This is a genomic window from Pedomonas mirosovicensis (genome assembly GCF_022569295.1).
GTDB classification, from domain to species: Bacteria; Pseudomonadota; Alphaproteobacteria; order Sphingomonadales; family Sphingomonadaceae; genus Pedomonas; species Pedomonas mirosovicensis.
This window is the reverse complement of sequence record NZ_JAKFIA010000001.1, coordinates 1,882,054-1,938,760: the sequence shown is the minus strand read 5'-3', so window position 1 is coordinate 1,938,760 and position 56,707 is coordinate 1,882,054. Positions and strand designations below refer to the sequence as shown.

Genomic DNA, 56,707 nt, shown 5'->3' with positions numbered 1-56,707 from the left:
CTTGCCTCCTCGTCGCCAGAGGCGTTTTGCGCGGGGGCGGACATCGAGGAGTTTGCCGCCAAGGCGTCCGATGTCGAATGGCGGCGGCGCAACCAGGCGGCGATCCGCGAGACGCAGACGACGCTGGCGCGGCTGACGAAGCCCACCATCGCGGCGATCGACGGGGTGTGCGTGGGCGGCGGCTGCGGGCTGGCGATTGCGTGTGATCTGCGCGTGGCGGCAGAGACGGCGCGGCTGGGCATCACGCCTGCGAAGCTGGGGCTGGTTTACAGCCTGCACGACACCAAGCTGCTGGTCGATCTGGTGGGGCCTGCGCGGGCGAAATGGATTCTCTACACCGGTGCGCTGTTCAGTGCCGAGGAGGCGCGGGACATGGGGCTGGTGGATGTGCTGGCGACACGGGAAGAACTGCGGGATGCGGCGCTGGCATTGGCGCACAGCATCGCGGCCAACTCGCAGCATGCCATCCGCTCCACCAAGAAAATCGTGCAGCGCATTCTGGACGGCGCGGTGGATGACGATGAGGAAACGATCGCGCAGTTTTTCGATGCCTTCGACGGGCCGGACCTGCGCGAGGGCGTGCAGGCCTTTTCCGAAAAACGGCGGCCGAATTTTCCGGTCCGCTGAAATCAATTTCGAGCAAGGGGGATAAGCCGTGGCGGGTGCGTTGGCGGGAATTAGGGTGCTGGATCTGTCGCGCGTGCTGGCAGGGCCGTGGGCGGGGCAGATCCTCGCCGATCTCGGCGCGGATGTCATCAAGGTGGAGCGCCCCAAAGCGGGGGACGACACGCGCGGCTGGGGCCCGCCGTTCCTGAAGGACCAGGAGGGCAACCCGACGCGCGAGAGCGCCTATTATCTCTGCGCCAACCGGGGCAAGCGCTCGCTGGCGCTGGATATTACGCACCCCAAAGGGCAGGAGATTATCCGCAAGCTCGCCGCAGAGAGCGACGTGCTTCTGGAGAATTTCAAGACAGGCGGGCTGGCAAAATACGGGCTGGATTACGAGACGTTGCGGAAAATCAACCCGCGCCTCATCTATTGTTCCATCACCGGGTTCGGCCAGAACGGGCCGAACGCCAACCGGCCGGGCTATGATTTTCTCATCCAGGGCATGGCAGGCCTGATGAGCATTACCGGCACGCCCGAGAGCGGCCCGACCAAGGTGGGCGTGGCGGTGACGGACCTGACGACCGGGCTTTATTCCGTCGTCGCCATTCTCGCCGCGCTTCAGGCCCGCCACCGCACGGGCGAGGGGCAGCACATCGACATGGCGCTGTTCGATGTGCAACTGGGCTGGCTGGCCAACCAGGCGACCAACTATCTGGTGGGCGGCGTGGTGCCGGGCCTCATGGGCAATGCCCACCCCAACATCGTGCCCTATCAAGATCTTCCCACAAAGGATGGTCGCATCATTGTCGCCGTGGGCAATGATGAGCAGTTCCGCCGCTTCGCGCGCATTCTGGGCAAGCCTGAATGGGCGCAGGATGAACGCTATGCCACCAACCGGGCCCGCGTCGCGCACAGGGCGGAACTGGTGGCGCTGATCGAGGCTGAATTGAAACGGGAGGACGCGGGCCACTGGCTGGCGGCGCTGGATGCGGCGGGCATTCCGTGCGGCAGGGTCGCGTCCGTCGCCGAGGCGTTCGAAAGCGAGCAGGCCAAGGCACGCGGCCTGACGGTGGCGCTGGACCACCCGCTCTCCGGCACGGTGCGAACCGCTGCCAACCCGATCAAACTCTCCGGCACGCCCATCGAATACGGCAACGCGCCGCCTACGGTTGGTCAGCACAGCCGCAAGGTGCTCTCGGAACTGGGACTGAGCGCGGATGACATCCGCGCGCTGGCCGAGGCGGGTGTTGTGGACGGGGTGGCGGAGTAGGTTTTTTGCAGGAGGGGCGCGCCTGTTATCGCGCACGCCCGATAAAACGAATGGGGGCGCAAGGGGTAAGACCCCTTGCGTTCCTTACTTCGCCAGCGAGTCCGAGATGGAGCAGGCGGCCGGGCCCATGATGACGACGAAGAGGGTCGGCAGGATGAAGAGGATGAGCGGCACGGTCATGACGGCGGGCAGGCGCGCGGCCTTTTCCTCGGCGCGCATCATGCGCTCGTTGCGGAATTCGGCGGAGAGCACGCGCAAGGAAGAGGCCAGCGGCGTGCCGTATTTTTCGGTCTGGATGAGCGTTGTCACCACGCCGCGCATGGGTTGAAGGTCCACGCGCTTCGAGAGGTTCTCCAGCGCCTGCCGCCGTTCCTGCAGGAAGCCGAGCTCGATGGAGGTGAGGCTGAATTCGTCCGCCAATTCCGGGTAGGCCATGCCGAGTTCGCGGGAGACGCGGGAGAAGGCGGCATCCAGCGTAAGACCAGCCTCGGCGCAGATGACGAGCAGGTCGAGCGCATCGGGCAGGGCGAGACGAATGGCCTCGGAGCGCTTTTGCACGGCATTGGTGACGAGCAGGTCCGGCAGCTTGTAGCCCGCCAGCACCGCGCCGATGAGAACCATCAGCTTCATGTTGGTGCTCTTGTCCGCCATGACGCCGACGCCATAGAGCAGAATGAGAGCGATGATGCCGCCGAGGATCGGGGCGACCAGCCGGGCGAACTGGTAGATGACCACGGATTCCTTGGCGCGCCAGCCTGCCTGGGACAGGCGCTCGGCGGCCTGTTTGGTCTGCTCGTCCTGAAGGATTTTCAGCTTGTTCAGGATCTGGCTCATCGTTGCCGTGGCATCGGCCTTGCTGATGAGGGCGCTGCGACGGCGCGGCGCGGCAAGACCGGCGCGCAGCTGCGCGCGGCGTTCCTGCAACGCCTTGATGCGCTCGCGCATGGGATCGCGGACGGTGGTGGCGGCCCAGATGGCAAGTAGCACCATGAAGGCGGCGACGCCCGCCAGGATGGTGGCGAGGTCGAGCGGATCAAGGCCGAAAGGGAGGTTGAGGGAGTTGGGTTCCACTGCGCTGCCCTTACACCTTGAAATTGACCATCTTGTACATGATGAAGCCGCCGAGGCTCATCCACAGGAGGCCGCCGACGCCTGCAACGATGAGGCGGGGATCGCTGAAAAACCCGGCGAGGTATTTGCTGTTCACCATCCAGATCAATCCGAACACGGCGAAGGGCAGGAAGCCCACGATGTAGGCGCTGGCCTTGGCTTCGGACGACATGGCCTTGATCTTCAGCTTCATCTGCATGCGCTTGCGGAGCACGTCAGAGAGGTTGTCCAGCGTTTCGGCCAGGTTGCCGCCGGTTTCGCGCTGGATGGCAAGCGTGATGACGAAGAACTGAAACTCAGGCGTCGGGATGCGCCGGGCCACGTCGTTCAGCGCCTGATCCATGGTCTGGCCGATCTTGATTTTGTCGGCGACGGTGCGGAACTCGATGCCGACGGGATCAGGAATTTCCCTGCCGGCAATGGCCAGCGCTTCGGTGATCGGAAGGCCCGAACGCAGGCTTCGCACCAGAAGGTCGATGGCGTCCGGAAAAATGGTGACGAATTTCTGGATGCGCTTGTTGACCAATATGCCCACGACGGCATGGGGCAGGCCAAGCCCGATAAAGAGCCCGAGCAGCAGGCTGAGGAGAAACGGCAAGCCAAGGACAACGCCTATCAGCGTAACGCAGAGGAGGACGCCGCCGCAGATGGCGCCATATTGCCCGAGGCTGATGTTGCGGCCCGTGCGGTTGAGGCGCGCCCTCAGTTCGGCCGGGCGCGGCAGGAAATTGTGAAAGACCTGATCCAGCCGCGTTTCCTGCTGCATGGCGAGGATGCGGCGCATCTGGGCCTTGGCTGCGCTTTCCCGGCTGGAAGCGAAGCGGACCTTGATTTTGTCCAGCCGCTTGGCCGCCTTCTTCTGCGGATTGGGCGCCGTCAGGAAGGCAAGCGCCAGCAATGCCAGCATCAGGACGCTGCTCACCAGAAATAGAAGGAGCATCATCGGCGACATCAGGGCTGTCCTGCTGGCTGAAGGCGGATCATAGGCAGTCCATCAGGGCGCGGCCGAGGCCATAGTATTCGGCCCGGTCATAGAAGGCCGGACGTAGACCCGAGGAGACGAAATCGCCCTTGAGGCGGCCGGTCTCGTCCTCGCCGGTGAACTGGAAGGTGTAAAGGTCCTGCGTGGTGATGACATCGCCTTCCATGCCCACCACCTCGGTGATGTGCGAGATGCGGCGCACGCCGTCGCGCATGCGGCTGACCTGGATAATCATGTTCACTGCGCTGGCGATCTGCTCGCGAATGGCCTTGGGCGGCAGGTTGAGGCCCGCCATGTTGACCATGTTCTCAAGGCGGGTGAGAGCCTCGCGCGGGCGGTTGGCGTGCAGCGTGCCGAGCGAGCCGTCGTGGCCGGTGTTCATGGCCTGCAACAGGTCGATGGCCTCGCCGCCGCGAACCTCGCCCAGGATGATGCGATCCGGGCGCATACGCAGGGCGTTCTTCACGAGGCCGCGCATGGTGACCTCGCCCTTGCCTTCAAGGTTCGGCGGGCGGGTTTCCAGGCGCACCACGTGCGGCTGCTGGAGCTGAAGTTCCGCCGCGTCCTCGATGGTGACGATACGCTCGCCGGGGTCGATGTTGCGGGAGACGGCGTTCAGCATGGTCGTCTTACCCGAGCCCGTGCCGCCCGAGATGATGATGTTGAGCCGGCAGCGGCCCGCGATTTTGAGCAACTGGGCCATCTTCGGGCTGATGTTGCCCTGGCTTGCCATCATATCGAGCGTAATTTTCTTCTTGGAGAATTTACGGATCGAGATGGACGTGCCGTCGATGGCGAGCGGCGGGGCGATAACGTTGACGCGGCTGCCATCGGCAAGGCGCGCGTCGCAGATCGGCGAGCTTTCATCGACACGCCGGCCGACCGCCGCCACGATGCGCTGGGCGACGTTGAGCAGGTGCGCTTCATCGCGGAACTTCACGTCGGTGAGTTCCAGCTTGCCCTTGCGCTCAACGTAAATCTGGTTGGCGCCGTTCACCATGATATCGGTGATGGCTTCATCCGCCAGCAGCGGCTCGAGCGGCCCCAGACCGAACATGTCGTTCAGCATGAGCGTGACAAGCTCGCGCTGTTCGTTCTTGTTCAGGTTGATGCGTTGCTGGAGCAGCAGTTCGGTGACGATATCCGACACCTGATCGGCCACTTCGTCACGCGGCAGCTCGTTGATCGCGCTGGCGTCGATGTGCTCCATCAGGAGCGGCTGGATCTTGTCCTTGGCGGTGGCGACGGTGTTCTGGCTGCGACCGCTGCTGCGCTGGCTATCGGCAGTATCGAGCGCCTTGTAAGCGTAGACCAGCTCGTTGAGCAGAACCGTGACCGCATCACGGGTTTCCATCTCGTTGAGATCGATGCCGTTGGCGCGGGCGGTTTCCTGCACGCGATCCTGAATCGCCATCACCAGTTCGGTGCGGGCGCGATCCTTGTATTCGAGCGCGGGAAAGAGGGTGAGCAGATCCGGCGCGATGATCTCGAACAGCTGGTCGACCACCGCGCCGCGCGCCGCAGATTCCGAGGAAGACGTAGCCGGCGTTGCAGCCGACGCCGGCGCTTCGGCCGCGCCCGCAGGCGCGCGCCGGGCAGGGCCGCCCTGCGCCGTATCAAGCTTTGCGTTTGCCTGTCCGAATTCAGCTCTTTGCGTCGAGCGTCGTCCGAAACCTACCTGTCTCATGCGCGAACCCTATCGTCCGTCAACGGGATTTGACGGGAAGCAAGGATTTCAAGTTTTTAAACTTCGCAAACAACGGGGCCTTGTTCGGTTCCTCGCCGCCATCGGGGGCCATGATGGAGCGGGCAAGATCGATCAGCGCCGCGCCGGTCTTGCCGCCCTTGGCGACCTCGGCCAGGCTCTTGCCCTGCTGGGCAGCGGCGATGGCCAGCTTTGGATCGAGCGAAAGCACCGTGCCGATCGCGCTCTCGACCGAGGCCTCGAAATCCTTGCGGCTGACCTCGGTCTGCCCCTGGGCCGGAACCTTGTTGGCGACCAGATGGACTTTGGCGGTGGGCGCGTGCGTGCTCAGAAAACCCATGAGCCGCAGCGTATCGCGGGCCGCAGCCAGCGTCAGGTCGGTGACGATGATGACGTGCCCGGCCTCGGCCACCAGCAGCGGATTTTGCACGGCGAACAGACGCGGCAGATCCATGACGATGGTCTCGTACGTCTGGGCCACCTGCTCATGCAGATGCAGGAGGGCCGAGCCGTCCGTCAGCAGCGGCGCGTTGATGGGCGCCTCGGCGGACAGGACGGCAAGATTTTCAGAGGCCTTTACGATGGCCCGTTCGATGAACAGGCTGTCGATGCGCGCCGGATTTTCCAGCGCATCGGTAAGGCCGCGACCTGGCTCGAGATCAAACGCGAGGGCGCCGACGCCAAAGTGGATATCGAAATCGAGCAGGGCGGTGCGACGGCCCAGCGTATCCGCGCCAGCCCAGGCGAGGGAGGCAGCGACGGTGGACGCGCCGACGCCACCCCGCGCGCCGATGACCGCGATGGTGCTGTTGGCGCTTTCCGCCTCGTCGGGCGCGGCCTTCGGCGCAAGCAGCGCGGCCTGCGCGTTGTGCAGGGCCTCGTGCAGGGCCGGGCCGGATATGGGCTTCAGCAGATAGTCGTGAATGCCGGAGCCAAGCAGTTCGCGATAGAGCCGTACGTCGTTGACGGTGCCGATGGCTACCACAATGGTGCCCGGCTCGCACACCTCGGCGAGCGCGTTGATGTCGTTCAGCGGATCGTGACAGTCCGTCAGGTCAACCAGCAAAATCTGCGGCGAGGCCGAAACGGACAGGGTCTGGACCGCATTGGCAAGGCCACCCTTGTGAATTTTGTCCGGCGCCCAACCCATGTCGAGCACCGAGTTCTTCAGCGCCTCGGCGGTCGCATCATCGCAGACGAACGCGGCGAAGATGTCGCGCTGGGCGTTGGCGAAGCGTTGGTTCGATGACCAGGGTGCATTCATTTTTCAGGTTTCCCGCTGCCAGGCCGATCAGTTGCCGCCGCCGCTGCCAAGGGAGGTGCTGGGCAGCGCCTTCCCGATGCCGGAGGGCTCCCGCTGACGCCAGCCATCCTGGGTCTTGGAAATGTCAGAGGCGCTCGACCCCTCGTAGGCGCGGCCGTTGGCCAGATCCCTGGGGTCTGCCACCATGGCCGAGAGGTTGCTGTTGACCGCGCAGCCAAAGTTGCTGTGGGTGGCAGCGCTCATGTTGGAGGACGGATTGCTGCTCCAGTCCGGGCAGGCGGGCGCAATGGCCTGCGCGCGCTCGACCCACAGCCGCGCGGTGCCAACGGGCATGTCGGTGCTGGCCGGCGGCGTCGCGTTCGTCAGTACGCCGCCGCTTGCGGCAACAATGGAGGCAACGGCGGCGCGGCGCGCGGCCGCGCCTTCCGGGTGGGGATCATCCAGGGTGAGGCGGGCGCCGTAATCCAGGCGCAGGCTCGCGAGGAAGGCGCGCAGCGCCTCGGCATCCGCCGGGCGGATCTTCTGATCCGGGCCGAAGGCGATGTCTCGGGTGATGGCCTGGGAGGCGACCGTCGGCGTCTTGATCGAGGCGTTGCCGCGATGCGTGCCGCAGGCGGACAGGACAAGGGCCATGCCCAGCAGCGAGCTGGCGAGCAGGGAGCGTTTGAAGGCAGACGCGTGGCTCATTGTGCGTTCCCCTGGAAAGAGAAGCCAGGCGCGGCAGCGCCTTCCGGCTGGGCCGGCGCGCTGGCGGCGGGCTGGCCGGCTGCCGGCGGCGCGGACTGGACGAAGGACTTGCCCAGCAGCCAGCGCTCCAGATCGCTCGGCGCCTTGTAGCCGTCCGTCGGCAGATGGACGTCCTTGGCGTTCATCGGCTTGACCAGATAAGGCGTGACGACGATGACGAGTTCCGTCTCGTTGCGCTGAAAGCTGTCGGAGCGGAACAGCGCGCCCAGAATGGGCAGGTCGCCCAGCACCGGCAGCTTGCTGACGCTCTGGCCGGTGGTGTTCCGAAGCAAGCCGGCGATCATGAAGCTCTGGCCCGAGCCCAGCTCGACCGTCGTCTCGGCGCGGCGGGTGGTCAGGCCCGGCACGCTGATGCCATTTACCGTGATGGCGCCGGCCTGCGAAAGCTCGCTCACCTCGGGGCGCACCCGAAGGGCGATGCGGTTGTCGGCCATCACCGTCGGCGTGAAGGCGAGGCCGACGCCGTATTGCTTGTATTCAATGAGCACGCGGCCATCCTCGGCGGGCATGGGAATGGCAAATTCGCCGCCCGCCAGGAAGCTGGCCATCTCGCCCGAAAGCGCCGTCAGGTTCGGCTCGGCCAGCACGGTGACGAGGCCTTCCTCGGCCAGCGCGTCAATAGCCGCAGCGGCGTTCATGCCGAACAGCCTGCCTGCCATGCCGATGGTGTTGGTGCCTTCCGGAATCGTGAATTTCACGACGCCGTTGTTGAATTCGATGCCGTTGCTGCGGCCCTGCCAGAGACCGAACAGAAACCCGCCGGTTCCATCCTGCGTGGCGACGTTGATGCCCAGGTCCTTAAGCAGCGTGCGGCTGACTTCGGCGATCTTCACCTGCAGGTTCACCTGCACCGGCGTTGCGGTGCGAACCTTGTTGATGACCACCTGCTTTTCGCCCAGCAGCTGCTTCACCAGATTCTCGGCTTCGCCGACGGCTTCGGGCGTGGGGGCGGTGCCGGTGAGCATAATCATGCCGTTGAACGGCTCGGCCGTGATGCTGGATTCAGGCATCGCGGCCTTCAGCAGGCTGCGGACCTGCTCGATGTTGCTCGAGACATGGACGTTGGCCGAGTAGATTACCTGGTCCTTGGCGTCCATGGCGTAGAAGCTGGTCTCGCCGGGATTGACGCCGAGCACGTAGATGAGGTGCGGAGAGCGCACCTGCACATCGGCGATCTTGGGGTTGGCGATGAAGACGCCGTTGGTCGGCCGGTCAAGGCGGATCAGCGTACCCTTGCTTACCTCCAGGCTCAGCGATTCCTGGGTGTCCTGGACGGACGCGGCCCGCGCGGCGGCAGGCGCGCCCAGAGTGAGGCCGGCGGCAAGCCCGCCCCAGGCAAGGGCGGCCAGGATGCCGGTGTGAAGCGAACGGCTGGCACGCATGTTATTTTGCTCCAGTCTCGATCTCGGTGACCGTATTGCCGCGCACGACAACCACGACTTTGCCGCTCCGGCGCGGCGCATCGCCCGAGGACCGGCCGACATTGGTGAAGCGCGTCACTTCCCGCGCCGTGGTGTAGGAGGGCGCGCGGTCGCTCGGCTCGGCCGGGCGGATTTCATCACCGGATACCGTGTCCATGTTGTCGGCCAGCGGGCGCAGGCTGAGCGACAGATCACCCACCCGCTGCATGACCTTGATTTTTTCCACCTGCTTCGGGGTCACCTCGAGCGTGGCGGTTCCACCGACCTTGGGCTGGTTGGCCACGTTGGCTGTCGCCTGATCGATGGCCAGAACGCGCACGTTACGCATCACGGTTTCAGACACGTTGAGCGAGGGCGCGTCGCCCCGCTCCACCTGATGGGTCATCACGAGGTCGACACGATCGCCGGGGAAGATGAAGCCGGCAACGCCCGAGGTTGCGGAAATGGACACGGTGATCGCGCGCATTCCCGGCGACAGCACCGCCGCGAGGAAGCCGCGGTCATTCGGGCTGATAATCGCATCGGTGGTCAGGGGCTGGCCCGTGAGAAACGCGTTCCGCAGCACCTTGCCGGTCATGTCGTTGATGGAGGCGCTGTCTTCCTTGACGTAGGCGTCATGCATCGCGTCTTCCGGCCACGGCTGCCACTTCATATCCTCCGCCTGGAGAATATGGCCAACCGTCAGGGTGCGGGCCGCCACCAGGATCTTGCTTTCCGTGACCTGCTTGGTGACCTGGGCTGGTTTTGCCTGATCGTTTCCCGACATCAGGGCGCGCGCCATGAACGCTGTCACAACAGCGATGATCAGGGCCGCGACGACCAGGATGAGACTGCGAACGTTCATGCCGTCCTCTTTCGCGTCTGAACCGTGCGCCGTTATAGACCTGAAAAATTAACGATTGGTTCGAGCGCCAGCGTGATGCCGCCGAGGGCTATGGCGACCCCATAGGGCACGGCGCGGTGAGTCTGGCCGCGCAGTCGGCGTGTCACCACCAGAACGAGCGCCAGAACACCGCCGTAAATGGCTATGAGGAAAATCAGCTCAAGAATGCGTGCGGGCGGTATCCATAACGCGAGCGCCGCAACGAGTTTGACATCGCCGCCCCCCATCGCCCCTAAGGCAAAAAGAACGGCGAACCCGATAAATACCAGAAGTGCAACGCCAATTTGCCAGCCGAGCAGGGGCAGCAGCGCCGCCCCGGTGGCCGCGCTCGCCGCAAGCCAATAGGGCAGGGCCAGGCCCGCCACTGCGATGCAGAGCCGGTTCGAAATTCTGTATCGCCGCACATCGCCCACTGCGGCGATGACCAGCAGGGCAACCAGCGTTAAGAGAAGGCTGAGCCGAATGATGTCCCACATGCGACGAACGCTCACATGGAAAACTGAAAAAGTGGTAACCCGCCGTGCATATGCAGATCCAACACGCCTTTAACCGGCACGCTTTCGGCTCGCAGACCCAATTTCTGGACTGGCGCGCACCCGATGGCTGGCCGATGCGGACCATGCGCTGCCTGCCGGAAGGGCAGGCGCGCGGCACGGTGATTTTCCTCAACGGCCGGGCGGACTTTCTGGAAAAATACCTGGAGAGTTACGGCGCGTTCCTCGACTGGGGCTACGCAGTCGCTTCGCTCGATTGGCGGGGGCAGGGCCTCTCGGGGCGGCTGGGGGACCACCCGCACAAGGGACACCAAACCGACTTCGACGTTCTGGTTGGCGACCTGGCCGGCTGGATTGCCGACCTGACGAAGGACATGCCGCCGCCGTTCTACCTGGTGGCCCATTCGATGGGCGGGCATATCGCCCTGAGGTTCCTGGCGGAACATGCCGGCGTGATCTCCCATGCGGTCCTGCTGGCACCCATGCTGGGCATACGGACCGGCGGCATACCGAGCCCGGTGACCAAACGCTTGGCGCGCTGGATGGTCGGGCGCGGCCGGAGCGGGGAGTTTGCCCCGACGCAGCGGCCCTATGGCGCGCGGGCCGCCTCCGCCCTTCGCCAGTCGGCGTTAACGGGGGACAACGAACGCTTCGCCGACGAGATCTGGTGGATCGAGCAGAACCCGGCGCTGGCGCTCGGCGGCGTGACCTACGGCTGGCTGGATGCCGCCTTCCGTTCCCTTGATCGACTGGCTGCGCCCGGCTACCTGCAGGGCGTGGATGCGCCGGTTCTCATCCTGATGCCGGAACACGAGCAGGTGGTCGATCCGGTGGCCGCGCGGCATGTCGCAGCGCACATGCCCCACTGCCGCCTCAAGGTGGTGCCGGGCGGACGGCATGAACTGCTGCGGGACGTGGATGCGGTGCGGAACAGGACGCTGGCCGAGATTCACGCGGCCCTGATGGCGACGGAGGCGGAAGGGCGTGGCTGAGCGGTTTGACGTCATCATCGTCGGCGGCGGCATTGCGGGCGCGATCCGTTGCCGGAAGCCTGGGCGATGGTTTGAGGGTCCTGTTGCTCGAGGCCGAGGATTTTCCAGGCTACCACACCTCCGGCCGGTCGGCCGCCTTCTATTCCGAAACCTACGGCGGACCGCTCGTGCAGCCGCTCACCACCGCTTCGCTGCCGTTCCTCCAGAACCCGCCCGAGGCGTTCGACGGGCCGCTGGTCTCCGCGCCGCGCGGGGCGCTTTATGTGGGCCAGGAGGAGCAGTTGGGGGCAGTGCGGGAAATGCACGGCCTTTACCCCGGCCTTGACCTGGAGATCATCAGCCCGGAGCGGATCGCCGCCCTTGCGCCGGCGCTGCGCCCGGCATGGCAGGCGACTGGCCTGTGGGAGCCCGCCGTGCGCGATATCTACACGGCGGCGATGCACCAGGGGTATCTGCGCCGGTTCCAGCGCGCCGGCGGCACGGTGCTGACCGGCCAGCGCGTCACGGCGCTCAGGCAGGCGGGCGGCTGCTGGCGCGTGCAGTGCGGCGGGCAGGCGTATGAGGCGCGCATTCTGGTCAATGCCGCAGGCGCATGGGCCGACGAGGTGGCGCGGCTGGCGGGCGTCGCCCCGGTGGGGCTGACGCCGATGCGCCGTACCATGGTGGTGCTGCGCGTGCCAGGGGAGGAGTATCGCGCCGAGATGCCCCTTGTGCTCGATATTGGCGGCAGCTTCTATTTCAAGCCGGATGCGGGCGCCTATTGGGTCTCGCCTCATGACGAGACGCCGTCAGCCCCTGCGATGCCCAGCCGGAGGAACTGGACGTGGCGATTGCGCTTGATCGGCTGGAGAAGGCGACCACCTTTACCATCAGCCGGCCGGAGCGCAGCTGGGCAGGCCTTAGAACCTTCGCGCCGGACCGCGTGCCGGTTTACGGGTTCGAGCCGGATGTTCCTGGCTTCTTCTGGTGCGCGGGGCAGGGCGGTTTCGGCATGCAGACGGCCCCGGCTGCCGGGGCGCTGTGCGCGAGCCTGATTTTGGGCGAGGCCTTGCCGCAGGCGCTGGCAGACGCGGGTGTGAACGCTGCCAGCTATGCGCCTGCGCGGTTTCGAAAGTAGGCCTTCCTTTGCAGGGGCCTCGGGCCCCTGCATTTAGCAGAATGTCAGGACTTCGCCTTCAGCGCGTCGCGGATTTCGCGCAGCAACTGAATATCCTCGGGCGGCGGCGGAGGCGCGGCCGGGGCTTCGTCCTTCTTGGCCGGGCGGCTCAGCGCGTTGGCGCCCTTAACGATCCAGAACACCACGAACGCCAGCAGGATGAAGTTGATGGCAACGGTGATGAACTGGCCATAGCCCAGAACCGGCACGCCGGCAGCCACGAGATCCTTATAGGCCATGGAACCGGCGTAATCTGCAGGGATCGAACCAAGGACCAGATAGAGATTGCTGAAATCGGGCGTGCCGAAAAGGGCCGAGACGATGGGCATGATGAGATCTTTCACCACCGAATCGATGATCTTGTTGAACGCCGCGCCGATGATGACGCCGACGGCAAGATCGAGCACGTTGCCGCGCAGGGCAAATTCCTTGAATTCCTTAAACATTATTTGCGCCCCAAATTGAATGAGGGACGAATGTTAGCCTTTGAGCCCGTGGGTCGGCTACCTTTTCTCGGTTGCTGGTAGGAAGATTTGGCTCAGGCGCTGCGGCGGATCTCGGCGATGCCGAGCCGCGCCAGTTCGTCGGCCCGCTCATTTTCCGGGTGGCCGGAGTGGCCCTTGATCCAGCGCCAATCGACCTTGTGGGGCTTTGCCGCCTCGCTGAGCGCCTGCCACAGCTCGGCGTTCTTCACCGGCTTCTTGTCCGCCGTCTTCCAGCCGTTGCGCTGCCAGTTGAACATCCATTTGGTGATGCCGTCGCGCACGTAAACGCTGTCGGTGGTCAGCACCACATGGCAGGGCCGCTTAAGCGCCCGCAGCGCCTCGATGGCCGCCATCAACTCCATGCGATTGTTGGTGGTGTGCGGCTCGCCGCCGTGGATTTCCTTAACATGGTCGCCCGCGCGCAGGATGGCGCCCCAGCCGCCCGGCCCCGGATTGCCGGAGCAGGCGCCGTCGGTAAAGATCTCAACGGTTTGCGGCGCGCTCATGACGCCACCGCGAACAGGCTGGCCGCCTGCTCCCGAAAGAAGCTGAGGCGACGGGCGTAGGCCAGCGGGTCCTTGCGGGTGACGAGCGCGTCGGCGGGCGTATTGAGCCAGTCGTAGGCGCGGGTGAGGAGGAAGCGCAGCGCCGCGCCCTGGCACAGCAGCGGCAGGGCGTCCCGCTCCTGCAGCTCCAGCGGGCGCACGCTCTCGTAGCCGGCGATAAAGGCGCGGGTCAGGTCCTGCCGGTAGCTCTTGCCGTCCGCGCTGAAGCACCAGGCGTTGAGGCAGACGGCGATATCGTAGGCCCAGAAATCGTTGGCAGCGAAGTAGAAGTCGATGAGACCGGTGACATCGCCATCGCGAACCAGCACGTTGTCCGGAAACAGGTCGGCGTGAATGGGGCCCGACGGCAGGCCCTTGGGCCAGGCCGCGCCGATTTCGCCCAGCGCCGTGTCGATGAGACCGCGCAGGCCGGGCGAGATGCCGTCCGCCTCGGCGCGCACGGAGGCCGCCAGCCGCCGCCAGCCATCGACCGACAGGTCGTTGGGGCGGGAGAGCTCAAAGCCTGCCGCCGCCAGATGGAGCTTCGCCAGCGCCGCGCCGACGTTGCGGCAGTGTTCGGCCGTGGGCTCGGTGACGGAGACGCCGGTCAGGAACTCGATGAGGCAGGCAGGCCGGCCGGCGAGCGTATGCAGCGTCTCGCCTTCCCGGTTGGGGATAGGGCGGGGCACCGGCAGGTGCTGGTCCGCCAGATGGCGGGTGAGGCCGAGGAAGTAGGGCAGGTCTTCCAGCCGCACGCGCTTTTCATAAAGGGTGAGGATGTAGCGCCCGCGCTCGGTCTCGATGAGATAGTTGCTGTTCTCGACGCCCTCGGCGATGCCCTTGGCGCTCAGAAGGTGGCCGATATCGAAGCCCGCCAGGAAGGTCTCCAGCGCTTCGGTTGAAACATGGGTGTAGACTGCCACGGGCCCCCTCGTTTTCTCTTGCGTTCGCGGTTGGCCGGTCAGGCCGTCAAGGCGCGCGGCAGCTTGAACTCGATATCCTCGGTCGTGGTGGTGACGTGCTCGATGGTCAGCATAAACCGTTCGTGCAGCGCGGAGACCACCTCTCCCACCAGCACCTCGGGCGCGGAAGCTCCCGCGGTGATGCCAACGCAGGAGACGCCCTCGAACCAGGCCCAGTCGATATCGGTGGCGCGCTGCACCAGGCGGGCCTTGGCCCCGCAGCGCTCCGCCACTTCGACGAGGCGCAGCGAGTTGGACGAGTTGGGCGCGCCGATCACGAGCACCAGCTGGGCCCGGTCCGCAATGGCCTTCACCGCATCCTGCCGGTTGGTGGTGGCGTAGCAGATGTCTTCCTTCTTCGGGCTTTCCAGCGAGGGGAAGCGCTGCTGAAGGATGGCGACGATCTCCGCCGTGTCATCGACCGACAGGGTGGTCTGGGTGATGTAGGCGAGGTTTTCCGGGTCCTTCACCTCGATGGTGCGGGCATCCTCCGCCGTCTCGATCAGCGAGATTTCGCCTTCGTCCAGCTGGCCCATGGTGCCGATGACCTCCGGATGGCCGGCATGGCCGATCATGAGGATGTGGCGGCCCTGGGCGGAGTGGCGCTCAGCCTCCCGGTGCACCTTGGAGACCAGCGGGCAGGTGGCATCCACATAGAGCATCTGGCGGCGCTCGGCCTCGGCCGGGACCGACTTGGGCACGCCGTGGGCGGAGAAAATGACCGGGCAGCCTTCCGGCACTTCGTCCAGTTCATCGACGAACACCGCGCCCTTGGCCTGAAGCGTCTCCACCACGAAGCGGTTGTGCACGATTTCGTGACGGACATAGACCGGCGCGCCGAAGCGCTCGATGGCCAGCTCGACGATCTTGATGGCGCGATCGACCCCCGCGCAGAACCCGCGCGGATTGGCGACCAGTACGGAGAGGGAGGGCAAAGTCATGGCAGGATCTATAGCGACATTGCCTGGCAAAACAAACGGGCGAATTTGGTTCGCAGGGCGAGGCGATCAGGCCTGGCGGCAGGAGAGGTTGTTGCAGCGGCGCTTGCCGAAACGGGTGGTTCATTACGTCAACCGATCATTTACCTTTTTGATCTAGGTCAATGTCGTGTGTGGAGGCGTAACGGGCATCAGAAGGAGCCGTGCGCGTCCTTTGAGTTGATCGAGGATCGAGGAAAGGCAGTAGGATGTTCGGGAAGTTTGCTCGCACCATGGCATATGCGGCTGTCGCAGCTGCGGCCGTTGCTGGCGCCGCCACCCCAGCCAACGCGCAGGACGCGGGTTGGCAGAAGAAAGTGGCAGCGCTCATTGCCGATAACTTCAGCTACCCCCGCTCGGCGCAGGTGCGCGGCGAAGAGGGTACGGCCAAGGTGAAGGTCTCGATGGACGCAAGCGGCCGAATCACCGGCGTGCAGCTGGTCGAGCCGACCTCCTCGGATATTCTGAACCGCGAAGCCGAGAAGATCATGAACAAGATCGGCAGCTTCCCGCCGCCGCCGGCCGGGATCACCAGCCTGGTGGTGCCGATCAGCTGGAAGCTGAGCTAAGCCGCACCCGGCCTGACGTGCCGGAGGGTTTCGCGAGCCGTTCGACGCAAGGCGTCGAGCGGCTCGCTTGCGTCTGGAGCGAAGCGTGCCTACTGTGCGGGCCGCATATTTGGCGGGAGAGTAATGCATGGCCACTGGAATGATGCCAGCCAAGGGAATGAAGGCTTTGACGAACCTGCGCCGCCTGGCGGGCATCCGCTTGGCTGGTGAGGGGCGGTCCTGGCGCGTGGCTGGCCTCGTGGCGGTGATGATGCCGGCGCTGCTGGCCGGTTGCGCCAACAACCCGCTGGAAGTGACCCGTACGCTCTGCCCGGCGACCGCCGTGCCCAAGTACGCCGGCACGCTCACCTTCTTCTCGCCGCCCAGCAGCCGCACCGCGGACTCGGTGGTGGCGAACGCCAGCATCTTTGGCCTTGAGAACCATTGCGTCGAGAGCTCGCCCAAGGTGACGAGCAACCTGCGCTTCACCATCGGCGCGCAGCGGCCCAATGCGGCCGCCGCCCAGACCATCACCGTTCCCTACTTCGTCGCGGTGGTGAAGGAGGGCAAGGAGATCGTCTCCAAGCAGGTCTACGAGGCGACGCTGACCTTCCAGCCCGGCGACGTGCGAGCCGAATCCGTGCAGACGGTGCAGGCAGCCATCGACCGCGAGGAGGCGCTGAAGCTGATCGGGCCGGACCCGAGCAAGAAGAAGCGCAAGCGCGGCGAGCCGCGCCAGCCGGAAGACCTGTTCTTCGATGCCAAGCCCAAGGACAGCGGCTTCGAGGTGCTGGTGGGCTTTCAGCTCACCGACGAGCAGGCGCACTACAATATCGCGCATTAAAACTGAAATCTCTCACCCCGCATCCGACAAGTTATTGACTTAAGGATGGCGACTCATAGGGTGAGCGGGCTGCGGAGCAATCCGACACCAGCGCGGGAGAGGCTGGGCGGCAGATGCATCTGATGAAGATGCAGCCGTCCGGCGCCGAAGGAGCAACCGCCCCGGAATCTCTCAGGCAAAAGAACCGCGAAGGGTGAACAGCACTCTGGAAAGCATTTGTCGGCGGTATGCCGGCGAATCACCGAAGGGGTAAGCGGCGGCCGGTCCAACGGCGTCCGCGAAAGCTCTCAGGTTCCGTGACAGAGGGGGCCGGATCGTCCTGATGAGGGACGGCTTTGTCACGGAGATATTGTCATGGCCGACGCGCCAGAAAATCTTTTGCATACGCCGCTTTACGGCCTTCATACCGATCTTGGCGCCCGCATGGTGCCGTTCGCCGGCTATGCGATGCCGGTGCAGTTCTCGGCCGGGATCATGGCCGAGCACAAGTGGACCCGCGAGAACGCCGGTCTGTTCGACGTTTCGCACATGGGGCAGGTGTTCCTGACCGGCGACAATGCCGATGCGGCGCTGGAGACGCTGGTGCCGGGCGATATCCTCGGCCTCAAGCCGGGCCGGATGCGCTATTCGCTGCTGCTGAACGAGAAGGGCGGCACGCTCGACGACCTGATGATCACCCGCCGCGAGAATGATCTCTATGTGGTGGTCAACGGCGCGTGCAAGGAAGGCGACATCGCCCACATGCGGGCGCACCTGGAGCCGAAGGGCGTTACCGTGACCTACCGGGACGACCTGGCGCTGCTGGCGCTGCAGGGCCCGAAGGCGGCCGATGCGCTGTCACGGTTGCTGCCGGGCGTGGTGAACCTTACCTTCATGACGGCAGGCGCGTTCGACTGGGACGGGACGCCGCTGTGGGTTTCCCGCTCGGGCTACACCGGCGAGGACGGTTTCGAGATTTCGCTGCCCGCCGAGAAGGCGAGGGCGTTCGCCCGGACGCTGCTCACCCAGCCGGATGTGGAGGCGATTGGCCTCGGCGCGCGGGATTCCCTGCGTCTGGAAGCCGGTCTGCCGCTCTACGGCCACGATTTGGATACCGACATCACGCCGGTGGAGGCAGGCCTCAGCTTCGCCATTTCCAAGCGGCGTAAGGCGGAAGGCGGCTTCCTCGGTGCCGAGGTGGTGCTGGATCAGATCCTGAACGGAACCGCCCGCAAACGCGTGGGGTTGAAGCTGGATGGACGCCAGCCCGCGCGCGAGGGCGCAATCGTTGAAAGCGCGGACGGCCAGGAAATCGGCTTCGTGACCAGCGGCGGTTTCGCCCCGACGGTGCAGGCGCCGATCGCCATGGCGTTCGTCGCCAAGGACTTCGCCGCAGACGGCACGCAGGTCACCATCGACGTGCGCGGCCGCAAGCTGACGGCAACCGTGGTGCCCATGCCGTTCGTGCCGCACCGCTACGTTCGTTCCAATCAACCGGCATAAAGCCAACAGGGGTAAGGTTTCATGACTGTTTATTACACCAAGGATCATGAGTGGGTGCGGGTCGAAGGTGACACCGGCACCATCGGCATTACCGACTACGCCCAGGGCCAGCTTGGCGACGTGGTGTTCGTCGAACTGCCGGAAGCCGGCCGCACCGTCGCCCAGGGCGACGAGCTGGCCGTGGTCGAGTCCGTGAAGGCGGCCTCGGAAGTCTATGCGCCGGTCTCGGGCGAGGTGGTGGAGGCGAACGATGCCCTCAATGCCGACCCGAGCCTGGTCAATTCGGGCGCTGAAGGCGACGGCTGGTTCGCCCGCGTGCGCCTCAGCAACACCGCTGAACTGGACGCCCTGATGGATGAGGCGGCGTACCAGGACTACGTGGCGAGCCTCGCCTAACACCTGTTCTCGAGGATCTGGGATGCGTTACCTGCCCCATATGGATGCCGACCGCCGGGCAATGCTGGCGGACATCGGCGTCGAGCATATCGACGAACTGTTCCGGGACGTGCCGGCATCTGCCCTGCTGAAGGGGCCGATCGGCACGTTGCCGAACCACGCGACCGAGCTTGAGGTGGAGCGCACGCTCGTGCGGCTGGCCGGGCGCAACACGCCCGCAAGCGCGGTGCCGTTCTTCATCGGCTGCGGCGCGTACAAGCACCATGTGCCGGCAAGCGTGGATCACCTGATCCAGCGCGGCGAGTTCCTGACGAGCTACACGCCGTACCAGCCGGAAATCGCGCAGGGCACGCTCCAGTACCTCTTCGAGTTCCAGACCCAGGTGGCGCGGCTGACCGGCATGGATGTGGCCAACGCTTCCATGTACGACGGCTCGACCGCGACCACCGAGGCCATCTTCATGGCCCGCCGCATCACCCGCCGGAAAAAAGCGCTGATTTCGGCCGGCGTCCACCCACACTACGTCGACGTCGCCAAGGCGCTGGCCAAGGTGACGGGCGACGAGCTGGTCGTCGGCACGCCGGAGCTGACCACGGGCAAGCCGGGCGGCGACTATGAGGCGCTGCTTGGCCAGATCGACAAGACGGTCTCCTGCGTCGTCGTCCAGAACCCGAACCTGTTCGGCCATGTGGCGGACCTGACGGAACTGGCCGAAGCCTGCCACGCCAACGGCGCGCTGCTGGTCGTCGTGGTGACCGAGGTGGTCTCGCTGGGCCTCATGAAGTCTCCGGGCGAGATGGGCGCGGACATCGTTGTGGGCGAGGGCCAGTCCATCGGCAACGGTCTCAACTTCGGCGGTCCGTACCTTGGCCTGTTCGCCTGCCGCGAGAAGTTCGTGCGCCAGATGCCGGGCCGCCTGTGCGGTGAGACCGTCGATGCGGACGGCCGCCGCGGCTACGTGCTGACGCTCTCTACCCGCGAGCAGCACATCCGCCGCGAGAAGGCGACCTCCAACATCTGCACCAACTCGGGCCTGTGCGCGCTGGCGTTCACCATCCACCTCAGCCTCTTGGGCGAGGCGGGGCTGCGCCAGCTGGCCGAGTTCAACCACGCCCGCGCGGTGCAGGCCGCCGAACGTCTGGCCAAGGTGCCGGGCGTCGAGGTGCTGAACGATGCCTTCTTCAACGAGTTCACCATCCGGCTCTCGAAGCCCTCGCGCGACGTGGTGCGGGAGCTTGGCCATCGCGACATCCTTGCGGGCGTTGCGCTGAGCCGCCTTTACCCGACCGAGACCGCGCTGCACGACGGCGTGGTGCTGGCCGTGACCGAAACCGTTACCGAATCCGACATCGAGGCGCTGGCGAAGGGCCTTGAGGAGGTGCTGTCATGCTGAACCGTCAGGGACGCCCCACTGGGCCCGGAGAGACGTTGGGGGGCGAAGGCTCCTCGGCCGAAGGTTTTGCCACCTTCACCGGCCATAAGGGGCTGGAACTCAACGAACCGCTGATCTTTGAGATCGGCCGCGGCGACCGCACCGGCGTCGACGTGCCGGAAGCGCCGAAGGTCGCCTCCCGCCTTGGCGGGCTGGAGCGGAAAGACCCCATCGGCCTGCCGGGCCTCTCCGAGCCGGAAGCGGTGCGCCACTACACGCGCCTCAGCCGCAAGAACTACGCCATCGACATGGGCCTGTTCCCGCTCGGCTCCTGCACCATGAAGCACAACCCGCGCCTCAACGAGAAGATGGCGCGGCTGCCGGGCTTTGCGGACATTCACCCCTTGCAGCCGCAGGACACGGTGCAGGGCGCGCTGGAGCTGATCGATACCGTCGCCCACTGGCTGATGGAGCTGACCGGCATGCCCGCCGTCGCCATGTCGCCCAAGGCGGGCGCGCACGGCGAACTGTGCGGCCTGCTCGCCATTCGTGCCGCACTGGAAGCGCGCGGCGACGCCCGTGAGGTGGTGCTGGTGCCGGAGTCGGCCCACGGCACCAACCCGGCGACGGCGGCCTTCTGCGGCTACCGCGTCGAGGAAATTCCGGCGACCGCCAATGGCCGCGTGGATTTCGAAGCGCTGAAGGCGCGGCTGGGTCCGGACGTGGCGGCGATCATGCTGACCAACCCGAACACCTGCGGCCTGTTCGAGCCGGACATCATCCGGATCGCCGAGGCCGTGCATGCGGTGGGCGCGTTCTTCTACTGCGACGGCGCGAACTTCAACGCCATCGTCGGCAAGGTGCGCCCCGGCGACCTCGGCATCGATGCCATGCACATCAACCTGCACAAGACCTTCTCCACCCCGCATGGCGGCGGTGGTCCGGGGTCGGGTCCGGTGGTGTTCTCGGAAGCGCTGGCGCCGTTCGCGCCGCTGCCTTACGTCAAGAAGACGGACGAGCGGTTCGAACTGGTTGAGCACTTGGCCGAGGGCGACAAGAGCTTCGGCCGCATGGTCGCCTTCCATGGCCAGATGGGCATGTTCGTGCGCGCGGCCAGCTACATGATGAGCCACGGCGCGGATGGCCTGCGCCAGGCAGCGGAAGACGCGGTGCTGAACGCCAACTACATCATGGCCAAGTTGAAGGACGTGATGACCCCGGCGTTCGAGGGCCCGTGCATGCACGAGGCGCTGTTCGACGACCGCTTCCTGAAGGACACCGGCGTCACCACGCTCGACTTCGCCAAGGCGATGATCGACGAGGGCTACCACCCGATGACCATGTACTTCCCGCTGGTGGTCCACGGCGCGATGCTGATCGAGCCGACGGAAACCGAAAGCCGCGCTTCGCTCGATGAGTTCATCGGCGCGCTGGGCGCGCTGGCGCAAGCAGCGAAGGCGGGCGACAAGGAACGCTTTACGGCGGCTCCGCACTTTGCTCCGGTGAAGCGCCTCGACGAGACCCGTGCTGCCCGCCAGCCGGTGCTGACCTACAAGACCCCGGCCGAACCGGGTTCGGTGACGACGCCGGTCGCCGCCGAGTAAGGCACCGCCAGAACTGGGTTGAAAAGCGCCGGTGGGAGAAATCCCGCCGGCGTTTTTGTTTTCGCGGCGGGTGTGCGTCCTAGATCGGTTTAATTTCCCTTTGGTTGTCAATCCTGCTTTTCCACCACCTTGCCCAGTGCTCTATATCTATCAAGTCCAGGACGTTGTATTTGGCTGTGCTTTCTGCGGAAATTTCAATCGCAAATGCTCGCTCGAGCGCTTTTGTATCCAGTAGACCCAATTGCATCAGGGCACCTGAGCTTAGGCTCTCTTTAAAAAAATCCAGGTGGTGCGTGTACAAGTCCTCATAATAATCATGCGCGGTTCCTTTGGATTGCCGCGAAATGATGGAATGAGGCACATCTCGCCGAAAGGCATATCGCGCCAGCCCCCGATCAATTCCGTTCAGGCAGAAGAGATAGGTCGGAATCCTGGCAATGGCTTCGATCACAGGTTGAGATAATAGCGGATGAATTTTTGGTATTTCCCAATCCTCGCGGTTGGGAACGTAGTGGTGCTGCGCGCACCAGCTGTTCGTTAGTTGTACGGCCTTCCCGATTGATATTTCCTCAAGCCCACTGAGCCAGTGGGCGCAGTGCTTGTTAAGGTCCAATGAATTAAATAACTCGCTGTTAACAATGGAGTTCGATCTCTCCTTCATCAGTGCATTGAGATTTAAACTCCTGCCGCGGCGTCGACTCCTGACGGTTGTTGCCAATGCGTCGTAGAACGACGTTCTTGTCACGAGGGCGTTTTCGGCAATGCATCGCAGCGCGCCCCAGTTCCAGCCATGGTTCCAGACATAATCTTCCGCTGAGGCGGCTGTGCCCTGGGCAAAAATCATATCGCCCCCATGGCCGCTCAGGAGGGCGCCGACATTGTATCGATCAATGAACTGCCGGTTGCGCGGACCAGACATGATGCTGCCCATGCAATTGATGGGCTCTGCATTGAAATCGAAATCCCTGAGTGTCGTTGGATCGATGTCTTCGCTGCACAATTCGGTGCAATGAATCTCTATGCCTGCGCGTTCTGCCATCTCACAGGCCCAGCGCCGCTCGTCTGACTCGGCGCTCGACGGAAAATAGACGTGGGACGCAATGGTGGTGGGCGGATGGGCCGCTTTCCTGAGAGCGGCAAGAACGATCGAGGAGTCGAGCCCGCCAGATAGCGAAATACCAATCCTGTCAAACACGCTGCCCCATGCCCCTACGCATTGGACAATCGTATCGTGGAGCAGGGTTGCTGCCTCCTCGTGTCCCCAGGTTCTGGATTTTTTAACAAACTGTCCAGGATGCCAGTACTGCTCAACGCGCGTGCCTTCTTCGCTTACGATGAGCGCGCTGCCTCGATTGACCTTTTTTATCTCGTTAAATCCGGTGTTGTTATAATCATAGAGGTTTGTCTTGATGTGCGAGAGGATGCGGTCGGTGTTGAAGCTGAGGGCGGTCAGGCCAAGATCATGAAAATCTGAGCCGTTGGAAAAGAGTAGGACATATGCGTCGGTCTCGAAGTAATATATTGGCATCGACCCGGATGGATCAGACACAACAACTCTTTTTTGATTTTCTGTGTTGTTGATGAAGGCGGCGTAGCGCCCCCAATAGGTATCGATAAGATGACGGCCCAAGGTGCCTGCTATTTGCGAGGATTCATGCTCGGATAGCTGATCTGGCACATGCCCAGCAGCGGACTGGCTTGAGCGATGAAACAGGCGGCCCATCACCAGGCCTTGAGAATTTGCAAGCTTGTAAATTCTGATTGCCCTGTCGGAGGTCTCTCCGGCAACCAATGCGAAAGACCCCTCGCTCTTGAAGCAGGGTTTATAGTTAGGGTGAACCGAAATTATATGGGAGAAGAGGCGTGTTGATCGCTCCCTGGCGTTTGGTGATTTTTCGATTGCAGCAAAATATGAAAGCACGAAAAGCCTCCTAAACTGCCAGTATGGGGCGAAGCATTCCTGTCTCGCCTAAGTAATTTGTGACGAGAACATCCCCAACTTGTATCCAGGAGTGAGCGCGGAACGGCTCCATTCTCACGCCAAAAATCCAGACAGGATCGTAGCCATAGCGCCGGAGAAAATACATGTGCACGACGCAGTCGAAGTAACAGTGGTCAATTTCTTTATAAAAAAAGATCCGTATCAAGCGTAGGGCGTCAACCACCTCTTCGAGGGTATATCTTTGCTTTTTGGTTGTTGTGCTGGAATGCCTATGTCGAGATAGGCTTCGGACCAACCGCTCAATCCCTAGGATTTTTATTCCAAATACGGCTCGACCGTATGCATAGATAAAATTGACAATATGAATAAAGGGGATGCTGCGATGGCCTTCAATATTGGCTTCGCTTAAGTCCCTGCGCGGCTTGGTTATTGATCGCGGCCTAGCGCATGTCGGTTTCGGGACGATGGGCTGGAGAATTCCCCTGGCCTTAAGATTTGCTATGGCGCTTTGGATGTCTGGATGGTTCTGCTCAAATTGCTGCGTATCAATTGTTTTTTGGGTGGCGAGCAGGCTCAAGGAAGTGCTGAGTTCCGGTGGTAAGGCGGAGTACCTGTCCTTTTTAAGATCTAGAAAGACAATATGACCGTTGGCAAGGCAACTGTGGATGTGCTCTGCGAGATAGTATGCTGTCATAATGTCTTTTCCGTTTAAATAAAATATGTAAGGCGGAAATAATGACTAGATATCGGGCAAGGGGTATGGAGCTATAGTTGCTGCTTGCATTGCGGCTCGAGGGGCGGTTATGTAATTTTATGCAGTCAATAATGTGAATTTATAGTTGGCACATATAATATTACCTAAATACAAGTGCGTGAATTTTATTATTAAAAAATATTGAATAAATTTCAATTATATTATTGCGGTATTTTTTGATATTATTCCTAATATTCTTATTTTTTGTATTGGTGTTTTGGAAAATAACATAAATATTTCGTTATCATTTGAATTATTTTTCGTAGAGTTTATGAGCCGATTGTCAGTGATCGGGCATTAACTGGAGAACAGTCATGATTGATCTAGGCCGTGTATCTATTGAAACAAAAGGCCCAAATGGACAGTATTATGACAATCCATGTGAGGTATCTTTGGGGCGTTCGACAATTCGCTATGTATGCCCGTGAGAAATTTACAAGATGAATTTATTGTAAAAATGATATCGTAGTTTTGAATTTCTGAATGGCAGTCTGAAGGCGTGGCTTGCTTGCCACAATCCTTCAGGCTGCTTTCTTTTGTCTGGTTTGTGCATCGTGTGTGGTGGATGCTTTTGATGATGTGTGTTGGGGCCGGCGCCCGACAGTATTACGGCAGATTCTCGCCTGTTTCAGGGGATACTATGCCTGCGTAGGTTCTCTGTGAGAAAAAAAACCGCGATGCTTAAAAAAAACGGCCGGAGCGGGGGCTCCGGCCGCCAGTTAGAGGCAGGTGATCACTGCTTCGAAGAACTCATCCCGCCGCTTGCCGTCGGGGATTGGCGTAGATGGCGTGCGGGGTGAAAAATTCTTCCCGCTTGCTTCGGGCGGCGAGATGTTCGCCCAGGCGGATGGCAAGGGCGGCGATGGTGAGGGTGGGGTTGGCCCAGCCCGAGGTGGGAAAGACCGAGCTGCCCGCCACATAGAGATTGTCGATACCGTGAACCTGGCAGTCGGCGTCGACCACGCCCGTGCGCGGGCTGGCGGACATGCGGGTGGAGCCCATATGGTGGTAGCCGCCGATGGCATGGGAGCTGACCAGCGGATCCGTCTGCCACAGCGGGCCATTTTCGCCCAGCCAGTCCTCCGGCTCCACGCGACCGATCCTGCCCTGGCGCAAGGTCGCATCGAAATGACGGGCGAGCACCTGGAGGGTACGCTTGTCGATGTCGCTGAATCGCCAGTCGAGCTCCACCTTCGGAATGCCAAAGGCGTCGCGCTCGCGGCCCAGGCGCACCCGGCTGTTTGGGTTGGGAGCCTGCTCTGCGCGCACCACGATCGCCAGTTCGCGGCGCCCGGCCTTCAACATCAGCCACGGACGCAGGGGATCGATCCGCTCGTGCAGCCACACCGCGCCCTGCTTGGTGACCATCCATAGCCGTCGGCCGGCTTCGGTCGGCGGCAGGCGGTGCTTGAGGGTGTTGTACAGCTTGACCGGCAGGAACATGGCGGCATCGGCGGGCTGGCGCGCGCCGAGGGTGAAGGCGGTGTTGAGGATGCCTTCCCGCTGCTGCAGGGCACGGCTTGGCCGCAGCAGGGCAGCAAGACGCGTGCCCTGATGGCGGTGTGAACGGGCCAGAACGCGCAGCAGCGGCCAGCTTCTCGCCGTCTCCACCCGCCCGCCGCGGGCGTGGGGGTGCTCCATGAAGTAACGGCCCACCTGATCGTAGGCGTTGCCAAGGCCGCTCTTCCAGATGTCGTTGGAGGCAAGCAGCAGCCGGGCGTTCTCGATGCCGCCTGCGGCCAGCACGTACTGGCGAGCCTGCACAATGGCCTTGTTTCCGCGCAGATCGCGAGCAACCACATGGTCGATACGGCTGCCATCCTCGGCGGCCTGAATGCGGGTGACGGTGGCATGGAGCCAGACCTGCGCGCGAGCGTGCCCGGTTACATCATCCGTGTTGCGATGGGTGAAACGGTTGAAGCGGGTATCGAACCGCCAGTAGCCGACTTGCAGGGCCGAGGCGGAGTCTCGCTCAAGCCGGCTGGCCTCGTTGCTCAACCAGTCGGGCAGGGCGGCCTCCGGCGGCATCTCGAAGGTCTCCCACGCGGCCCGGTAATGGTTCGCGAGGTCATCCTTGGAAATCGGCCAGCCGCTGTGGGCAACCCAGGGCTTGGCCTCGAAATCCTCCGGGTCCAGTTCAGCCAGGCGGCCGCCCCAGATGGCGGTGGTGCCGCCCAGCAGCCGCAGGCGCGATTCCTGTAGCTCGTAGTAGGGGAAACCGGTGTTCTCGCCGTCGTTGAGACGGTGAACGGGGTCTTCGTGGTCGCGCCCGCCGCTTTCCAGCAGGCAGACGTGCAACCCCTGGGCCAGCAGGGTGCGGGCGAGCGTCAGTCCGGCTACGCCGCTGCCGACGATGCAGACATCGGTATTAATGGTCAGCCCCTCGGGGGCTTCATGAAGATCGACAAGCATTTCGGGGGTATTCCAAGGGGAAAACGACAGGGGGAAAGCGAACGCAACAGCGTGGGGGCTGCCAGGCTCAGTGGGGAGACGAGGGAAAGACCGTTGGGTTGCCAGGCGGAAGCGCGAGGTTGGCCGACAACTGCACGGCGGCCTCCTGCAACAGGGGCGCGGAGGTGTGGCCGATAAGAGCGTAGGCCAGATCGCCCGACTGCCAGAAGGCGGCGGAGGCATCCCCGACACGCGCGGTCTGGAAGGTCTGCTTCAACTCGGCGGGGCGCGGGGCGACAAACAGGGTGACTGTGCCCAGGGGGCCGGCATCGGCAGTGACGCCGATGCTGTAGCCTTCATCCCACGGGTAGATCTGCACGTCCCGCACGCGCCACGATGGCGGCAGGGTGGGCATGGCCAGGTTGGTCTCCAGCCACAACTCCGCTGGGTTGTAGGTGACGGTTTCGACCTGCGAGGCCATGCGCTGACGCAAGGCAAGCGCCCGCTGGGCATCCATCGCATCGTCGACAAAGGCGAGGGTGGCGGCCTCGCTCTGGTTTGCATCGCCGAACGGCTGAATGGCGCTGAAGATGATCCAGCCGGCCGTGATGGCAGCAGCAAGGCCGGTAAGCCGCAAGACGTGGCGCCGCCATGCCTGCCGCCTCAGCCCCTGCTGAAGGCGGGTGGCATCCTCAAGCAGGCGCGCCGACGGCGCAGGCTGCCCCTGGGCCAGCAGGCGCAGGGCATCCGCCGTGCGGAGGGATGCCATGACCTCGGCTGCCGCTTCCGGGTGGCGGGAGAGGTAGTCTTCCACCTCGATGCGGCGCGCCTCATCGAGCTGGCCATCCATATAGGCCTGAAGGTCAAACTCGGTGACAGTGTCTGTTCGGGCGGAGTCATTCTTTGCCATGGGAACGCCTGACCAGTTTGAGCGAAACGGGTGGGAAGGACGGGGCCCTGTTCGGCGCATGAGCCTCTGGCGCGCTGGGTTGATCCAGCTGGCGCAAGGCGGTGCGGGCGCGGGACAGGCGGGACATGAGGGTGCCGACCGGAATGCCCAGGGCATCGGCGGCCTCCTGGTAGGATAGCCCCTCGACCGCCACCAGATGCAGGGCGGCGCGCTGGGCTTCCGGCAGACGGGTGAAGGCCTGATGGATCTGGCTCAGTTGGACGCGGGTGTCGGCATCGACCAGGGGCGTAACGGTCTCCGGCGCGGCGGCGAGGCTTTCGACCGCACGCTCCTCCATCTGGCGGCGGCGGTAGCCGTCGACGAAACGGTTGTGAAGGATGGAGAACAGCCACGGGCGCAGCGCTCGGCGATCGTCGAAGGTGATGCGCCGCTCATAGGCGCGCACCAGGGTTTCGTGGACCAGTTCCTCCGCCTCGGACGGGTCGTGCACAAGCGCGCGCGCATAGCGCAGCAGCGCTGGCAACAAGCCGACCACATCGAAAGAATTGTCCTTCATGCCCTGTGTACGTTGGGTGCGGCCGATTTATTCCCGGAACCTTGCAAAGATTTTCACGCGGGGAGGCATAGGCGCGCGAACCGGGCAAAAAAATGGCGACCCGCGTGTCTTGCGGGCCGCCAAGGTTCATGTACAGGCTGCCACTCCCGGTGCTAACGCCACAGAGCAGGAGAAGTTCGCCGGCAGGCGAGCGTGCCGCTCTTTCTCAGCCGACCGGCGCGGAGCCGGGGACGAGCGAGAGATCGGGATAGGAGGCACGGCAGGCTTCCTCCCATACGTCCGGATGGGCGGCGATGAGCCCGAGGCGCGAGGCGCAGTAGGGACGGTAGACGCTGCCGTCCGGATGCTCGACCCGCGCGCCGGCTTCCCGCGCGATGAGGGCAGGCGCCGCGTGATCCCACGGCAGCAGGCGCCAGTAGGAGGCGGCATCGATGCCGCCGGCGACCAGCCGCAGATACTCATGCCCCGCGCACATCAAGGGCTCGATGCGCTCGACGGTTTCCAGCTGGGCAGCCGCGGCGATTTCTGGCGGCCAGAACCGCACCGAGACGGATACCCGCGCCGGTCCAGGCTGGCGGACGGGCAGGCGGACACGCGTGCCGTTGATGAAAGCGCCGCCACCAGGGCGGCTTTCGGCCATGCGCTCGCCAAGCGGGTCGTAGACGAAGGCGGCTCGGGTCTGGTTGTCCTGCACCAGCGCCACCATCACCGCGAAGGTGGGCTTGCCGGCGGCGAAGTTCGAGGTGCCATCGATGGGATCGATCACCCACACCGGCTCGCTGCCGCCCAGGCGGTGGATGGCGGCGGGCTCGGCCGCAACCGCTTCCTCGCCCACCACCAGCGAGCCGGGCAGCAGCTTCAGGAGGCCGTCGGTCAGCAGGGCCTCGGCTTCCTCGTCAGCGATGGTTACAAGATCATCCGCGTCGGTTTTGGCTCGCACCTCATGGTCGGCAAGGGCCTGGTAACGCGGCAGGATTACCCTTTCCGCGGCTTCGCGCAGAAGGTCGGGAACCCGGGCGAGGGCGCGTTCAATCGTCTGGGTCATGCAGGCTTGTCTTTCAATCTGGCGCTATCAGCGGTTATAATCCCACGGCAGCGCGGACGGTTGATTGGAAAATCTGGCGGTTCTTCACGCGTTCCCGCTGCTTGTACACTTTTCTGACAAGCGTGAGAGCAACTTATGGCGCAAACCGAAACGGCCATTCTGGCAGCCGGGTGCTTCTGGTGCGTGGAAGCGGTGTTCGATGATTTGATCGGCGTGCAGTCGGTCGAATCCGGTTACATCGGCGGGCACGTGGACAACCCCACCTACCGCCAAGTGTGCGACGAGGACACCGGCCATGCCGAGGCGGTGCGTATTACCTTCGATCCGGAGCAGATCAGCTACGACGAGCTGCTGGACGTGTTCTTCCACGTTCACGACCCGACCACGCTGAACCGTCAGGGCGGGGATGTGGGCGAGCAATACCGTTCTGCCATCTTCTATTTGAACGACGCGCAGAAGGAGGCGGCCGAGAAGGCCATCGCCGCGGCGCAGATGGAATGGCCTGATCGCATCGTGACCCAGGTGGTGCCCGCCACCACCTTCTGGCAGGCGGAGGACTATCATCAGGAGTATTTCGCCCATAACCCGAACCAGCCGTACTGCGCGGCGGTGGTGGGGCCGAAGGTGCGGAAGTTCCGCCAGAAGTACGCTGGCCGCCTGAAGCATTAAGGCCAAAGCGCGAAAGAAAACGGCGGCCTGCCGGGGCCGCCGTTCTCGTGTCTGCCGGGTGCCGGATCAACGCTTGTCGGAACCGCGCCCGCCCTGCTGGCCGCCGCGCTGGCTCGACTGGGAGTGCTGGCCACCCTTGCGGCCGATCTCGGCCATGTGCTGCCGGTCCTGGCTGACGGTCTCGCCGCCCTTGCGGCCGGCTTCCTCGCGGCTCATCTTGCCGCCTTGATTCTTGTTCTGAGCCATCGAAACCTCCTTTTACTGGTCGATGTGACGAGAAAAAGAGGTGACTGGCACGGAATGTTCCGGCTTCCGGGGTGAACAGCGGGTAAGCAGGGACGGACCGTTGCCAGAGGCGGGTCTTCGCCTTCCCGCCGCAGCGCAAATCTCCCGCTTCCCATTGCCGGCATCCCAAATTCAGGCGCCCCGGCGGAATGGCCCCGCCATAAAAGGGGAAAGCAGCGCTGGAACAACGCTGCCTCCCCTGAACTGCCTTGCGCCCGGCTAAGCCCTGGCGCCTGACGGATTAACGATCCTGCGACCGGGATTCGCCACCCTTGCGGCCGGTCTCGCCGCTCTGGATGTCGCGGTCATCAGAGCGAGCCTCGCCGCCCTTGCGGCCGATATCGCTCATATGCTGACGATCCTGGCTGACAGCCTCGCCGCCCTTGCGGCCGGTCTCGCCGCTGCGGATATCCGGATCATCAGCGCGGGCCTCGCCGCCCTTGCGGCCGATGTCGCTCATGTGCTGGCGATCCTGGCTGACCGCTTCGCCGCCCTTGCGGCCAATTTCCGAGTAAAACTCGGGGCCGCGCTCGTCGCGGGTGGTCTCGCCGCCCTTACGGCCGGCTTCCTCAACGGTCATCTTGCCGCCGCCTTGGTTCTTGTCCTGTGCCATCGTTACCTCCTTCTTTGTACGGACGATGCACCAAAGTGAACAAGAACTCCGGCAATGTGTTCCACCCCCGCAGACAAAGAAACCATTAGCAACGATGAAGTGCACAGCCTAACGGTTGAGCCAGGACTCCAGCCGCTGCAGGGCCTCCTCCACCTCCGGCGTCGAGACCGCGAAGGAGAAGCGCAGGAACCGCTGGCCCTCGATGGGGTCGAAGTCGATGCCGGGGGCGAGCGCCACGCCGGTCTCCCGCACGAGGCGACGGCAGAAATCGAGGCTGTCGTTGGTCAGGTGGCCAATATCGGCATAGATGTAGAAAGCCCCATCGGGCGGCGCGATCCGGCTGATGCCCATGGCGGGCAGCCGATCCAGCAGCAGCTGACGGTTGGCGCGGTAGACCGCCACATGGGCCTGCAGCTCGTCCTCCGCTTCCAGTGCGGCGAGCGCCGCGTGCTGGGCCAGGCTCGGCGGGGTGAGGAACATGTTGCCGGTGATGGTGGCGAAGTCCTCCGCCTCGCTCTCCGGCACCACCAGCCAGCCGAGCCGCCAGCCCGCCATCGAGAAGAACTTGGAGAAGCTGTTGACGACCACCGCTTCGTCCGAAAAGGCGAGCGCCGTCGCCGGCGCGTGGGCGTAGCAGAGGCCGTGGTAGATCTCGTCCGAAATCAGGCGGATGCCGCGCCGCTTGCACACCTCGGCAATGGCGGCCAGCTCGTCGGCCGTCAGCATGGTGCCGGTGGGGTTGGCGGGGCTCGCCACGATCACGCCCGCAGGCGCGGGGTCCAGCGCCTCGATGTGGGCGGCGGTGAGCTGGTAGCGGGTCTCTGGCCCGCAAGGGATCTCGACCGGCTCCAGATGCATGGCGGTCAGCGTGTTGCGGTAGGCCGGATAGCCAGGCCGGGCGAGGGCGATGCGGTCGCCTGGGCGGAACAGGGCGGTGAAGGCCAGAACCAATGCGCCGCTCGCCCCGAACGCGGGGATGACCCGCTGCGGCGCGACCTCGATGCCGTAGCCCGACTGGTAACGCGCGGCGATCGCCTGTTTCAGCGGCACGCTTTCCCAGTAGCCCATGGGGTCGGCGTCCAGCACCGCGTGCGCGCGGGCGATGGCGGGTTTGGGCGCGCCGGTCGAGGGCTGGCCGAATTCCATGTGGATGACGGAGCGGCCTTCCGCTTTCAGCGCATGGGCAAGGCGGGAGATGCCGATGGCATGGAACGGGGCGACCTTGGGCCGGGAGGGGGAAGACTGGGACATGTGTACGCTTTCCTGGTGATGGCTGGGTTTTAGCCGGGCCGAGCCGCAAGGGCAACGCGCGCCGCGCCGCATGGGCCGCGCGCAGGCGGTGAGGCAAGGGCGGGGGTGCCGACGCAGGTTTATGGTCGAATGTTCGATTTTTGTTCTTTTGGGCGGTAGTCCATAGATGGTATGGTGCCGCCCATGGTCCAGACGCTCCCCCCTCCTCCTGCTGCTTTGCCTCCTTGGCCTGCTGTGGCCGTGGGAGCGGCTGGTGCGCGTGGCAGTTCGGGAACGGGTGGACTGGGGGCAGGCAGGCTGGGGGCAGGCAGGCCGGGGATGGGCGGGGCGCGGCTGGGCCTATGCGCCGCAGACCGAACGCGCTACACAGGGAGTCGCGGCGGGCACGCCCGGCAGCGGGGCGCTGCCGGTCTCTTCCATGCCTGTCCTGTCCATGGTTTTCAGCGGTTCCGATTCGAGCATGAGCAGCAGCACGTCCACCCGGTTTGTCCATCTCAGGGTGCAGTCCGCCTATTCCATGCTGGAAGGGTCCATGCACCCGAAGGACATCGCCAAGCTGTGCGTGAAGCACCATATGCCCGCGGCGGCGTTGACGGACCGCAACGTACTGTTCGGGGCCATGGAGTTCTCGGACTATCTGATGGACTCCGGCGTGCAGCCGATCATCGGCTGCCTGCTCGGCATCCGGCGGCCGCAGGTGGAGGGGGCTGCCGCCAACAGCTTCGCCGGCCCCAAGGCGATCTACGACAGCCTGGTGCTGCTGGCGCAGAATGAAACCGGCTACGCCAACCTTATCAAGCTGATCTCCGCGGCGCATCTTGCGGCAGAAGGCGCGGAGCCGCCCCATGTGGCGCTGGAGGCGCTCGAGGGGCAGACGGACGGGCTGATCGCGCTGACTGCTGGTTACGAGGGGGCCGTCGCGCGCCTGCTCGATGAAGACCAGGCTCAGGCGGCCGAAAGCTATCTCTCCCGGCTGGAGGGGCTGTTCCCCGGCCGGCTTTATCTGGAGCTGACCCGCATTGGCGACGCCGCCGAGGCCAAGGTGGAACCGCTGCTCATTGAGATGGCACACCGGCGGAACGTGCCTCTGGTCGCCACCAATCCGGTGCTCTACGAGGCGCAGGATTTTCATGCCGCCCACGATGCCATGCTGTGCATTGCGGACAGCACCTATGTGGACGAGCCAAACCGTCGCCGCTCCAACCCGGAGACCTGGTTCAAGTCACCCCGGCAGATGGAGAAGCTGTTCCAGGACGTGCCGGAGGCGCTGGCCAACACGGGCGTCATTGCCCGGCGCTGCGCCGTGGCCGCGCCGTCGCGCAAGCCGATCCTGCCCAACTATGCCCCCGGCATGTCGGAAGACGAGGTGGTGTCGGAGCGGGCGAGGGCAGGCCTGCAGGCGCGGCTCGAGAAGCACGTGTTCAGCGCGCAAGACGATGCGGCGACGCGGGAGGAAAAGGCGAAGGCCTACCGCGAGCGGCTGGACTATGAGCTGGGCATCATCACCCAGATGGGCTTCTCCGGCTACTTCCTCATCGTGTCCGACTTCATCCAGTGGGCGAAGGACAACGGCATTCCGGTGGGGCCGGGGCGCGGCTCGGGCGCAGGCTCGCTGGTGGCCTGGGCGCTGTCGATCACCGATCTCGACCCGCTGCGCCTCGGCCTGCTGTTCGAGCGCTTCCTCAATCCGGAACGCGTCTCGATGCCGGACTTCGATATCGACTTCTGCGAAACCCGGCGCGGCGAGGTGATCCGCTACGTGCAGGAGAAGTACGGCCGCGATCAGGTGGCCCAGATCATCACCTTCGGTAAGTTGAAGGCGCGCGCGGTGGTGAAGGACGTGGGCCGCGTGCTCCAGATGTCCTACGGGCAGGTGGACAGCATCTCCAAGCTGATCCCCAACAACCCCGCCGATCCCAAGACGCTGGTGCAGGCACTGGACGAAGTGCCGGAGCTGCGAAAGAAGCGCTACCAGGAGAAGGGCGCGGACCGCCTGTTCGATATCGCCCTCAAGCTGGAGGGCATGTACCGCCACACCTCCACGCACGCGGCGGGCGTGGTGATCGGCGATCGGCCGCTTGACCAGCTGGTGCCGCTCTACCGCGATCCGCGCTCGGACATGCCCGTCACCCAGTTCGACATGAAGTGGGTGGAAAAGGCTGGCCTGGTGAAGTTCGACTTCCTCGGCCTCAAGACCCTCTCGGTGCTGCAGAAGGCGGTGGATTTCCTCAAGCAGCGGGACATCGACCTCGACCTGTCCCAGATTCCCTGGGACGACCCGGCGGCGTTCGCGCTTCTGGCACGCGGCGACACGGTCGGCGTGTTCCAGCTCGAATCCGAGGGCATGCGCCGCACGCTGGCGATGGTGAAGCCGGACAAGTTCGAGGATATCATCGCGCTCGTGGCGCTCTACCGCCCAGGCCCGATGGACAACATCCCGACCTACGCCAACCGCAAGCACGGACTGGAGCAACCGGACTACCTGCACCCATGGCTGGAGCAGGTGCTGGCCGAGACCTACGGCGTCATCATCTACCAGGAGCAGGTGATGCAGATCGCCCAGATCCTGGCGGGCTACAGCCTGGGCGAGGCGGACCTGCTGCGCCGCGCCATGGGTAAGAAGAAGAAGGAGGAGATGGACGCCCAGAAGGCCCGCTTCCTCGAGGGCGCCAAGCAGAAGGGCGTGGATGTGGCGACGGCCGACCACATCTTCGAGCTGGTGGCCAAGTTCGCCGGCTATGGTTTCAACAAGTCTCACGCGGCGGCCTATGCGCTGGTTGCCTACCAGACCGCCTACCTCAAGGCCAATTATCCGGTGGAATTCTTTGCTGCCTCAATGTGTTACGACATGCACTTGACGGACAAGCTGAGCATTTTCGTCGAGGATATGAAGCGGCTCCAGCTGCCGGTGCTGCCGCCGGACGTGAACCGCTCCGAGGCCGAATTCTCCGTCGAGGCGTTGCCCGAGCCGTCGCCGGCGGGCCAGCAGCTTGGCGTGCGCTATGCGCTGGCCGCGCTCAAGGGCGTGGGCGAGAAGGCGATGGAAGGGCTGGTGGAAGAGCGCAAGGCGAATGGCCCCTTCCGATCGCTGGCGGATTTCGCGGATCGCATCGATCCGCGTCTCATCAACAAGAAGCAGCTGGAAGGGCTGGCGGCTGGCGGCGCGTTCGATGCGCTGGAGCCGAACCGGGCAGTGGTGCACGCCGGGCTTGAGGCAATTCTGAACTACGCTTCCGTTGCTGCCGAGGCGCGGGCCAGCGCGCAGGTCAGCCTGTTTGGCGAGGCGACGGGCGTCGAGGCCCAGCCGCTGCAACTGCCGCGCGCCGAGCCCTGGCCGCTGGCAACGCTGATGGACAGGGAGCGGGATGCCTTCGGTTTCTACTTCTCCGCCCATCCGCTCGATGCCTACACCCACGTGCTGCGGGCGCACAACGTCATCACCTACGCGCAGGCGATCAATTCCGAGCCGCCCACCAATGGCAACCGGATGCCGGTGACGCTGGCCGGCATGATCGAATCCGCCCGCTGGCGCCAGCCGCCGCCGCGCGACGGCAAGCAGGGAAACCGCTATCTAATGGTCGATATCAGCGACCAGTCCGGCCAGTACATGAGCATGTGCTTTGACGAGGAAGCGCAGGCCGGCATCGAACGGGCGGCAAGCGCGGGCGAACTGATGCTGATTGCGGGCGAGCTTCTCTGGCGGGAAGGGGACGAGGCTCCGCGCGTCACCATTCGCGGCGTCACTCCGCTGGAGCAGCTGGCCGACCGTACCCAGGCGGAGGTCACCGTGTTCGTGCGCTCCCGCGATCCCTTTCCGCAAATGGCAGGGCTGCTGGAGCGCTCCAAGGGCGGGCGCGGCCGCGTGAAGCTGCACCTGCTGCTGAATGGCGGCAGCCGCGTGGCGGAGGTGGCGCTGCCCGAGCGCTACCGGGTCGATCCCAACCTGTGCGCTGCGCTCCGCTCCCTGCCCGGCATTGATGACGCGCGCCTGCTGATGGGCGGCCAGCCGTTGGGGTGAGGGCGGTTGGTTCGGCGGCCCTTTGCTTCGCTTTGTTCTTTTTAAGTTTTTTCGCAGAGAGACTTGCCCCTCTGCACTCCCTTTCGTTTTCGGGCCGCGTTTAGGTCTCCCCGCCGCTTCTTCTGAAGTTTGGGGAGCGGGGCCGTACCCGGCATGACCGCAAGGCGTGCATGGCGCAACCGCGCTGCCATGCGCGGCACGCTTAAACGAAGCGGCACGCTTAACCGAATGGGGGTTCCAAGGGAGGGGCGCCCCCTCTTGGAGGAGGCAATTCCTGCAATCGCCCAGGCCAGCGTGCTTTTGTCTGAACGGGTTGCTTGATTTCTGCTTAAGGCTGGGGTAATGCCCCGCCCATCTCACACGCGGGGGCGAGCCTTCCCGGTGGGCCGATAGGCCGAAACCCCCGCGGCGGATATAACTGGAGAAGGAGAGAACGTATGGCGGTTCCCGTCGTTACGATGCAGCAGCTTTTGGAAGCTGGCGCACACTTTGGTCACCAAACCCACCGCTGGAACCCGCGCATGGCGCCGTACATTTTCGGCGAGCGCAATGGCGTCCACATCATCGACCTCAGCCAGACCGTGCCGCTCTTGGCGCGTGCGCTGCAGTTCGTCCGTGACGTGACCGCCGCCGGCGGCAAGATCCTGTTCGTCGGCACCAAGCGTCAGGCGCAGGACCCGGTGGCCGAGGCTGCAGCTCGTTGCGGTCACTACTATGTGAACCACCGCTGGCTGGGCGGCATGCTGACCAACTGGCGCACGATCAGCCAGTCGATCCGCCGCTACAAGCAGATCGAGGAGCGTCTGTCGGGCTCGACCCACGGCCTCACCAAGAAGGAAATCCTGAAGATGACCCGCGACCGCGACAAGCTCGCTCAGTCGCTGGGCGGCATCCGCGACATGGGCGGCCTGCCGGACGTCATCTTCATCATCGACACCAACAAGGAAAACATTGCGATCCACGAGGCCAACACCCTCGGCATTCCGGTGATCGCCATCCTTGACACCAACTGCAAGCCGGACGGCATCGCCTTCCCGATTCCGGGCAACGACGACGCCAGCCGCGCGATCAAGCTCTACTGCGACGCCATCGCCGACGCCGTTCTGGACGGCAAGGTGAACGAGCAGGTTCGCAAGGGCCGCGACATCGGCGCCATGGAGCAGCCGGTGGAGCAGGGCCTGGCCGAGGCTCCGGCCGCCGAGTAACGCACGGCAGGACAACCCCGGTCGCCGCAAGGGCGGGCCGGGGTTGTCCCCGATGCGCTTGAGCGACGCTCGCGGCGCGCTCTGCCAAAGAGGCTCCGTGATGCGTTTGCAAAAGCAATGACGCATTGACGTGTTAGTCCCGCTGTCTCGCGGGACTCCATCGCGGTACGCAACAGTATCCCCGCGTTTATGGACCCCCGCACCGGCCCCTGGCGGCACGATCGCCAATGCGCCAGCCCGCGGGGGTGACACGTTGTAAGACGACTGCGATCAGACCGAAGGGATGAGACATGGCTGAGATTACTGCGAGCCTGGTGAAGGAACTGCGCGAGAAGACCGGCGCGGGCATGATGGACTGCAAGAAGGCGCTGAACGAGACGGGCGGCGACCTGGAAGCGGCAGTTGACTGGCTGCGGACCAAGGGTCTGGCCGCTGCCGCGAAGAAGGCCGGGCGCGTGGCCGCCGAAGGTCTGATCGGCATTGCCGTTGCCGGTACGAAGGGCGCGGTGGTCGAGGTCAACTCCGAGACCGACTTCGTTGCCAAGAACGAGATTTTCCAGAATTTCGTGCGCGCCGTCACCGAGATCGCGCTGGAAAAGGGCACCTCGGACATCGCCGAGATCGCCAACGCTGCCTATCCGGGCGGCGCCGGCACCGTGGCCGAGCAGCTGACCCAGAACATCGCCAACATCGGCGAGAATCAGTCGCTGCGCCGCGCCGGCACCATCGAGGTGAGCCAGGGCGTCGTCTCCGGTTATGTCCACGGCGCCATCGCGCCGGGCATCGGCAAGATCGGCGTGCTGGTTGCCCTTGAGTCGGCTGGCGATGCCGAGAAGCTCGAGGCGCTGGGCAAGCAGATCGCCATGCACGTGGCCGCTGCCAGCCCGCTGGCGCTGGACGAGACCGGCATCGATCCGGAAACCCTCGAGCGCGAGCGCGCCATTGCCGCTGAAAAGGCTGCAGCGAGCGGCAAGCCGGCCGAGATCGTGGGCAAGATGGTCGAAGGCGCGCTGCGGAAGTTCAAGGAAGAAGTCTGCCTGGTGAACCAGGTGTTCGTGATCGACGGGAAGACCAAGATCAGCGACGTGATCGCCCAGGCCGCCAAGGACGTGGGCGCTCCGGTTGTCCTGAAGGGCTACCTGCGCTTCCAGCTGGGCGAGGGCATCGAGAAGCAGGCGAGCGATTTCGCCGCTGAAGTTGCCGCTGCAGCCGGCTCGAACTAAACCGAAACTGTTGGCAGGACCGGCCAGCCCCTCTATGGTGCTGGCCGGTTTTGCTTGTCTGGATGAGGCGTCCGGCGGAGTATGCCGGATGCAGAGAACGAAAGATCAGGGAGAGGGACGGGGACTATGACGGCGCGGCGGCGATTTAACCGGGTCCTCCTCAAGCTCTCCGGCGAATCCCTGATGGGAACCGGGCAGTACGGCATCGACCCGGCCACGGTGGAGCGGATCGCAGTCGAGGTGAAGCTGGCGCGGGATGCCGGCTTCCAGATCTGCCTGGTGGTCGGCGGCGGAAACATCTTCCGCGGCCTGGCCGCTGCCGCCAAGGGGTTCGACCGGGCTTCGGCCGACTACATGGGAATGCTGGCGACGGTGATGAACGCGCTGGCGGTGCAGAATGCGCTTGAGCACATGGGCGTCGAGACGCGGGTGCAGTCCGCCATTCCGATGTCCAGCGTGTGCGAGCCTTACATCCGCCGCCGGGCCGTGCGGCACATGGAGAAGGGCCGGATCGTCATTTTCGCGGCGGGCACCGGCAACCCGTTCTTCACCACCGATACGGCAGCGGCGCTGCGCGCGGCGGAAATGGGCTGCAACGCACTCCTGAAGGGCACGCAGGTGGACGGCGTCTACACGGCCGACCCCAAGAAGGACCCGAACGCCGTGCGCTATGAAACCTTGAGCTTCAATAAGGTTCTGGCCGACAATCTTCAGGTTCTGGATGCGTCCGCGGTCGCGCTGTGCCGTGACAACAGCATTCCGATTGTGGTCTTTTCCATTCACGAGCATGGGAACCTTGCCCGCGTGCTGGAAGGCACCGGCACGGCGACCATTATCAGCAACGACGCCTGACAACGAGGCACGATATCATGAGCACCTACGACAAAGCCGATCTTGAGCGCCGGATGCGCGGCGCGCTGGAAACCCTGAAGCACGATCTCTCCGGCCTGCGGACCGGCCGGGCCTCCACGTCGCTTCTCGATCCGATCGTGGTGGAAGTCTATGGCGCGAACATGCCGCTGAACCAGGTTGCGACCGTGACCGCGCCGGAGCCGCGCATGCTCTCCGTGCAGGTGTGGGACCGCTCCAACGCCAGCGCCGTCGAGAAGGCGCTGCGCTCGTCGGGCCTTGGTCTCAACCCGATCGCGGAAGGCCAGGTGATCCGCCTGCCGATCCCCGAACTGACGGAAGAGCGCCGCAAGGAGCTGGCCAAGCTGGCCTCCCAGTATGCGGAGAAGGCCCGCGTCGCCGTTCGCAACGTGCGCCGCGACGGCATGGATGCACTGAAGAAGGCGGAGAAGGACGGCGAGATCGGCCAGGACGATCACAAGCGCCGGGCCGACGAGATCCAGAAGCTCACCGACAAGGTGATCGGCGAGATCGACGCGGCGGCCAGCGCCAAGGAAAAAGAAATCCTTGGCAAGTGATGGGCCGACGTTGACCGCGACCGCACCCTCCCGCCTGGCCGCGAATACGCCGCCCCGGCACATCGCCATCATCATGGACGGCAACGGCCGCTGGGCGAAACGGCGGCTTCTGCCACGCGCCCTCGGCCATCGCCAGGGCGCGGAGGCTGTGCGGCGCACGGTCTCGGCCTGCGTGGAACTGGGCGTCAGCTACCTGACGCTCTACGCCTTCTCGTCGGAGAACTGGAAGCGTCCGCCCGAGGAGGTGGACGACCTGATGAGCCTGCTGCGGCACTATCTCCGGAACGAGGTGGCGGAACTGAACGCCCGTAACGTGCGCCTGCGCGTGATCGGCGATCGCACCCGGCTTTCAAAGGACGTGGTGGCGCTGGTGGACGAGTCCGAGGCGCTGACCGCCGGCAATACCGGGCTGACGCTCATCCTGGCGCTGAACTATGGCGCGCAGGCGGAGATCACCGCCGCCGTGCGGGAAATCGCCCGCAAGGTGAGGGACGGCGCGCTGGACGCGGACGCGGTGAGCGAGGCGACGGTCGCGGAGCATCTGCTTACCCGCAACATTCCCGACCCGGACCTCATCATCCGCACCTCGGGCGAGCAGCGGCTGTCCAACTTCCTCTTGTGGCAGGCGGCCTATGCGGAGCTAATCTTCGTGCCCTGCCTGTGGCCGGACTTCGATCGCGATGCGCTGGAATCGGCGCTGGCGGATTACGCGCAGCGCGAACGGCGCTTCGGAGGACGGTGAAACAGCCGTGTCCGGGGGGGATTCAAAGCCTTTGTCTGATCTGAAAGTCCGCCTGATCGCCGGGCTGGCCATGGCCGCCGTGGCGCTGGGCCTGTTGTGGCTGGGGGGCGTCGCCTTCCTGGCGCTCGGCGTCATCATCTGCGCGCTGGTGCTGCGCGAATGGTGCGGCATCACCGGGGCGGCGCGGTCGCGCGTGGCCTACCGGATCGCGCTGACGCTGCTGGCCGCAAGCTTCGGCCTTGGCGGTAGCGGGCGCTGGGAATGGGCGCTGGCGCTGGTGGTGATTGGCGGACTGGCGATGGCGCTGTGGGGCGTCGGCTTGCGGCAGCGGGCGGCCCGGTGGACCGGGCTGGGGCTGGTCTATGCCGCGGTGCCAGGACTGGCGCTGGTGTGGCTGCGCGGCCTGCCGGACGGCTTCCTCATCGTGCTGTGGCTGATGGTGGCAGTGGCGCTGACGGACACCTTCGCCTACTTCGCCGGGCGGCGCTTCGGCGGGCCGAAGCTGGCCCCGCGCATTTCCCCGAAGAAAACCTGGTCGGGCCTCATCGGCGGCATGGCGGGCGCGGCGCTGGGCGGCTGGGTGATCGGCGCGCTGTTCGGCCTGCCGCTGGCAGCCTCCGGCGCGCTGGCGGGCGCCGCGGCCGTGCTGGCCGTTGTGGCGCAAGCGGGAGACCTTGCGGAATCTGCGCTGAAGCGAGCGTTCGACGTGAAAGATTCCGGCAGCATCCTGCCCGGCCATGGAGGTATCATGGACCGGGTGGACGGCCTGATTGCAGCCGCGCCGGTGGTGGCGCTGGCCGAACTGGTTGGGCTTGGGATAGGAGCCATTCTGTGAGCGTAAGGCCCGTCACGATCCTTGGGGCAACCGGTTCGATCGGCCGCTCGACGCTCGATCTGATTGGGCGCAACCCGGACAAGTATCGGTGCGTGGCGCTGACCGCCAACAGCAATGTGGTGGAACTGGCCGAGGCGGCGCGAAAATTCCGCCCCGAACTGGCGGTTGTGGCCGATGCGAACGCCTATGGCGCGCTGAAGGAGGCGCTCAGCGGCACGGGCATCGAGGTGGCCGCAGGGCCGCAGGCGGTGGTCGAGGCAGCCGAGCGCCCGGCAGACTGGGTGATGTCCGCCATCGTTGGCGCGGCAGGCCTGCAACCGACGCTGAAGGCGGCTGAGCGCGGCGCGACCGTGGCGCTGGCCAACAAGGAATCCCTCGTTTGCGCCGGGGATCTCGTGACCAAGGCTGCCAACGACAGCGGAGGGCGGCTGCTGCCGGTCGATTCCGAGCACAACGCCATTTACCAGGTGTTCGACTACCAGCGCCCGGAGCGGGTAGCCCGGGTGATCCTGACCGCCTCGGGCGGGCCGTTTCGCGGCAAAAGCCGAGAAGAAATGGCGCAGGTGACGCGCGAGCAGGCGCTCTCGCACCCGGTGTGGTCGATGGGGGCCAAAATCTCCATCGATTCGGCCACGCTGATGAACAAGGGGCTGGAGCTGATCGAGGCGCACCACCTGTTCCCGGTTTTGGTCGAGCAGCTGGACGTGCTGGTGCACCCGCAGTCGGTCGTCCACTCGATGGTCGAATATGTGGATGGCTCGGTGCTGGCCCAGCTGGGCACGCCCGACATGCGAACGCCCATCGCCTATACGCTGGCATGGCCGGATCGGATCGAAACCCCCAGCAAGCGCCTGGACTTGGCGGCCATCGGCCAGCTCACCTTCGAGCGGCCAGATCCGGAACGCTTTCCGGCGCTGAATCTGGCCTGGTCGGCGCTGCGCGCTGGCGAGGGAGCCCCGGCCGTGCTCAACGCTGCTAATGAGGTGGCGGTGCAGAGCTTTCTTGATGGGCGGATCGGCTTTCTTGATATTGCCGCAATCGTTGCGGAAGTTCTGGACAAGCTCGGCGCTCCCCGGATTGGAAGCCTGGCGGACGTGATGACTGTGGACGCCGAGGCGCGACGCGCCGCCCGGGCCGTGGTCGAGGCAAGAAATGGCGCCGCATCCGCGGAAAGGAAAAGGTAGCACGGATGGTTGAACTGCCGCAGCCCGGTCTCTTCTTCACCATCGTGATCTTCCTCGTCGTTCTGGGGATTCTGGTCTTCATCCACGAATGGGGCCACTACATCGCCGGCCGCATCTTCAAGACCCGCATCGAGAGCTTCTCCATCGGCTTCGGCCGGGAGATGTTCGGCTGGACCGACAAGGCCGGCACCCGCTGGAAACTGTCGCTGCTGCCGTTCGGCGGTTATGTGAAGTTCGCGGGCGACCAGAACGGCGCCAGCCTGCCGAGCCCGGAGGCCATCGCCGCCATGACGCCGGAGGAGCGGGAAGGGACCTTCGCGCTGAAGCCGGTGTGGCAGCGGGCAATCATCGTGGCGGCCGGGCCGCTGGTGAACTTCCTGTTCGCCATTCTCATCTTCGCCGGCTTCTTCATGACCATCGGCCAGCAGTACACCCCGGCGCGGGTGGCCGAGGTGATGCCGAACAGCCCGGCGGCCGAGGCGGGCTTCGAGCCGGGCGACCTCATCCTTTCCATCGATGGCAGCGACGTGGACTCCTTCGAGGAGGTGCGCGACCGCGTGCGCCTGTTCTCGGGGCAGGGTGCGATGTACGTGGAGGTGGAACGCAGCGGCGTGACGCGCGAGCTGGTGGTGAAGCCGGAGCGCATCACGGACAAGGACCCGTTCGGGAATGTGTATGTGCGGGGGCAGGTGGGCCTGCTCGGCGGGATGCCGGAGCTGGTGCGCCGCGGCCCCATCGAGGCCTTCTACTACGCGACTGAGGCCACCATCGACCTGACGGTGATGATGGCCAGGGGGCTGAAGGAGATCATCACCGGCGACCGTTCCGTGAAGGAGCTGGGTGGGCCGGTGAAAATCGCTCAGGTCTCGGGCCAGCACGCCTCGCTGGGGCTGCTGGCGCTCATCAGCTTCATGGCGCTCATCTCGCTCAACCTCGGCTTCGTCAACCTTCTGCCGGTGCCGATGCTTGACGGTGGGCATTTGTTTCTCTACGCGATCGAGGCTGTCCGTGGCCGTCCGGTCAGCCAGAAGGTGCAGGAATGGGCATTTCTCGCCGGATTTACGCTGGTGGTATCTTTGATGGTTTTCCTCACCTGGAACGACCTGGCATCCTTCGGACTGTGGGACCGTTTGTCAGGCGTCCTGGGTTGATCGCGTACTTCACTCATTAACTTGGCATCAGCGGGACAGGGGCAACACGCGTGAGTTCTAGGGGTAATCACCGGTCTTCGGCATCAACGCTGGCCGTCATCCTGACGGTGACCACGGCCCTGACGCCGGTACTGGCCAGCGCCCAGCAGGTTGGCCCGGCGGGCCCGGCCGCACCCACGCCGGTACAGGGCCAGAATCAGGGGGCGGCGCAGGAACAGGCTCCGGCCCAAACCCAGGGGGCGGCCCAAACGGCCGCGCCCGCAGCGGCGCCGACGGCCGAGCAGCGCGCGATCCGCGCCATCGCGGTCGAGGGCAACCAGCGCCTGGAACCGGAGACGGTCCGCTCATACATGAACCTGGAAGTGGGCGACCCCTACGACCAGGACGTGCTGGACCAGGCCCTGAAGCGCCTGTTCTCCACCGAGTTCTTCGCCGACGTGCAGATCGTCGACAACAACGGCGTCATCACGGTGAAGGTGCGGGAGAACCCGATCATCAACCGCATCGTCTTCGAGGGCAACGACAGCCTTAAGGAAGACAAGCTGCGCCCCGAGGTGAAGCTGGCCCCGCGCCAGATCTTCACCCGCTCCAAGGTGCGGGCGGATGTGGCGCGCATTCTCGAACTGGCCCGCCGCTCGGGCCGGTTCGCCGCCTCGGTCAACCCGGTGGCGATCCAGCTGCCGCAGAACCGCATCGACTTGGTGTTCGAGATCACGGAAGGGCCGAAGTCTAAGGTCCGGCAGATCAACATCATCGGTAACGAGAAGTTCTCGGATGGCGACCTGCGCGGCGAGATGGCGACCCGGCAGGCCCGCTGGTGGCGGTTCCTCACCTCCAACGACACCTATGACCCGGATCGCACCGCCTACGACCGGGAAAAGCTGCGCCAGTTCTACCTGACGGAAGGCTATGCGGACTTCCGCGTGGTGTCGGTGGCCTCGGAGCTTGCGCCGAACCGCAAGGACTTCGTGCAGACCTACGTGGTGGAGGAAGGCGAGCGCTACAAGTTCGGCAAGATCGACGTGGAGAGCAAGATCCGCGACCTGAAGCCGGAGCTGCTGCGCCACCTCATCCAGATCAAGGAAGGCAGCTGGTACAACGCCAAGCAGATCGAAACCACGATCGAGAGCCTGACCGAGACGGCCGGCCTGTTCGGTTATGCATTTGCGGACATCCGTCCGCAGATCAACCGCAACAAGGAAGACCTGACGATGGACGTGACGTTCGTCGTCAACGAGGCGCCGCGCGTCTACGTGGAGCGCATCGACATCAACGGCAACGTGCGGACGCTCGACAAGGTGATCCGCCGCGAGTTCCGTCTGGCCGAGGGCGATCCGTTCAACAGCTTCAAGGTGCGTCGCTCGCGCGATCGCATCCAGTCGCTGGGCTTCTTCCAGGACAATCTGGAGATCGAACAGAAGCCGGGCTCCACGCCCGACCGCGTGGTGCTGGAAGTGAACGTGGAAGAGAAATCCACCGGCGAACTCCAGGTCGGCGCAGGCTTCTCCTCGATCGAGAGCTTCATCGCCGACGTGTCGATCACCGAGCGCAACCTGCTCGGCAAGGGCCAGGAGGCGCGGCTGGGCTTCACGCTGTCGAGCTATCGCAGCGAAATCGACCTGTCGTTCACCGAGCCCTATTTCCTCGACAAGAACCTGGCGGCGGGTATCGACGTCTACCGGCGCGACCTGAACAGCTTCCGCTTCAATGAGGTGGGCAACGACGACCGGCAGACCACCTACGAAGAGGTGACCACCGGCTTCCGTCTGCGCTCGGGCTTCCCGATCACCGAGTTCTGGTCGCTGGGCCTGCGCTACGGCCTGTCGCAGGCCGAGGTGTCGCTGGACCGGAGCGTCTACTTCACCAACGGCCAGTGTAACCTGTTCACCGCGGGTACGTACCTTTGCGATCTGGTCGGCCCCACGGGCGAGTCCAACCGCACCACCTCGTCCGTCGGCTACACGCTGGTATTCGACAACCGCGACAACGCCATCCGCCCGAGCCGCGGCCAGCGCTTCACCTTCAGCCAGGATTTCGCCGGTGTCGGCGGCGGCGTGAAGTACGTGAACAGCCGCATCGACTACGACCGCTACTGGCGCCTGTTCGGCTCCAACTTCGTCCTGCGGACCGGCGCCGAGGGCGGTGCGGTGTTCGGCTGGGGCGGCCAGAACGTGCGGATCAACGACCGCTTCTTCCTCGGCGGCCCGCGCATCCGCGGCTTCGAGATCCGCGGCATCGGTCCGCGCTCCGTGCGTACCTGCACGGAGGCGGGCGTGGAGGCCAAGACCTGCTCGTCGGCAGGCCTGTCCTATGACGATCCGCTCGGCGGCGAGATGTACTATCTCGGCAGCGCCGAGCTGGAGGTGCCGCTCGGCGCCGCCGCCAACGAAATGGGCCTGCGGACGTCGGCTTATGTGGACGTCGGCAGCCTGTGGAGCATCAGCAAGGCTTCCGCCGCCGGAACGACCACTGGCATCTCAGAACAACTGCTGGGCGACACGCCAAGCCCGCGCGTATCGGTTGGTATCGGCGTCTCGTGGAACTCTCCGTTTGGCCCGTTCCGCATTGACCTTGCAAAAGCGCTGGTCAAGGAAGAGGGTGACGACACTGAAGTCTTCCAGTTCAACATAGGGACACAGTTCTAAAATGAAGAAAATTCTCCTGACCGCCGCTGTTTCTGCGGGCCTGGGTTTTGCGATGATCAACCCGGTCATGGCCGCCCAGGAAGCGGCCCCGGCCGCTTCGGCCGCGCGGTCGCAATACCTGGTGGTTGACCTGAACCGCGTGGTGCGGGAATCCGCCGCCCTGAAGGCTGCCCAGCCGACGCTGGACTCCAAGCGCAATGCCGTGGAATCCAAGCTGAAGACCTATCAGACCCAGCTGGAAGCAGACGCCAAGGCCCTGCAGCAGCAGGCTGAATCCGGCATCGCCGCGCCGGACGTGCTCCAGGCCAAGCAGCGCGAGCTGCAGGAAAAGGCCCAGAACGCCGACAAGGACGTCTCGCAGCTGCGGAACGACTATGCCCGCACCGAAAACTTCGTGGTTGACCAGATCCTCAACGGCTCGAAGCCGGTCATCAACGACATCATCAAGGAGCGGGGCGCAACCCTGGTGCTGAACCGCGAGGCAGTGGTGTTCGCCAACCCGAGCATCGACATCACGGGGGATGTGATCGCTCGGATGGAAAAGAGCCTGCCGACCGTCTCGACCACGCCGCCGGCCCCGCAGGCCGCCGCGCAGTCGAACCAGCAGACGGCCGCCAAGCCGGCTGCCACCAAGAAGTAATCAAAGCGTTTACGTGATCTGACAGAGCTTAAAGGGGGGTATGCGTTCATGACAGAGACCGCCGAAACCGTAACCATCGATCTCAAGCGGATTCTGGAAATGATCCCGCATCGCTACCCCATGCTCCTGATCGATCGGGTGAACGAAGTGGTGAAGGACGTCTCGGCGGTGGGCATCAAGGCCGTCACCATGAACGAGCCGTTCTTCCAAGGCCACTTCCCGGGGCACCCGGTGATGCCGGGGGTGCTGATTATCGAGGCGATGGCGCAGACGGCTGCGGTGCACGCGGTGCATTCGATGGGCGGGGAGGCCGAGGGCAAGCTCGTCTTCTTCATGAACATCGACAACGCCAAGTTCCGCAAGCCGGTGGAGCCGGGCGTCATCCTGCAGCTGCGCGTGACGCAGACGCAGGCGCGCGGCCCAGTCCGCAAGTATCGCGGGGAGGCCTATGTGGGCGATACCAAGATGGCGGAAGCCGACTTCGGCGCGATGATCGCCAACGGGTAAGGGCTCTGATCCACCCGAACGCAACGAACGGACTGGAAGACCAGACAGCGGAAAGGCCGGGGCGAAAGCTCCGGCCTTTTCTGTTCGGGAAGGAGAGATGTCAGGGCCGCGATGCCGGAGGCAACAGCAAGGGATGCTGCTCCTGCAATGAGAGGCGGGTGGTACGTAAAACTATCTAGTATCAGCTCCGTATCAAATTCTGTAGCTTTGGGTGTCGACAGTCTCGAGGCGCTTGAAGCAGGAGGGGTAAGGTGGGACTCAAGGGAATAGTATTGGCTGCGGTATTGGGAGCATCCTGTGTTTTCGCAATGAAGGCTGACGCCCAAGTCCACAAGAGAGTCATGGAGGTGGAAGGGGCGTGGACCCATCTCTCGGGCATGACATTTCCTACGCAGCTTTTAGGCTATTCCCGCAAGAGCCTTGTCGATTACAGCGTTGTGAGTATCGCTGACGTTGCTGGCCAATACGAGTCTGCCGACGGCAAGACGACCATTTTGGTTTACGCTTTCCGTCCCGGTGTTGGAAACAGCGCTGTCCTGGCAGATTTCTCGCTGCAGTGGTGGCGGGCCCAGGGGGCAACGACCTCCACTGCTCCGGCGGACTTCACGATCGCTGACGGAGAAAAGCCCAATGGTTGGCGGTTTATGAGCCGCATGCCTAATTTAAGCGTGGCTTCCGCTTTGGCGCAGGGCGATGACGGCTGGATATTCAAGGTGTCCGTTATCCTGGCATCCCAGCCAGATCTGGACCCTAATACGATCCTGGACCAGGCAATCGGCGCGATAGAGTGGCCTCAAAGTGTACGGCACGCAACTCAGCAACCGTTGCCCCAACCCTGTGCTGAGCAGGAGCGGCCTGACCAGGATGCCGTCGTTCGAGAACAGGTGTCCTTTGACGAACTAAAAGCAAGCATGTCCTACGCCCAGGAGTGGACCGAGTATTGCCGGGGACCCTGGTTTCTGGAGAGTGGCGTCTATCGGCCGATAAACGGAGCGAAAGGCTACGTGATTGTAAGGGATGAATCCGGAATCGGGCTTTTGATCCATCCCAATGAGACCAAGAACAACAAAGGTTTTTCTGTAATTCTGCGTAGAGCAATGGAGTTCGGCCTGTTTCCGGGCTTCGAGAGCGAACCGACGCCCGAGCAAATCGTGGCGGTTACGCGCGGCCGAGGGCCGGTGGCGAGGCTCACCCTGAGCGCCGATGGATCAGTCATTTCCGCATCCCAGGCCGGACGCTGAGCCGCTGGCGCGCCTTTTGGCGATTCTTCGGCGCCGACATGTCAACCATCACGACAGCGGCTGGGCGACGACCTTGGCGTAGGCGGGGCGGGTAAGCAGGCGATCGTACCAGCGGGCGAGGTTGGGCAGGTCGCGCCGCTCGATGGGCAGGTTGAACCAGGCATGGATGACCGTGCCGAGGGGGATGTCGCCCATGCCCAGCTGACTGCCGGAGAGAAAGGGCTGGCGGGCCAGCTGGTCATCGGCAATGGCGAGGAGCTTTCCGGCACGCTCGACGGCGGCGGTGATGGCAGCCATGTCCCGCTGGGCCTCCGGCGTGCGGACGAGGCCCCAGAAGATGGTGACGAAGGGCGGCACGAAGTTGATGCTGGTCCAGTCCATCCAGCGGTCGGCCAGTGCGCGCTCGGCGGGATCGGCGGCGTACAGCGTGCCCGGCGCATAACGGGCGGCGAGATAGCGCACGATGGCGTTGGATTCCCATAACGCCAGATCGCCGTCCTCCAGCACCGGGATCTGCTGGTTGGGGTTGAGCGCGGCAAACTCCGGACTGTCCAGCCTGCCGTAGGCTCCGCCCACGTCGATGCGCTCGTAGGAAACGCCTGCTTCCTCCGCGCACCACAGTGCCTTCTTCACATTGTTGGAATTGGCCCGGCCCCAGATCTTCAGCATGGATCATCTCTCTTCGTTGCGCGGTGAAGGTCGGGATTATGCCCGAGATGTCAAGCGCGACGGGAAATAGCCGGACGGAACACACGTATAAGGCGAGAATACTTTGATTATACTCAACTTTGCATCCTAATGTTGCGCTGTGCGGCAAGCGAAGGGGGAACCATATGCGCGCAGGGCTTTGGTTGGGGATTATTGGCTTATGCGTTGCGGTAGCGACAACCGCACAAGGGCAGGTGCGCTATCAGACCATCGCGGAAGGCGGGGCCTCCGAATGGAAGCACGAGAAATCCGGCGTGGTGCTTCCAGGCAGTCTTCTTGGCGTGGAGCGGGGAGAGGTGCAGGACGCCACCGGGGGCAAGCAATTGGATATCCTTGCGCGCTATGAAGGCGAGGGCAGCGAGGGCTATGCCACCATCTACCTGTATCGCCCGGCGATAATGAATGTGCCGCTGTGGTTCGATCGATCCCATGCGATGCTCAGGATGTTTCAGAAGGTAAGCACCCCCAAGGCGGCGACAATCTTTGCCCCTCCGGGAGGCAAGACGGCCAGCGCGATGCGCGTTAGCTACGCCATGCCGGATGGAATGGCTGCAACGGCGTTGGCCTTGGTGCCTGTGGGAGACTGGCTCCTCAAGGTCAGATTGACCGGTCCAGGATCCGCTGCGGATGTGGAGGGCAAAATCGAGCAAATTCTGAACGCCATCCGGTTGCCGGGCGGGCCGGATGCCCCGGCTGCCGTCGAGGTTAAAGAGTGCGCCGAGCCGCTTCAGTATCAGCAAGCGGAGGCGCTCAAGCCGGATGGAGCGAGGGTGTTGCTGGTGGGGATGAGGGCCTTGGCAATGAACCAGGACGCATCCACCCAGGTCTGGTGCCGGGAGGGCGCGGAGGAAATAGTATGGAGCCTCTACCGGAAGGGCGGCGCGACCGACGGCTACGTGCTGGCGCTGGCGGATTCGGGCCGTGTGCTTCAAACCGAGGCGATACCGGCGCTCGAAGCCGGGAAGGGACCGGACTTCTCCCTGATGCTTGCCGATGTGGACCAGATTCACCAGTTTCCCCAACTCTCGGCGCTGCCTTCGCAGGAGCAGGTGGTCAAGTTTATTAAAGAGTTGAAGCCGGTGGCGCGTATCTCCCGTGATTCCCGGAAGATTACGTTGGACAAGTCCCTTACCGAGAGAGACAGCGGCGGCAAACAGTAAGGGCGACCAGAGGACGCGAAAGCGAAAAGGGCGTGGGTTCGGTTGAACCCACGCCCTTCTGGTTTCGGCAGAAACCGCCAGCGTTTAGCGGCTGGCGATGTCCACGTAGTCGCGCTGGGTGGCGCCGACATAGAGCTGACGCGGACGGCCGATCTTCTGAGACGGATCCTCGATCATCTCGTTCCACTGAGCGACCCAGCCCACGGTGCGGGCGAGGGCGAACAGCACGGTGAACATGGTGGTCGGGAAGCCGATCGCGTTCAGGATGATGCCCGAGTAGAAGTCCACGTTCGGGTAGAGCTTCTTCTCGATGAAGTAGTCGTCGTGCAGGGCGATCTGCTCCAGCTCGCGGGCCACGTCGAAGATCGGGTCCTGAACGTTCAGGCGCTCCAGCACTTCCTTGGCGGTCTGCTGCATCACCTTGGCGCGCGGATCGTAGTTCTTGTAGACGCGGTGGCCGAAGCCCATCAGGCGGAACGGATCGTTCTTGTCCTTGGCGCGGGCAACATATTCCTTGATCTTCGCCGGGGTGCCGATTTCGCGCAGCATGTTGAGCGCGGCCTCGTTCGCGCCGCCGTGGGCCGGGCCCCACAGGCAGGCGATGCCGGCCGCGATGCAGGCGAACGGATTGGCGCCCGAGGAGCCCGCCAGACGCACCGTGGAGGTGGAGGCGTTCTGCTCGTGGTCGGCATGCAGGATGAAGATGCGATCCAGCGCGCGCTCGACGATCGGGTCAACCTCGTAGGGCTCGGCCGGAACGGCGAAGGTCATCTTCAGGAAGTTGCCGGTGTAGGACAGGGCGTTGTCCGGATACTGGAAGGGCTGGCCGAGGGAGTATTTGTAGGCCATGGCGGCCAGCGTCGGGATCTTGGCGATCATCCGGTGGCTGGCGATCTTGCGCTGCTCGGGATCGTTGATGTCGGTCGAATCATGGTAGAAGGCCGACAGGGCGCCAACCACGCCGCACATGATGGCCATCGGGTGCGCGTCGCGGCGGAACCCGCGGTAGAAGTTGGCCAGCTGCTCGTGCACCATCGTGTGGCGGGTGATGGTGTAGCGGAACTGCTCGAACTCTTCCTTGCCGGGCAGCTCGCCGTGCAGCAGCAGGTAGGCCACTTCCATGAAGTTGGACTTCTCGGCCAGCTGCTCGATGGGGTAGCCGCGGTGCAGCAGCACGCCCTGATCACCATCGATGTAGGTGATCTTCGACTCGCAGCTCGCCGTCGAGGTAAAGCCGGGATCGTAGGTGAACATGCCGGTTCCGCCATAGAGCTTGCGGACGTCGATGACATCCGGCCCAACGGTGCCGCTCAGGATGGGAAGGTCAATGTTGCCGTTCCCAGTATTCAACGTAGCCGACTTGTTCGTCATATCTCGTCCTTACCTATCCCCATTACGCATTTATGGTCGTGTTCACTGCTCAGACGCGGTCGCCGCAATTGCGTCTTCCATGCGGCCGAGGCTCTCCTCCCTCCCAAGCCCCGCCAGCACGTCGAAGATGCCAGGCGAAGTCGTTGAACCGGTCAATGCCGCGCGCAGGGGCTGCGCGACCTTGCCCAGTCCTACCCCCAGACGTTCCGCCAGCGCACGAACCGTTGCCTCAAGGGCCTCAGCCCGCCACTCGGCGGTTCCCGCCAGCGCCTGATGGGCTTCCCGAAGAACATCGGGTGCTGGAGGTTGTAGCAGCTTCATTGCGCCCGCGTCGAGCGGAATTGGGCGAGTGCGAAAGAAGAAAAGTGCGCTCTGGGCCAATTCAACCAACGTCTTGGCGCGAACCTTCAGCTCCTTGATGTTGCTTTGCAGCATGGAGCGCTCCGTAACCGACAGGGTCCGCTCAAGCAGGGACTCGATACGCGGCGCAACCAGTTCGGTCAGGCGCAGGTCGTCAGCCTCCCGCATATAATGACCATTGAGGTACTCAAGTTTCTTCAAATCGAAGCGCGAAGGGGAACGGCCCACGGCTTCGATGGAAAACCACTCGATGGCCTGCTGGCGGGAAATGATCTCCTCATCGCCGTAACCCCAGCCGAGGCGCAGGAGATAGTTCTCCACCGCCTCGGGCAGAAAGCCCATCTCGCGATAGTCGGTGACGCCCAGCGCGCCGTGGCGCTTGGAGAGCTTGGCGCCGTCCGCCCCATGAATGAGCGGGATGTGGGCATAGGTGGGCTCCGGCCAGCCCATGGCGCGAATGAGCGCCAGCTGGCGGAAGGCATTGTTGAGGTGATCGTCGCCGCGGATAACGTGGGTGACGCCCATGTCATGGTCGTCCACCACCACCGCCAGCATGTAGGTGGGGGTGCCATCGGCGCGCAGCAGGACCATGTCGTCCAGCTGCTCGTGAGAGACGGTGACATCGCCCTGCACCAGATCGCGGATGGTGGTCTCGCCCGTTTGCGGGGCTTTGAGACGGATGACCGGCTTCACGCCTTCCGGAGCCTCGGACGGGTCGCGGTCGCGCCAGCGGCCGTCGTACTTCATCGGCCGGCCCTCGGCGCGGGCGATGGCGCGCATCTCCTCCAGCTCTTCCGGCGTCGCGTAGCAGTAGTAGGCCTTGCCCTCGGCCAGCAGCTGGCGGGCCACCTCGGCGTGCCGCTCGGCGCGCGCGAACTGATAGGTGATTTCGCCATCCCATTCGAGGTCGAGCCATTTCATGCCATCGATGATGGCATCGATCGCCGCCTGGGTGGAGCGCTCGCGGTCCGTATCCTCGATGCGGAGCAGGAACTTGCCGCCAAAATGACGGGCGAAGAGATAGTTGAAGAGGGCGGTGCGGGCACCGCCGATATGCAGGAAACCGGTCGGAGATGGCGCAAAGCGCGTGACCACCGGGGTTGGACTTGAACCCATCGTACACCTGACCGAAAGTGGTGGTTAAAAAAGTTCAGGCGGCTCTAGCACAGCGGGACAAGTGGTTCAAACGTCGCATGGCACAAGCGGGGCCGTTTCCGGCCCTGCACTCTGGTTTCAGCGGGGGGCATCCGGCCTGGGGCAGAGGCTGGACGCGCTGCTGCTGGCCGAGCGCGAGCAGTGGCCACTGTGGGCTCCAGTGGCGCTGGGAGCTGGAATTGCAACATGGTTTTGCTTGCCTGGCCCGCACTTGTGGCTGGCAGCCGCCGCAATTGCGGCAGGGGCCGCGCTGCTGTGTTGGCGACAGGAGGTGGCGGGCCGGCTGCTTGGCTGGGCCGGACTGCTGGTGGCGGCGGGCATATTGCTCGCCTGGGCGCGGGGCGAGGCGGTGCGCGCGCCGGTCTTCCCGCTGAACGGTGCGGCGCGGGAGGTGACGGGCCTTGTCGAGTCGCGCGAGACCCTGGCGGACGGCCGCGACCGGCTGGTGGTGCGGGTGACGGCCATTACGAGGCTAAAGCCGGATGAAACCCCGGCCCGCGTGCGGCTGACGAGCCGCAAACCGCTGGGGGAGACGATTGAACGCGGCGCGCGGGTGCGGGTGAAGGCGTGGTTGCAACCGCCGCCTGGCCCGGCGGTGCCCGGCGGCTATGACTTCGGGCAGCGGGCGTGGTTCGAGGAAATAGGGGGCGTGGGCGCAATCCACTGCGCGGTGACGGTGGTGAGCGCCCCTGCGCCGAACACGGGCGTGATGGACCGCATCGAGGCGGCGCGGGACTGGCTGAGCGAGCGCTTGCGCGCGCGGATCGGGGGAGAGGCGGGCGGCATGGCTGCTGCGCTGGTGACGGGAGACCGCTCTGGCATCCCGGAGGACGTGACCCAGGCCATGCGGGACAGCGGCCTGGCCCACCTCATTTCCATCTCCGGGCTGCATATCGCCATGGTGACGAGCATCGTGTTTCTGCTCACCCGCCGGCTGCTGGCGCTCTCCGCATGGCTGGCGCTGCGCCTGCCGCTCAAGACCTTCGCGGCGCTGGCGGCTGCTCTGGCGGCCATCGCCTACACCCTCATCGCCGGAAGCAGCGTGCCAACGGTGAGGAGTTGCATCGCGACGCTGATCGTGCTCGCGGGCCTCCTGCTCGGGCGGCAGGCGATCAGCCTGCGGATGGTGGCGACGGGGGCAGGGCTCATCCTCCTGTTCCGGCCGGAGGCGCTGCTGAGCCCCAGCTTCCAGCTGTCCTTCGCGGCAGTGACCGGGCTGGTGGCACTCTACCAATCCCGCTTCGCCGAGCGGTGGCTGCGGCGGCAGGAGGGGGATGGGCGGGCGCGGCGGCTTCTCCGCTGGGGCGCGGGGCTGATCCTCAGCAGCCTTGTGGCCGAGGCCATGCTTGCGCCCATCGCCATCCATCACTTCAACCAGACCGGCGTCTATGGCGTCGTTGCCAACTTCATCGCCATACCGCTCACCAGCCTCGTCATCATGCCGGGGCTGATGGCGGCGGTGCTGGCGGAGAGCGTGGGCGGGATCGACTGGGTGACAGAGGTGGTCCGGGTGGGGCTCGATCTCGTCATCGCGCTGGCGCGGGAGGTTTCAAGCTGGGAAGGCGCGGTGGTGCGCTGGCATACGCCGAGCAATCCGGCCTTCGGGCTGATGATGTTCGGCCTTGTCTGGCTGTGCCTGTGGCGCACGAGGCTGCGGCTCGGCGGTCTGCTGCCCATGCTGGCCGGCGTGGCGCTTGCCGCAATGACGCCGCGCCCGGACCTGTTCGTGAGCCAGGATGGCGGCATGATGGCGGTGCGGCTGGAGGATGGGCGCATGGCGTTCTCCACCCTACGGCGCGGCGCGTTCGCCCGCGAGATGTGGCTGGAGGAGAGCGGACTGGATACGACCGCCATGCTGCCATTGGCCGATATGGCGGCAACGCCGGGGCTGGTTCAGGACTGCGGCGAGGGGGTATGCCGGGTGGCGCTGTGGCAGGCCGGACGCTGGTGGTCGGTCGTGTGGCTGAAGGATTGGTTTGAGGCCCCGGCGCTGCGGCGCCTGTGCGCGGACAATGACATCGTGATCGCGCCGCGCCGCTTGCCGGGCTGGTGCGCGCCGAAACGGCTGAAGCTGGACGCCCCGGCGCGGGAGCGGCTGGGGGCCACAACGCTGCGCTTTCTCGATGGCGGCCGGCTTGACGTGCAGGGAGCTGAAACGCAGCGCGGCCGCCACCCGTGGGCCGCCGCCGGGCGTTGAGCGGGTTTAAGGGGTGTTGATTTTCATTGCAGGGGACTTGTCCCCCTGCGACCCCCCTTCGTTTTTGGGGACGCACCCGGTCAGGCGGTGGCGTGAAGGCTGGGGATTGACGAATGCTGGGGATTTAAATGGGGCGCGCCCGGTCGAACGGTTGTGTCGACGCGGAGACCCTAGACGGCTTTGCGCTCATGCAGGGCGCAGCCTGATAACGAAGGGCCCGATAATGTAAGGGAGGTGAAGGAGGGGCCTTATTGCTTGTGCGCCTCTGCACACGGGGCCCCTCCCGCAAAATCAAAATTCCACAATTAATCCAGTACCGGCCAGCGCAGGACCGGCCAACTCAATATCGGCGCATCAGGCCGACGAGCTTGCCCTGGATGCGGACGCGCTTGGGTTCGTAAACCTGCGTCTTGTAGGCAGCGTTGGCTGGCTCCAGCCGGACCTTGCCTTCCTTGCGGCGCAGGCGCTTCAGCGTCGCTTCCTCATCGTCCACCAGGGCAACGATGATGTCGCCGTCCAGCGCATGGTCGGCCTTGCGGATGATGGCGTAGTCGCCATCCAGAATGCCCGCCTCCACCATGGAGTCGCCCGAGACCTCCAGCGCGAAGTGCTGGCCGGGGCCAAGCAGCGCCGGCGGTACGGCCAGTTGGCGATCGCTCTCCAGCGCCTCGATG

The 56,707-nt window shown here is 64.4% G+C and carries 52 protein-coding genes, 1 pseudogene and 1 riboswitch (2 of these 54 running past the window's edge); of the genes and pseudogenes, 28 read left to right on the top strand and 25 right to left on the bottom strand.

What is annotated here, in order from left to right; translation table 11 throughout:
* On the top strand, positions 1–627 hold the 3' portion of the coding sequence (locus tag L0C21_RS09230; protein WP_374940230.1) for an enoyl-CoA hydratase/isomerase family protein. 153 nt of this gene lie to the left of the window's left edge; 627 of the gene's 780 nt are visible here — the last part of the coding sequence; its start codon lies beyond the left edge, outside the window; it ends in the stop codon at positions 625–627.
* Positions 628–655: 28 nt separating this feature from the next.
* A complete protein-coding gene (locus L0C21_RS09225; protein WP_259278073.1) occupies positions 656–1,879 on the top strand; it encodes a CaiB/BaiF CoA transferase family protein in 1,224 nt (407 codons plus the stop codon).
* Positions 1,880–1,963: 84 nt separating this feature from the next.
* On the opposite strand, the gene L0C21_RS09220 is transcribed toward L0C21_RS09225, so the two are convergent.
* From L0C21_RS09220 to L0C21_RS09185, 8 genes are read right to left on the bottom strand one after another with little or no spacing between them, the layout of a single operon-like run.
* On the bottom strand, positions 1,964–2,950 hold the full coding sequence (locus L0C21_RS09220; protein ID WP_259278072.1) for a type II secretion system F family protein: 987 nt from the start codon (positions 2,948–2,950) through the stop codon (positions 1,964–1,966).
* A gap of 10 nt (positions 2,951–2,960) precedes the next feature.
* On the bottom strand, positions 2,961–3,941 hold the full coding sequence (locus L0C21_RS09215; protein ID WP_259278071.1) for a type II secretion system F family protein: 981 nt from the start codon (positions 3,939–3,941) through the stop codon (positions 2,961–2,963).
* A gap of 28 nt (positions 3,942–3,969) precedes the next feature.
* Positions 3,970–5,658, bottom strand: coding sequence for a TadA family conjugal transfer-associated ATPase (locus tag L0C21_RS09210; RefSeq protein ID WP_259278070.1), 1,689 nt, complete (start codon positions 5,656–5,658; stop codon positions 3,970–3,972).
* Between the two features lie 19 nt (positions 5,659–5,677).
* Positions 5,678–6,940 carry a P-loop NTPase family protein gene (locus tag L0C21_RS09205; protein WP_259278069.1) on the bottom strand — a complete coding sequence of 421 codons (1,263 nt, stop codon included), beginning with the start codon at positions 6,938–6,940 and terminating at the stop codon, positions 5,678–5,680.
* Between the two features lie 27 nt (positions 6,941–6,967).
* On the bottom strand, positions 6,968–7,627 hold the full coding sequence (locus L0C21_RS09200) for a CpaD family pilus assembly lipoprotein (protein WP_259278068.1): 660 nt from the start codon (positions 7,625–7,627) through the stop codon (positions 6,968–6,970).
* A complete protein-coding gene (locus L0C21_RS09195) occupies positions 7,624–9,069 on the bottom strand; it encodes a type II and III secretion system protein family protein (protein WP_259278067.1) in 1,446 nt (481 codons plus the stop codon). The genes L0C21_RS09200 and L0C21_RS09195 overlap by 4 nt, the downstream gene beginning before the upstream one ends.
* 1 nt (position 9,070) lies before the next feature.
* Positions 9,071–9,952: a Flp pilus assembly protein CpaB gene (gene cpaB / locus L0C21_RS09190; protein WP_259278066.1), complete on the bottom strand. Its 882-nt coding sequence runs from the start codon at positions 9,950–9,952 to the stop codon at positions 9,071–9,073.
* Positions 9,953–9,984: 32 nt separating this feature from the next.
* Complete coding sequence (locus L0C21_RS09185) at positions 9,985–10,467, bottom strand: A24 family peptidase (protein ID WP_259278065.1); 483 nt, start codon at positions 10,465–10,467, stop codon at positions 9,985–9,987.
* Positions 10,468–10,517: 50 nt separating this feature from the next.
* Between L0C21_RS09185 and L0C21_RS09180 the strand changes: the two genes are divergently transcribed.
* The 3 genes and pseudogenes from L0C21_RS09180 to L0C21_RS16710 all read left to right on the top strand — a co-directional run bounded on the left by L0C21_RS09180 (position 10,518) and on the right by L0C21_RS16710 (position 12,594).
* Positions 10,518–11,477: an alpha/beta fold hydrolase gene (locus L0C21_RS09180; protein ID WP_259278855.1), complete on the top strand. Its 960-nt coding sequence runs from the start codon at positions 10,518–10,520 to the stop codon at positions 11,475–11,477.
* Between the two features lie 5 nt (positions 11,478–11,482).
* Positions 11,483–12,202: pseudogene (locus L0C21_RS16715) on the top strand (NAD(P)/FAD-dependent oxidoreductase); the annotation flags it as partial.
* Positions 12,203–12,300: 98 nt separating this feature from the next.
* Positions 12,301–12,594, top strand: a complete 294-nt coding sequence (locus L0C21_RS16710) for an FAD-dependent oxidoreductase (RefSeq protein ID WP_310593363.1) — start codon at positions 12,301–12,303, stop codon at positions 12,592–12,594.
* 44 nt (positions 12,595–12,638) lie between these two features.
* Here L0C21_RS16710 and mscL read toward each other — a convergent pair whose 3' ends face one another.
* The 4 genes from mscL to ispH form a co-directional block, all read right to left on the bottom strand.
* Positions 12,639–13,079 carry a large conductance mechanosensitive channel protein MscL gene (mscL, locus tag L0C21_RS09170; protein WP_259278064.1) on the bottom strand — a complete coding sequence of 147 codons (441 nt, stop codon included), beginning with the start codon at positions 13,077–13,079 and terminating at the stop codon, positions 12,639–12,641.
* A gap of 92 nt (positions 13,080–13,171) precedes the next feature.
* Positions 13,172–13,624 (bottom strand): ribonuclease HI, encoded by a 453-nt coding sequence (gene rnhA / locus L0C21_RS09165; RefSeq protein WP_259278063.1) that lies wholly within the window; start codon positions 13,622–13,624, stop codon positions 13,172–13,174.
* On the bottom strand, positions 13,621–14,586 hold the full coding sequence (gene thrB, locus L0C21_RS09160; protein ID WP_259278062.1) for a homoserine kinase: 966 nt from the start codon (positions 14,584–14,586) through the stop codon (positions 13,621–13,623). The genes rnhA and thrB overlap by 4 nt, the downstream gene beginning before the upstream one ends.
* Before the next feature lie 38 nt (positions 14,587–14,624).
* Complete coding sequence (gene ispH / locus L0C21_RS09155) at positions 14,625–15,566, bottom strand: 4-hydroxy-3-methylbut-2-enyl diphosphate reductase (RefSeq protein ID WP_259278061.1); 942 nt, start codon at positions 15,564–15,566, stop codon at positions 14,625–14,627.
* Positions 15,567–15,835: 269 nt separating this feature from the next.
* On the opposite strand from ispH, the gene L0C21_RS09150 reads away from it, so the two are divergent.
* The 6 genes from L0C21_RS09150 (at position 15,836) to gcvPB (ending at position 21,848) form a co-directional block, all read left to right on the top strand.
* Complete coding sequence (locus L0C21_RS09150) at positions 15,836–16,171, top strand: energy transducer TonB (RefSeq protein WP_259278060.1); 336 nt, start codon at positions 15,836–15,838, stop codon at positions 16,169–16,171.
* Between the two features lie 157 nt (positions 16,172–16,328).
* Positions 16,329–16,994 carry a hypothetical protein gene (locus tag L0C21_RS09145; protein ID WP_259278059.1) on the top strand — a complete coding sequence of 222 codons (666 nt, stop codon included), beginning with the start codon at positions 16,329–16,331 and terminating at the stop codon, positions 16,992–16,994.
* An 83-nt stretch (positions 16,995–17,077) separates the two neighbouring features.
* Positions 17,078–17,191: riboswitch (glycine riboswitch) on the top strand.
* A 157-nt stretch (positions 17,192–17,348) separates the two neighbouring features.
* Positions 17,349–18,476, top strand: a complete 1,128-nt coding sequence (gcvT, locus tag L0C21_RS09140; protein WP_259278058.1) for a glycine cleavage system aminomethyltransferase GcvT — start codon at positions 17,349–17,351, stop codon at positions 18,474–18,476.
* A gap of 21 nt (positions 18,477–18,497) precedes the next feature.
* On the top strand, positions 18,498–18,872 hold the full coding sequence (gcvH, locus tag L0C21_RS09135) for a glycine cleavage system protein GcvH (RefSeq protein WP_259278057.1): 375 nt from the start codon (positions 18,498–18,500) through the stop codon (positions 18,870–18,872).
* A gap of 22 nt (positions 18,873–18,894) precedes the next feature.
* A complete protein-coding gene (gene gcvPA / locus L0C21_RS09130; protein ID WP_259278056.1) occupies positions 18,895–20,265 on the top strand; it encodes an aminomethyl-transferring glycine dehydrogenase subunit GcvPA in 1,371 nt (456 codons plus the stop codon).
* Entirely contained in the window at positions 20,259–21,848 is a 1,590-nt protein-coding gene (gene gcvPB, locus L0C21_RS09125; RefSeq protein ID WP_259278055.1) for an aminomethyl-transferring glycine dehydrogenase subunit GcvPB, read from the top strand. Before gcvPA ends, gcvPB begins: the two co-directional genes overlap by 7 nt.
* A gap of 79 nt (positions 21,849–21,927) precedes the next feature.
* Here the strand turns inward: gcvPB and L0C21_RS09120 are convergent, their stop codons facing one another.
* Both L0C21_RS09120 and L0C21_RS09115 read right to left on the bottom strand, forming a co-directional pair.
* Complete coding sequence (locus L0C21_RS09120) at positions 21,928–23,769, bottom strand: asparagine synthase-related protein (RefSeq protein WP_259278054.1); 1,842 nt, start codon at positions 23,767–23,769, stop codon at positions 21,928–21,930.
* A gap of 10 nt (positions 23,770–23,779) precedes the next feature.
* Positions 23,780–24,484, bottom strand: a complete 705-nt coding sequence (locus L0C21_RS09115; protein ID WP_259278053.1) for a lasso peptide biosynthesis B2 protein — start codon at positions 24,482–24,484, stop codon at positions 23,780–23,782.
* Positions 24,485–24,858: 374 nt separating this feature from the next.
* Here L0C21_RS09115 and L0C21_RS17040 point away from each other — a divergent pair, with 374 nt between their 5' ends.
* A complete protein-coding gene (locus tag L0C21_RS17040) occupies positions 24,859–24,972 on the top strand; it encodes a hypothetical protein (protein ID WP_445557828.1) in 114 nt (37 codons plus the stop codon).
* Between the two features lie 322 nt (positions 24,973–25,294).
* Here L0C21_RS17040 and L0C21_RS09110 read toward each other — a convergent pair whose 3' ends face one another.
* The 4 genes from L0C21_RS09110 to L0C21_RS09095 all read right to left on the bottom strand — a co-directional run bounded on the left by L0C21_RS09110 (position 25,295) and on the right by L0C21_RS09095 (position 29,446).
* Positions 25,295–26,956: an FAD-dependent oxidoreductase gene (locus tag L0C21_RS09110; protein WP_259278052.1), complete on the bottom strand. Its 1,662-nt coding sequence runs from the start codon at positions 26,954–26,956 to the stop codon at positions 25,295–25,297.
* A 67-nt stretch (positions 26,957–27,023) separates the two neighbouring features.
* Entirely contained in the window at positions 27,024–27,845 is an 822-nt protein-coding gene (locus L0C21_RS09105; RefSeq protein WP_259278051.1) for an anti-sigma factor family protein, read from the bottom strand.
* Positions 27,832–28,401: a sigma-70 family RNA polymerase sigma factor gene (locus L0C21_RS09100; protein ID WP_259278050.1), complete on the bottom strand. Its 570-nt coding sequence runs from the start codon at positions 28,399–28,401 to the stop codon at positions 27,832–27,834. Before L0C21_RS09100 ends, L0C21_RS09105 begins: the two co-directional genes overlap by 14 nt.
* Before the next feature lie 205 nt (positions 28,402–28,606).
* On the bottom strand, positions 28,607–29,446 hold the full coding sequence (locus L0C21_RS09095; RefSeq protein ID WP_259278049.1) for an inositol monophosphatase family protein: 840 nt from the start codon (positions 29,444–29,446) through the stop codon (positions 28,607–28,609).
* A gap of 135 nt (positions 29,447–29,581) precedes the next feature.
* Here L0C21_RS09095 and msrA point away from each other — a divergent pair, with 135 nt between their 5' ends.
* The gene (gene msrA, locus L0C21_RS09090; RefSeq protein WP_259278048.1) at positions 29,582–30,115 is read left to right on the top strand and encodes a peptide-methionine (S)-S-oxide reductase MsrA; all 534 of its coding nucleotides are present in this window, start codon (positions 29,582–29,584) and stop codon (positions 30,113–30,115) included.
* Between the two features lie 66 nt (positions 30,116–30,181).
* On the opposite strand, the gene L0C21_RS09085 is transcribed toward msrA, so the two are convergent.
* The 3 genes from L0C21_RS09085 to L0C21_RS09075 all read right to left on the bottom strand — a co-directional run bounded on the left by L0C21_RS09085 (position 30,182) and on the right by L0C21_RS09075 (position 32,264).
* Positions 30,182–30,361, bottom strand: a complete 180-nt coding sequence (locus tag L0C21_RS09085; RefSeq protein ID WP_259278888.1) for a hypothetical protein — start codon at positions 30,359–30,361, stop codon at positions 30,182–30,184.
* Positions 30,362–30,641: 280 nt separating this feature from the next.
* A complete protein-coding gene (locus L0C21_RS09080) occupies positions 30,642–31,013 on the bottom strand; it encodes a KGG domain-containing protein (RefSeq protein WP_259278047.1) in 372 nt (123 codons plus the stop codon).
* A 108-nt stretch (positions 31,014–31,121) separates the two neighbouring features.
* Positions 31,122–32,264: a pyridoxal phosphate-dependent aminotransferase gene (locus L0C21_RS09075; protein WP_259278046.1), complete on the bottom strand. Its 1,143-nt coding sequence runs from the start codon at positions 32,262–32,264 to the stop codon at positions 31,122–31,124.
* Between the two features lie 460 nt (positions 32,265–32,724).
* Between L0C21_RS09075 and dnaE the strand changes: the two genes are divergently transcribed.
* From dnaE to L0C21_RS09010, 13 genes are all read left to right on the top strand, one after another.
* The gene (gene dnaE, locus L0C21_RS09070) at positions 32,725–36,282 is read left to right on the top strand and encodes a DNA polymerase III subunit alpha (protein ID WP_374940255.1); all 3,558 of its coding nucleotides are present in this window, start codon (positions 32,725–32,727) and stop codon (positions 36,280–36,282) included.
* Positions 36,283–36,719: 437 nt separating this feature from the next.
* On the top strand, positions 36,720–37,487 hold the full coding sequence (gene rpsB, locus L0C21_RS09065) for a 30S ribosomal protein S2 (protein ID WP_259278045.1): 768 nt from the start codon (positions 36,720–36,722) through the stop codon (positions 37,485–37,487).
* Between the two features lie 290 nt (positions 37,488–37,777).
* Positions 37,778–38,710: a translation elongation factor Ts gene (gene tsf / locus L0C21_RS09060; RefSeq protein WP_259278044.1), complete on the top strand. Its 933-nt coding sequence runs from the start codon at positions 37,778–37,780 to the stop codon at positions 38,708–38,710.
* 126 nt (positions 38,711–38,836) lie between these two features.
* Positions 38,837–39,562 (top strand): UMP kinase, encoded by a 726-nt coding sequence (gene pyrH, locus L0C21_RS09055; protein WP_259278043.1) that lies wholly within the window; start codon positions 38,837–38,839, stop codon positions 39,560–39,562.
* A 17-nt stretch (positions 39,563–39,579) separates the two neighbouring features.
* Entirely contained in the window at positions 39,580–40,137 is a 558-nt protein-coding gene (gene frr, locus L0C21_RS09050; RefSeq protein ID WP_259278042.1) for a ribosome recycling factor, read from the top strand.
* Entirely contained in the window at positions 40,127–40,879 is a 753-nt protein-coding gene (locus L0C21_RS09045; protein WP_259278041.1) for an isoprenyl transferase, read from the top strand. The genes frr and L0C21_RS09045 overlap by 11 nt, the downstream gene beginning before the upstream one ends.
* Positions 40,880–40,910: 31 nt before the next feature.
* Entirely contained in the window at positions 40,911–41,714 is an 804-nt protein-coding gene (locus L0C21_RS09040; protein ID WP_259278040.1) for a phosphatidate cytidylyltransferase, read from the top strand.
* A complete protein-coding gene (locus tag L0C21_RS09035; protein ID WP_259278039.1) occupies positions 41,711–42,898 on the top strand; it encodes a 1-deoxy-D-xylulose-5-phosphate reductoisomerase in 1,188 nt (395 codons plus the stop codon). Before L0C21_RS09040 ends, L0C21_RS09035 begins: the two co-directional genes overlap by 4 nt.
* Before the next feature lie 5 nt (positions 42,899–42,903).
* On the top strand, positions 42,904–44,049 hold the full coding sequence (gene rseP / locus L0C21_RS09030; protein ID WP_259278038.1) for an RIP metalloprotease RseP: 1,146 nt from the start codon (positions 42,904–42,906) through the stop codon (positions 44,047–44,049).
* 50 nt (positions 44,050–44,099) lie between these two features.
* Positions 44,100–46,694 (top strand): outer membrane protein assembly factor BamA, encoded by a 2,595-nt coding sequence (bamA, locus tag L0C21_RS09025; protein WP_259278037.1) that lies wholly within the window; start codon positions 44,100–44,102, stop codon positions 46,692–46,694.
* A gap of 1 nt (position 46,695) precedes the next feature.
* A complete protein-coding gene (locus tag L0C21_RS09020; protein ID WP_259278036.1) occupies positions 46,696–47,334 on the top strand; it encodes an OmpH/Skp family outer membrane protein in 639 nt (212 codons plus the stop codon).
* Positions 47,335–47,382: 48 nt separating this feature from the next.
* Positions 47,383–47,841, top strand: a complete 459-nt coding sequence (gene fabZ / locus L0C21_RS09015; protein ID WP_259278035.1) for a 3-hydroxyacyl-ACP dehydratase FabZ — start codon at positions 47,383–47,385, stop codon at positions 47,839–47,841.
* A 251-nt stretch (positions 47,842–48,092) separates the two neighbouring features.
* On the top strand, positions 48,093–49,082 hold the full coding sequence (locus L0C21_RS09010) for a hypothetical protein (RefSeq protein WP_259278034.1): 990 nt from the start codon (positions 48,093–48,095) through the stop codon (positions 49,080–49,082).
* A 48-nt stretch (positions 49,083–49,130) separates the two neighbouring features.
* On the opposite strand, the gene L0C21_RS09005 is transcribed toward L0C21_RS09010, so the two are convergent.
* Positions 49,131–49,751 carry a glutathione S-transferase family protein gene (locus tag L0C21_RS09005; protein WP_259278033.1) on the bottom strand — a complete coding sequence of 207 codons (621 nt, stop codon included), beginning with the start codon at positions 49,749–49,751 and terminating at the stop codon, positions 49,131–49,133.
* Positions 49,752–49,915: 164 nt separating this feature from the next.
* Between L0C21_RS09005 and L0C21_RS09000 the strand changes: the two genes are divergently transcribed.
* The gene (locus L0C21_RS09000) at positions 49,916–50,950 is read left to right on the top strand and encodes a hypothetical protein (RefSeq protein ID WP_259278032.1); all 1,035 of its coding nucleotides are present in this window, start codon (positions 49,916–49,918) and stop codon (positions 50,948–50,950) included.
* Between the two features lie 84 nt (positions 50,951–51,034).
* Here the strand turns inward: L0C21_RS09000 and L0C21_RS08995 are convergent, their stop codons facing one another.
* Positions 51,035–52,321, bottom strand: a complete 1,287-nt coding sequence (locus L0C21_RS08995; protein WP_259278031.1) for a citrate synthase — start codon at positions 52,319–52,321, stop codon at positions 51,035–51,037.
* Positions 52,322–52,363: 42 nt separating this feature from the next.
* Positions 52,364–53,797 (bottom strand): glutamate--tRNA ligase, encoded by a 1,434-nt coding sequence (gene gltX, locus L0C21_RS08990; RefSeq protein ID WP_259278030.1) that lies wholly within the window; start codon positions 53,795–53,797, stop codon positions 52,364–52,366.
* A 61-nt stretch (positions 53,798–53,858) separates the two neighbouring features.
* Here gltX and L0C21_RS08985 point away from each other — a divergent pair, with 61 nt between their 5' ends.
* A complete protein-coding gene (locus L0C21_RS08985; RefSeq protein ID WP_310593362.1) occupies positions 53,859–56,033 on the top strand; it encodes a ComEC/Rec2 family competence protein in 2,175 nt (724 codons plus the stop codon).
* Positions 56,034–56,373: 340 nt separating this feature from the next.
* Here the strand turns inward: L0C21_RS08985 and lexA are convergent, their stop codons facing one another.
* Positions 56,374–56,707, bottom strand: the final stretch of a protein-coding gene (lexA, locus tag L0C21_RS08980) for a transcriptional repressor LexA (RefSeq protein WP_259278029.1). The gene runs 389 nt beyond the window's last position; 334 of the gene's 723 nt are visible here — the last part of the coding sequence; the start codon falls outside the window, past its right edge; it ends in the stop codon at positions 56,374–56,376.

Bases quoted from the DNA above. Each gene is read 5' to 3' on its own strand.
- L0C21_RS09215 (WP_259278071.1), bottom strand. From the start codon at position 3,941: ATGTCGCCGATGATGCTCCTTCTATTTCTGGTGAGCAGCGTCCTGATG.
- L0C21_RS09210 (WP_259278070.1), bottom strand. From the start codon at position 5,658: ATGAGACAGGTAGGTTTCGGACGACGCTCGACGCAAAGAGCTGAATTC.
- L0C21_RS09205 (WP_259278069.1), bottom strand. From the start codon at position 6,940: ATGAATGCACCCTGGTCATCGAACCAACGCTTCGCCAACGCCCAGCGC.
- L0C21_RS09200 (WP_259278068.1), bottom strand. From the start codon at position 7,627: ATGAGCCACGCGTCTGCCTTCAAACGCTCCCTGCTCGCCAGCTCGCTG.
- L0C21_RS09195 (WP_259278067.1), bottom strand. From the start codon at position 9,069: ATGCGTGCCAGCCGTTCGCTTCACACCGGCATCCTGGCCGCCCTTGCC.
- cpaB (WP_259278066.1), bottom strand. From the start codon at position 9,952: ATGAACGTTCGCAGTCTCATCCTGGTCGTCGCGGCCCTGATCATCGCT.
- L0C21_RS09185 (WP_259278065.1), bottom strand. From the start codon at position 10,467: ATGTGGGACATCATTCGGCTCAGCCTTCTCTTAACGCTGGTTGCCCTG.
- L0C21_RS09180 (WP_259278855.1), top strand. From the start codon at position 10,518: ATGCAGATCCAACACGCCTTTAACCGGCACGCTTTCGGCTCGCAGACC.
- mscL (WP_259278064.1), bottom strand. From the start codon at position 13,079: ATGTTTAAGGAATTCAAGGAATTTGCCCTGCGCGGCAACGTGCTCGAT.
- rnhA (WP_259278063.1), bottom strand. From the start codon at position 13,624: ATGAGCGCGCCGCAAACCGTTGAGATCTTTACCGACGGCGCCTGCTCC.
- ispH (WP_259278061.1), bottom strand. From the start codon at position 15,566: ATGACTTTGCCCTCCCTCTCCGTACTGGTCGCCAATCCGCGCGGGTTC.
- L0C21_RS09150 (WP_259278060.1), top strand. From the start codon at position 15,836: ATGGCATATGCGGCTGTCGCAGCTGCGGCCGTTGCTGGCGCCGCCACC.
- L0C21_RS09145 (WP_259278059.1), top strand. From the start codon at position 16,329: ATGAAGGCTTTGACGAACCTGCGCCGCCTGGCGGGCATCCGCTTGGCT.
- gcvT (WP_259278058.1), top strand. From the start codon at position 17,349: ATGGCCGACGCGCCAGAAAATCTTTTGCATACGCCGCTTTACGGCCTT.
- gcvH (WP_259278057.1), top strand. From the start codon at position 18,498: ATGACTGTTTATTACACCAAGGATCATGAGTGGGTGCGGGTCGAAGGT.
- gcvPA (WP_259278056.1), top strand. From the start codon at position 18,895: ATGCGTTACCTGCCCCATATGGATGCCGACCGCCGGGCAATGCTGGCG.
- gcvPB (WP_259278055.1), top strand. From the start codon at position 20,259: ATGCTGAACCGTCAGGGACGCCCCACTGGGCCCGGAGAGACGTTGGGG.
- L0C21_RS09115 (WP_259278053.1), bottom strand. From the start codon at position 24,484: ATGACAGCATACTATCTCGCAGAGCACATCCACAGTTGCCTTGCCAAC.
- L0C21_RS17040 (WP_445557828.1), top strand. From the start codon at position 24,859: ATGATTGATCTAGGCCGTGTATCTATTGAAACAAAAGGCCCAAATGGA.
- L0C21_RS09110 (WP_259278052.1), bottom strand. From the start codon at position 26,956: ATGCTTGTCGATCTTCATGAAGCCCCCGAGGGGCTGACCATTAATACC.
- L0C21_RS09105 (WP_259278051.1), bottom strand. From the start codon at position 27,845: ATGGCAAAGAATGACTCCGCCCGAACAGACACTGTCACCGAGTTTGAC.
- L0C21_RS09100 (WP_259278050.1), bottom strand. From the start codon at position 28,401: ATGAAGGACAATTCTTTCGATGTGGTCGGCTTGTTGCCAGCGCTGCTG.
- L0C21_RS09095 (WP_259278049.1), bottom strand. From the start codon at position 29,446: ATGACCCAGACGATTGAACGCGCCCTCGCCCGGGTTCCCGACCTTCTG.
- msrA (WP_259278048.1), top strand. From the start codon at position 29,582: ATGGCGCAAACCGAAACGGCCATTCTGGCAGCCGGGTGCTTCTGGTGC.
- L0C21_RS09085 (WP_259278888.1), bottom strand. From the start codon at position 30,361: ATGGCTCAGAACAAGAATCAAGGCGGCAAGATGAGCCGCGAGGAAGCC.
- L0C21_RS09080 (WP_259278047.1), bottom strand. From the start codon at position 31,013: ATGGCACAGGACAAGAACCAAGGCGGCGGCAAGATGACCGTTGAGGAA.
- L0C21_RS09075 (WP_259278046.1), bottom strand. From the start codon at position 32,264: ATGTCCCAGTCTTCCCCCTCCCGGCCCAAGGTCGCCCCGTTCCATGCC.
- dnaE (WP_374940255.1), top strand. From the start codon at position 32,725: ATGAGCAGCAGCACGTCCACCCGGTTTGTCCATCTCAGGGTGCAGTCC.
- rpsB (WP_259278045.1), top strand. From the start codon at position 36,720: ATGGCGGTTCCCGTCGTTACGATGCAGCAGCTTTTGGAAGCTGGCGCA.
- tsf (WP_259278044.1), top strand. From the start codon at position 37,778: ATGGCTGAGATTACTGCGAGCCTGGTGAAGGAACTGCGCGAGAAGACC.
- pyrH (WP_259278043.1), top strand. From the start codon at position 38,837: ATGACGGCGCGGCGGCGATTTAACCGGGTCCTCCTCAAGCTCTCCGGC.
- frr (WP_259278042.1), top strand. From the start codon at position 39,580: ATGAGCACCTACGACAAAGCCGATCTTGAGCGCCGGATGCGCGGCGCG.
- rseP (WP_259278038.1), top strand. From the start codon at position 42,904: ATGGTTGAACTGCCGCAGCCCGGTCTCTTCTTCACCATCGTGATCTTC.
- L0C21_RS09020 (WP_259278036.1), top strand. From the start codon at position 46,696: ATGAAGAAAATTCTCCTGACCGCCGCTGTTTCTGCGGGCCTGGGTTTT.
- fabZ (WP_259278035.1), top strand. From the start codon at position 47,383: ATGACAGAGACCGCCGAAACCGTAACCATCGATCTCAAGCGGATTCTG.
- L0C21_RS09005 (WP_259278033.1), bottom strand. From the start codon at position 49,751: ATGCTGAAGATCTGGGGCCGGGCCAATTCCAACAATGTGAAGAAGGCA.
- L0C21_RS09000 (WP_259278032.1), top strand. From the start codon at position 49,916: ATGCGCGCAGGGCTTTGGTTGGGGATTATTGGCTTATGCGTTGCGGTA.
- L0C21_RS08995 (WP_259278031.1), bottom strand. From the start codon at position 52,321: ATGACGAACAAGTCGGCTACGTTGAATACTGGGAACGGCAACATTGAC.
- gltX (WP_259278030.1), bottom strand. From the start codon at position 53,797: ATGGGTTCAAGTCCAACCCCGGTGGTCACGCGCTTTGCGCCATCTCCG.